The 55,874-nt window shown below is 70.2% G+C and carries 54 protein-coding genes, 2 pseudogenes and 2 riboswitches (1 of these 58 running past the window's edge); of the genes and pseudogenes, 24 read left to right on the forward strand and 32 right to left on the reverse strand.

Features of this window, described 5'->3' with window-relative positions:
* From A5730_RS25160 to A5730_RS11715, 3 genes and pseudogenes are all read right to left on the reverse strand, one after another.
* Positions 1–185, reverse strand: a pseudogene (locus A5730_RS25160) (superoxide dismutase); the annotation flags it as partial.
* Positions 186–209: 24 nt separating this feature from the next.
* Entirely contained in the window at positions 210–686 is a 477-nt protein-coding gene (locus A5730_RS11710; RefSeq protein WP_067900016.1) for a LytR C-terminal domain-containing protein, read from the reverse strand.
* Between the two features lie 18 nt (positions 687–704).
* A complete protein-coding gene (locus A5730_RS11715; RefSeq protein WP_007167558.1) occupies positions 705–1,013 on the reverse strand; it encodes a DUF3263 domain-containing protein in 309 nt (102 codons plus the stop codon).
* A 204-nt stretch (positions 1,014–1,217) separates the two neighbouring features.
* Here A5730_RS11715 and A5730_RS11720 point away from each other — a divergent pair, with 204 nt between their 5' ends.
* From A5730_RS11720 to A5730_RS11740, 5 genes are all read left to right on the forward strand, one after another.
* Positions 1,218–1,811, forward strand: coding sequence for a peptide deformylase (locus tag A5730_RS11720; protein WP_067900020.1), 594 nt, complete (start codon positions 1,218–1,220; stop codon positions 1,809–1,811).
* A complete protein-coding gene (locus tag A5730_RS11725) occupies positions 1,811–2,647 on the forward strand; it encodes a GCN5 family acetyltransferase (RefSeq protein ID WP_067900022.1) in 837 nt (278 codons plus the stop codon). Before A5730_RS11720 ends, A5730_RS11725 begins: the two co-directional genes overlap by 1 nt.
* A gap of 23 nt (positions 2,648–2,670) precedes the next feature.
* A complete protein-coding gene (locus A5730_RS11730) occupies positions 2,671–3,477 on the forward strand; it encodes an exodeoxyribonuclease III (protein WP_156745781.1) in 807 nt (268 codons plus the stop codon).
* Between the two features lie 214 nt (positions 3,478–3,691).
* Entirely contained in the window at positions 3,692–4,126 is a 435-nt protein-coding gene (locus A5730_RS11735; protein WP_067900027.1) for a hypothetical protein, read from the forward strand.
* 50 nt (positions 4,127–4,176) lie between these two features.
* Positions 4,177–8,559 (forward strand): cation-translocating P-type ATPase, encoded by a 4,383-nt coding sequence (locus A5730_RS11740; protein ID WP_156745775.1) that lies wholly within the window; start codon positions 4,177–4,179, stop codon positions 8,557–8,559.
* Here A5730_RS11740 and A5730_RS25425 read toward each other — a convergent pair.
* Positions 8,525–8,602 (reverse strand): annotated as a pseudogene (locus A5730_RS25425) (hypothetical protein); the annotation flags it as partial. The gene A5730_RS11740 and the pseudogene A5730_RS25425 sit on opposite strands and share 35 nt — an antisense overlap.
* Before the next feature lie 63 nt (positions 8,603–8,665).
* On the opposite strand from A5730_RS25425, the gene A5730_RS11745 reads away from it, so the two are divergent.
* The gene (locus A5730_RS11745; RefSeq protein ID WP_156349451.1) at positions 8,666–8,941 is read left to right on the forward strand and encodes a hypothetical protein; all 276 of its coding nucleotides are present in this window, start codon (positions 8,666–8,668) and stop codon (positions 8,939–8,941) included.
* Here A5730_RS11745 and A5730_RS11750 read toward each other — a convergent pair.
* From A5730_RS11750 to A5730_RS11760, 3 genes are all read right to left on the reverse strand, one after another.
* The gene (locus A5730_RS11750) at positions 8,938–12,792 is read right to left on the reverse strand and encodes a SpoIIE family protein phosphatase (RefSeq protein ID WP_067900033.1); all 3,855 of its coding nucleotides are present in this window, start codon (positions 12,790–12,792) and stop codon (positions 8,938–8,940) included. The genes A5730_RS11745 and A5730_RS11750 overlap by 4 nt on opposite strands.
* Positions 12,789–13,151: an STAS domain-containing protein gene (locus A5730_RS11755; protein ID WP_067900037.1), complete on the reverse strand. Its 363-nt coding sequence runs from the start codon at positions 13,149–13,151 to the stop codon at positions 12,789–12,791. The genes A5730_RS11750 and A5730_RS11755 overlap by 4 nt, the downstream gene beginning before the upstream one ends.
* A gap of 88 nt (positions 13,152–13,239) precedes the next feature.
* Positions 13,240–13,911 (reverse strand): PAS and ANTAR domain-containing protein, encoded by a 672-nt coding sequence (locus A5730_RS11760; RefSeq protein WP_067900040.1) that lies wholly within the window; start codon positions 13,909–13,911, stop codon positions 13,240–13,242.
* A gap of 72 nt (positions 13,912–13,983) precedes the next feature.
* Positions 13,984–14,094: riboswitch (TPP riboswitch) on the forward strand.
* On the opposite strand from A5730_RS11760, the gene thiC reads away from it, so the two are divergent.
* The 5 genes from thiC to A5730_RS11785 all read left to right on the forward strand — a co-directional run bounded on the left by thiC (position 14,086) and on the right by A5730_RS11785 (position 18,526).
* Complete coding sequence (gene thiC / locus A5730_RS11765; RefSeq protein WP_067900043.1) at positions 14,086–15,717, forward strand: phosphomethylpyrimidine synthase ThiC; 1,632 nt, start codon at positions 14,086–14,088, stop codon at positions 15,715–15,717. It overlaps the preceding riboswitch by 9 nt.
* Positions 15,714–16,541 carry a bifunctional hydroxymethylpyrimidine kinase/phosphomethylpyrimidine kinase gene (thiD, locus tag A5730_RS11770; protein ID WP_067900045.1) on the forward strand — a complete coding sequence of 276 codons (828 nt, stop codon included), beginning with the start codon at positions 15,714–15,716 and terminating at the stop codon, positions 16,539–16,541. Before thiC ends, thiD begins: the two co-directional genes overlap by 4 nt.
* Positions 16,538–17,170, forward strand: coding sequence for an alpha/beta family hydrolase (locus A5730_RS11775; RefSeq protein WP_067900049.1), 633 nt, complete (start codon positions 16,538–16,540; stop codon positions 17,168–17,170). Before thiD ends, A5730_RS11775 begins: the two co-directional genes overlap by 4 nt.
* Before the next feature lie 32 nt (positions 17,171–17,202).
* On the forward strand, positions 17,203–17,640 hold the full coding sequence (locus A5730_RS11780; RefSeq protein ID WP_067900050.1) for a MarR family winged helix-turn-helix transcriptional regulator: 438 nt from the start codon (positions 17,203–17,205) through the stop codon (positions 17,638–17,640).
* Between the two features lie 16 nt (positions 17,641–17,656).
* On the forward strand, positions 17,657–18,526 hold the full coding sequence (locus A5730_RS11785) for an LLM class F420-dependent oxidoreductase (protein ID WP_067900053.1): 870 nt from the start codon (positions 17,657–17,659) through the stop codon (positions 18,524–18,526).
* Positions 18,527–18,537: 11 nt separating this feature from the next.
* Here A5730_RS11785 and A5730_RS11790 read toward each other — a convergent pair whose 3' ends face one another.
* Positions 18,538–20,037, reverse strand: coding sequence for a peptidase (locus tag A5730_RS11790; RefSeq protein WP_156745776.1), 1,500 nt, complete (start codon positions 20,035–20,037; stop codon positions 18,538–18,540).
* Positions 20,038–20,258: 221 nt separating this feature from the next.
* The gene (locus A5730_RS11795; RefSeq protein ID WP_067900056.1) at positions 20,259–20,594 is read right to left on the reverse strand and encodes a hypothetical protein; all 336 of its coding nucleotides are present in this window, start codon (positions 20,592–20,594) and stop codon (positions 20,259–20,261) included.
* Positions 20,595–20,708: 114 nt separating this feature from the next.
* Between A5730_RS11795 and A5730_RS11800 the strand changes: the two genes are divergently transcribed.
* Entirely contained in the window at positions 20,709–21,278 is a 570-nt protein-coding gene (locus tag A5730_RS11800; protein ID WP_067900058.1) for a hypothetical protein, read from the forward strand.
* Here the strand turns inward: A5730_RS11800 and A5730_RS11805 are convergent.
* The 5 genes from A5730_RS11805 to A5730_RS11825 are packed head-to-tail and all read right to left on the reverse strand — an operon-like array spanning position 21,275 to position 26,521.
* Complete coding sequence (locus tag A5730_RS11805; protein ID WP_082946806.1) at positions 21,275–22,711, reverse strand: HNH endonuclease signature motif containing protein; 1,437 nt, start codon at positions 22,709–22,711, stop codon at positions 21,275–21,277. The two genes, A5730_RS11800 and A5730_RS11805, sit on opposite strands and share 4 nt — an antisense overlap.
* Positions 22,712–22,742: 31 nt before the next feature.
* Positions 22,743–24,215: a M28 family peptidase gene (locus A5730_RS11810; protein ID WP_067900065.1), complete on the reverse strand. Its 1,473-nt coding sequence runs from the start codon at positions 24,213–24,215 to the stop codon at positions 22,743–22,745.
* A complete protein-coding gene (locus A5730_RS11815) occupies positions 24,212–25,696 on the reverse strand; it encodes a M28 family metallopeptidase (protein ID WP_067900067.1) in 1,485 nt (494 codons plus the stop codon). Before A5730_RS11815 ends, A5730_RS11810 begins: the two co-directional genes overlap by 4 nt.
* Before the next feature lie 53 nt (positions 25,697–25,749).
* Positions 25,750–26,175 (reverse strand): DUF2752 domain-containing protein, encoded by a 426-nt coding sequence (locus tag A5730_RS11820; RefSeq protein ID WP_055403840.1) that lies wholly within the window; start codon positions 26,173–26,175, stop codon positions 25,750–25,752.
* Positions 26,176–26,185: 10 nt separating this feature from the next.
* Positions 26,186–26,521, reverse strand: a complete 336-nt coding sequence (locus A5730_RS11825; RefSeq protein ID WP_067900071.1) for a CD225/dispanin family protein — start codon at positions 26,519–26,521, stop codon at positions 26,186–26,188.
* A gap of 326 nt (positions 26,522–26,847) precedes the next feature.
* Between A5730_RS11825 and A5730_RS11830 the strand changes: the two genes are divergently transcribed.
* The gene (locus A5730_RS11830; RefSeq protein WP_067900074.1) at positions 26,848–27,375 is read left to right on the forward strand and encodes a serine/threonine protein kinase; all 528 of its coding nucleotides are present in this window, start codon (positions 26,848–26,850) and stop codon (positions 27,373–27,375) included.
* Positions 27,376–27,438: 63 nt separating this feature from the next.
* Positions 27,439–27,960 carry a serine/threonine protein kinase gene (locus A5730_RS11835; RefSeq protein ID WP_067816545.1) on the forward strand — a complete coding sequence of 174 codons (522 nt, stop codon included), beginning with the start codon at positions 27,439–27,441 and terminating at the stop codon, positions 27,958–27,960.
* A 4-nt stretch (positions 27,961–27,964) separates the two neighbouring features.
* Here A5730_RS11835 and A5730_RS11840 read toward each other — a convergent pair whose 3' ends face one another.
* From A5730_RS11840 to thiO, 4 genes are all read right to left on the reverse strand, one after another.
* A complete protein-coding gene (locus tag A5730_RS11840; RefSeq protein ID WP_067900075.1) occupies positions 27,965–28,723 on the reverse strand; it encodes an SGNH/GDSL hydrolase family protein in 759 nt (252 codons plus the stop codon).
* A complete protein-coding gene (locus tag A5730_RS11845) occupies positions 28,720–29,481 on the reverse strand; it encodes a thiazole synthase (RefSeq protein WP_067900079.1) in 762 nt (253 codons plus the stop codon). The genes A5730_RS11840 and A5730_RS11845 overlap by 4 nt, the downstream gene beginning before the upstream one ends.
* Positions 29,474–29,671 carry a sulfur carrier protein ThiS gene (thiS, locus tag A5730_RS11850; protein ID WP_055403834.1) on the reverse strand — a complete coding sequence of 66 codons (198 nt, stop codon included), beginning with the start codon at positions 29,669–29,671 and terminating at the stop codon, positions 29,474–29,476. The genes A5730_RS11845 and thiS overlap by 8 nt, the downstream gene beginning before the upstream one ends.
* The gene (thiO, locus tag A5730_RS11855; protein WP_067900248.1) at positions 29,668–30,684 is read right to left on the reverse strand and encodes a glycine oxidase ThiO; all 1,017 of its coding nucleotides are present in this window, start codon (positions 30,682–30,684) and stop codon (positions 29,668–29,670) included. The genes thiS and thiO overlap by 4 nt, the downstream gene beginning before the upstream one ends.
* A riboswitch (TPP riboswitch) is annotated at positions 30,675–30,784 on the reverse strand. (Overlaps the previous gene by 10 nt.)
* A 37-nt stretch (positions 30,785–30,821) precedes the next feature.
* On the opposite strand from thiO, the gene thiE reads away from it, so the two are divergent.
* Complete coding sequence (gene thiE / locus A5730_RS11860) at positions 30,822–31,493, forward strand: thiamine phosphate synthase (protein WP_067900082.1); 672 nt, start codon at positions 30,822–30,824, stop codon at positions 31,491–31,493.
* Here thiE and A5730_RS11865 read toward each other — a convergent pair.
* Positions 31,465–32,091 (reverse strand): NUDIX hydrolase, encoded by a 627-nt coding sequence (locus A5730_RS11865; RefSeq protein WP_067900086.1) that lies wholly within the window; start codon positions 32,089–32,091, stop codon positions 31,465–31,467. The genes thiE and A5730_RS11865 overlap by 29 nt on opposite strands.
* Positions 32,092–32,223: 132 nt before the next feature.
* Here A5730_RS11865 and glnX point away from each other — a divergent pair, with 132 nt between their 5' ends.
* Genes glnX through A5730_RS11880 form a run of 3 tightly spaced genes read left to right on the forward strand, consistent with a single transcriptional unit; the run spans position 32,224 to position 36,781 of the window.
* Positions 32,224–33,543 (forward strand): protein kinase G-activating protein GlnX, encoded by a 1,320-nt coding sequence (gene glnX, locus A5730_RS11870; protein ID WP_067900088.1) that lies wholly within the window; start codon positions 32,224–32,226, stop codon positions 33,541–33,543.
* The gene (locus tag A5730_RS11875) at positions 33,540–34,511 is read left to right on the forward strand and encodes a glutamate ABC transporter substrate-binding protein (RefSeq protein WP_156745779.1); all 972 of its coding nucleotides are present in this window, start codon (positions 33,540–33,542) and stop codon (positions 34,509–34,511) included. Before glnX ends, A5730_RS11875 begins: the two co-directional genes overlap by 4 nt.
* Positions 34,511–36,781: a serine/threonine-protein kinase PknG gene (locus tag A5730_RS11880; RefSeq protein WP_067900095.1), complete on the forward strand. Its 2,271-nt coding sequence runs from the start codon at positions 34,511–34,513 to the stop codon at positions 36,779–36,781. The genes A5730_RS11875 and A5730_RS11880 overlap by 1 nt, the downstream gene beginning before the upstream one ends.
* A gap of 118 nt (positions 36,782–36,899) precedes the next feature.
* On the opposite strand, the gene A5730_RS11885 is transcribed toward A5730_RS11880, so the two are convergent.
* Positions 36,900–37,751 carry a hypothetical protein gene (locus A5730_RS11885; protein ID WP_067900251.1) on the reverse strand — a complete coding sequence of 284 codons (852 nt, stop codon included), beginning with the start codon at positions 37,749–37,751 and terminating at the stop codon, positions 36,900–36,902.
* A gap of 84 nt (positions 37,752–37,835) precedes the next feature.
* Here A5730_RS11885 and A5730_RS11890 point away from each other — a divergent pair, with 84 nt between their 5' ends.
* Together A5730_RS11890 and A5730_RS11895 are read left to right on the forward strand one after the other, a co-directional pair.
* Positions 37,836–39,149, forward strand: a complete 1,314-nt coding sequence (locus A5730_RS11890) for a DUF1800 domain-containing protein (RefSeq protein ID WP_067900098.1) — start codon at positions 37,836–37,838, stop codon at positions 39,147–39,149.
* An 11-nt stretch (positions 39,150–39,160) separates the two neighbouring features.
* Entirely contained in the window at positions 39,161–40,342 is a 1,182-nt protein-coding gene (locus A5730_RS11895; protein ID WP_067900099.1) for a DUF1501 domain-containing protein, read from the forward strand.
* On the opposite strand, the gene A5730_RS11900 is transcribed toward A5730_RS11895, so the two are convergent.
* Genes A5730_RS11900 through fgd form a run of 3 tightly spaced genes read right to left on the reverse strand, consistent with a single transcriptional unit; the run spans position 40,331 to position 44,562 of the window.
* Positions 40,331–41,467: an acetate kinase gene (locus tag A5730_RS11900; RefSeq protein ID WP_067900102.1), complete on the reverse strand. Its 1,137-nt coding sequence runs from the start codon at positions 41,465–41,467 to the stop codon at positions 40,331–40,333. The genes A5730_RS11895 and A5730_RS11900 overlap by 12 nt on opposite strands.
* Before the next feature lie 13 nt (positions 41,468–41,480).
* Positions 41,481–43,559 carry a phosphate acetyltransferase gene (gene pta, locus A5730_RS11905; protein WP_067900105.1) on the reverse strand — a complete coding sequence of 693 codons (2,079 nt, stop codon included), beginning with the start codon at positions 43,557–43,559 and terminating at the stop codon, positions 41,481–41,483.
* Positions 43,552–44,562: a glucose-6-phosphate dehydrogenase (coenzyme-F420) gene (fgd, locus tag A5730_RS11910; protein ID WP_067900108.1), complete on the reverse strand. Its 1,011-nt coding sequence runs from the start codon at positions 44,560–44,562 to the stop codon at positions 43,552–43,554. Before fgd ends, pta begins: the two co-directional genes overlap by 8 nt.
* A gap of 142 nt (positions 44,563–44,704) precedes the next feature.
* On the opposite strand from fgd, the gene A5730_RS11915 reads away from it, so the two are divergent.
* Entirely contained in the window at positions 44,705–45,445 is a 741-nt protein-coding gene (locus A5730_RS11915; protein WP_067900112.1) for an MBL fold metallo-hydrolase, read from the forward strand.
* A gap of 31 nt (positions 45,446–45,476) precedes the next feature.
* On the opposite strand, the gene A5730_RS11920 is transcribed toward A5730_RS11915, so the two are convergent.
* Genes A5730_RS11920 through A5730_RS11930 form a run of 3 tightly spaced genes read right to left on the reverse strand, consistent with a single transcriptional unit; the run spans position 45,477 to position 47,212 of the window.
* The gene (locus A5730_RS11920) at positions 45,477–45,977 is read right to left on the reverse strand and encodes a GNAT family N-acetyltransferase (protein ID WP_067900115.1); all 501 of its coding nucleotides are present in this window, start codon (positions 45,975–45,977) and stop codon (positions 45,477–45,479) included.
* Between the two features lie 6 nt (positions 45,978–45,983).
* Positions 45,984–46,847 (reverse strand): SAM-dependent methyltransferase, encoded by an 864-nt coding sequence (locus tag A5730_RS11925; RefSeq protein WP_067900118.1) that lies wholly within the window; start codon positions 46,845–46,847, stop codon positions 45,984–45,986.
* A gap of 2 nt (positions 46,848–46,849) precedes the next feature.
* Positions 46,850–47,212, reverse strand: coding sequence for a DUF3054 domain-containing protein (locus A5730_RS11930; RefSeq protein WP_067816502.1), 363 nt, complete (start codon positions 47,210–47,212; stop codon positions 46,850–46,852).
* Between the two features lie 56 nt (positions 47,213–47,268).
* Here A5730_RS11930 and A5730_RS11935 point away from each other — a divergent pair, with 56 nt between their 5' ends.
* Genes A5730_RS11935 through A5730_RS11945 form a run of 3 tightly spaced genes read left to right on the forward strand, consistent with a single transcriptional unit; the run spans position 47,269 to position 50,514 of the window.
* Positions 47,269–48,453: an acyl-CoA dehydrogenase gene (locus tag A5730_RS11935; RefSeq protein ID WP_067900121.1), complete on the forward strand. Its 1,185-nt coding sequence runs from the start codon at positions 47,269–47,271 to the stop codon at positions 48,451–48,453.
* A 32-nt stretch (positions 48,454–48,485) separates the two neighbouring features.
* Positions 48,486–49,097, forward strand: coding sequence for a hypothetical protein (locus A5730_RS11940; protein WP_067900124.1), 612 nt, complete (start codon positions 48,486–48,488; stop codon positions 49,095–49,097).
* A gap of 37 nt (positions 49,098–49,134) precedes the next feature.
* Positions 49,135–50,514, forward strand: a complete 1,380-nt coding sequence (locus A5730_RS11945; protein ID WP_067900254.1) for an NAD(P)/FAD-dependent oxidoreductase — start codon at positions 49,135–49,137, stop codon at positions 50,512–50,514.
* On the opposite strand, the gene A5730_RS11950 is transcribed toward A5730_RS11945, so the two are convergent.
* The 6 genes from A5730_RS11950 to A5730_RS11975 all read right to left on the reverse strand — a co-directional run.
* Positions 50,511–51,737 carry an O-succinylhomoserine sulfhydrylase gene (locus A5730_RS11950; protein WP_067900129.1) on the reverse strand — a complete coding sequence of 409 codons (1,227 nt, stop codon included), beginning with the start codon at positions 51,735–51,737 and terminating at the stop codon, positions 50,511–50,513. The genes A5730_RS11945 and A5730_RS11950 overlap by 4 nt on opposite strands.
* Positions 51,734–52,162, reverse strand: a complete 429-nt coding sequence (locus tag A5730_RS11955) for a rhodanese-like domain-containing protein (RefSeq protein WP_067900134.1) — start codon at positions 52,160–52,162, stop codon at positions 51,734–51,736. The genes A5730_RS11950 and A5730_RS11955 overlap by 4 nt, the downstream gene beginning before the upstream one ends.
* A gap of 20 nt (positions 52,163–52,182) precedes the next feature.
* Positions 52,183–53,409 (reverse strand): formate-dependent phosphoribosylglycinamide formyltransferase, encoded by a 1,227-nt coding sequence (gene purT, locus A5730_RS11960; RefSeq protein ID WP_231994676.1) that lies wholly within the window; start codon positions 53,407–53,409, stop codon positions 52,183–52,185.
* Between the two features lie 26 nt (positions 53,410–53,435).
* A complete protein-coding gene (locus tag A5730_RS11965; protein ID WP_067900137.1) occupies positions 53,436–54,086 on the reverse strand; it encodes a PaaI family thioesterase in 651 nt (216 codons plus the stop codon).
* Positions 54,083–55,381: an adenylosuccinate synthase gene (locus A5730_RS11970; RefSeq protein ID WP_067900140.1), complete on the reverse strand. Its 1,299-nt coding sequence runs from the start codon at positions 55,379–55,381 to the stop codon at positions 54,083–54,085. The genes A5730_RS11965 and A5730_RS11970 overlap by 4 nt, the downstream gene beginning before the upstream one ends.
* A 181-nt stretch (positions 55,382–55,562) precedes the next feature.
* On the reverse strand, positions 55,563–55,874 hold the end of the coding sequence (locus A5730_RS11975) for a histidine phosphatase family protein (RefSeq protein WP_067900259.1). The gene runs 576 nt beyond the window's last position; only the last 312 of its 888 coding nucleotides appear in the window; its start codon lies beyond the right edge, outside the window — the gene reads right to left on this strand; it ends in the stop codon at positions 55,563–55,565.

Raw genomic sequence — 55,874 nt, forward strand, 5'->3', positions numbered from 1 at the left:
GGCCGGCCCTCCGGGGTCCCGCCGCCCGCCGGCGCCGGCGCCCCGGTCCAGACCGCCGGCGTGGTGCCCGGCGACGACGAGGCGTGTTGGGGCGACGAGCACGCGTTCAAAAGCGCCATGGAAGTGGCTGCGCAGAGCGCGGAAACGGTGACGGCGGCTTTGCGGTGACCGGCGAGGGGAGGCATAGCGGAAGCCTAACCGCTGACGCGTCAACCCGTAACGAGGACGATGACCCCGGGCGGCTGACCGGACAGCGCGGGGATGCGCGGCTCGACGGGCGCGCCCAGGCTTTTGCCGACCGCGTCGGCCGTCGCGTGCTCGTCGTCCGCGTCGGTGAAGTAGACGGTGGTGGCCGTGACGTCGGGCACGGTCAGGTTGTCGACCTTGGTGACGTTGAAGCCGGCGGCCGTGAGCTGATCCTTGGTGCGGGCGCCGACGCCCTCTTTCGTCGAGATGTTGTACACCTGCACGTCGGACCGGTTCCCCGCGGGCTTATTGCTGGTCGGCGTGGCCGACGAGCTGGTGGAGGAGGACGTGGAGACCGCCGACGCCGAATCGTCCTCGGAGCTGCCGGACGACCCCAGCGCCTGCCATCCGAGCAGCAGGAAGATGACGCCCAAGAACAACAGCACCATCACCATGGCCCGCAGGGGCAGCCCCGTGGAGTCGGGGACTCGCTCTTTCATCGAGCCCACTGTAGCGAGTCAGGTCACCTCGAAGCCGAGGCGCCGCGCCGCCCGGGCCTTCTGACGGCTGGCGCGCAGCCGCCGCAACCGCTTCACCAGCATGGGGTCGGCGGCCAGCGCCTCCGGCCGGTCGACGAGCGCATTGAGCACCTGGTAGTACCGCGTCGCCGACATCGAGAACAATTCCTTGATCGCTTCTTCTTTTACGCCCGCGAATTTCCACCACTGACGTTCAAAGGCGAGGATGTCGTGTTCGCGGCGGGTGAGCCCATCTGCGATCTCGGCATCGTCCCCCGATCGATTTGCCCGCGCCATGGCGCTGTCCATATAGCTTCCCCTGGACCCTTCCGGCGAATGCTCGGCTGCTGTGGATGACTTGACTTACCTGAGGGCGTGTTTCGGCGAATATTGAACCACGGCCCAAACCCTCAAGCCGTCATCCAGACCCGCGAGTCGGCCGATTGGCTCAGATTGCCCGACTGGAAGATCGCCGGATTCGACGCGCGGGCGCGTGCGGTAGCTTAGCCGACCATGGCAGTCGTACCGATCCGGATCGTCGGCGATCCGGTCTTGCACACCCCGACGCAGCCGGTGCCCGTCGGCGCCGACGGTTCGCTGCCGGCGGATCTGCCGCAGTTGATCGCCGACATGTACGAGACCATGGACGCCGCGCACGGAGTAGGCCTGGCGGCCAACCAGATCGGCGTCGGGTTGCGCGTCTTCGTCTACGACTGCGCCGACGACCGCGGCCGTACCGAGCGCCGCCGCGGCGTGGTGGTCAACCCGGTGCTGGAAACCTCCGACGTGCCGGAGACCATGCCCGATCCCGACAACGACGACGAGGGTTGCCTCTCGGTGCCCGGCGAGTCGTTCCCCACCGGCCGCGCCACCTGGGCGCGGGTCACCGGTCTCGACGCCGACGGCAAGCCGGTCGAAATCGAGGGCACCGGGCTGTTCGCGCGGATGCTGCAACACGAAACCGGGCACCTGGACGGCTTTTTGTACCTGGACCGTCTCATCGGTCGCCACGCCCGCAGCGCCAAACGCGCCGTCAAGGCGCACGGCTGGGGCGTGCCCGGCCTGTCGTGGCTGCCGGGTGAAGGGCCGGACCCCTTCGGTCACTGATGATCTCGTGGCCGGACCCGGGCACGCGGGTGACGCTTCGTTACCGGCGCCCCGCCGGCTCGGTCCCGCCGCTCACCGACGCGGTGGGGCACCTGTTGACGGTCGAGCCGGAGGTGCGGGTTCGGACCAAGACGGGCGCGATCGTATGCGTGGCGGCCGACGACGTGGTCGCGCTGCGGGTGCTCACCGACGCGCCGGTACGCACCTGGCAGATCCGGGGGCTCGAGCAGGCGGCCGCCGCGGCGGCGCCCGGCACGGAACGGGCCTGGCTCGACGGCTGGCTGCTGCGCGCCGGGGATGGCGTCAATTACGCTGTGCCCCTGGATGTTTCGGCCCACGCCGGCACCGTTGCGGCGATCGCCGAGTGGTACGAACGGCGCGGCCTGACACCGCGGCTGGCGATTCCGGATCGGTTGTTGCCGGTCCCGCCGCGGCTGAGCGCCGAACGCACCGAGCGCGTGCTGGTGCGCAACGTGTCGGCCTCTGCCGTGGCCGAACCCGATCCGGCAATCACGGTGTCGGCCCATCCCGGCGAGGCCGGCGGCGAGCTGGCGGTCGGCATCCGGTCCGGGGCGGCGCTGGCGCGCGCGGCGGTGACCGACGCGCCCGACGGCACGCGCTGGGTCGGGTTGTCGGCCATCGGGGCCGGTGACGACCCGGCGACGGCCGCCACCGGCGCGGCGCTGCTGGCGTGGGCCGCGGGGCGCGGCGCGACTCGCGCCTACCTCGTAGTCCCCGACGCCGGCGGCTCGGGGCTGGCCGACGCGCTCGGTTTCCGGGCGCACCACCGCCGCCGCTACTTCCCTGCCCGCTCCCCCGCCTGGGATACCGTCTAGCGATGATTGATGGCGGCGACCCGCTGCGGCTGGCCACCTGGAACGTGAATTCGATTCGCAGCCGCCTGCCCCGCGTCCTGGACTGGCTGGCCCGCGCGGACGTCGACGTGCTGGCGATGCAGGAGACCAAGTGTTCCGACAGCCAATTTCCCGCCCTGCCGTTCTTCGAACTCGGTTACGAGGTGGCGCACGTCGGTTTCAATCAGTGGAACGGCGTGGCGATCGCCTCGCGGGTGGGCCTGGACGACGTGCAGATCGGCTTCGACGGCCAGCCCACCTGGAGCAGCAAGCCGGAGGTGGCCGCGACGGCCGAAGCTCGCGCGCTGGCGGCCACCTGCGGCGGCATCCGGGTGTGGAGCCTCTACGTGCCCAACGGCCGCGCGCTCGGTGACCCGCACTACACCTACAAGCTGGAATGGCTTGCCGCGCTGCGTGATACGGCGGCCGCATGGTTGCACGACGACCCCGCCGCGCAGATCGCGCTGGCCGGCGACTGGAACATCGCTCCCACCGACGACGACGTGTGGAGCACCGAGTTCTACACCGGAGCCACCCACGTCTCCGAGCCGGAGCGCCGCGCGTTCAACGCCATCGTCGACGCGCAATTCACCGACGTGGTAAGGCCTTTCGCGCCCGGCCCCGGCGTCTACACCTATTGGGACTACACCCAGCTGCGGTTCCCGAAACGGCAGGGCATGCGCATCGATTTCATCCTCGCCTCACCGGAGTTGGCCGCCCGTGTGACGGCCGCCGAGATCGTCCGCGAGGAGCGGAAGGGAAAGGCCGCCAGCGATCACGCGCCCGTGCAGATCGATGTGAGGCGAGCCTAAATCGCTTTCAGCGCGGTCGCGTCGCAACCATGACCAGGTTAAGCTCAGGCAAATAAAATGCGGCTGCTCGTTGTCTGCGCCTTTCCAAGGTGGCAGGCTTTGATTTGTTAGAAGCAACAAACAGTGTTGTTTTGCTGTTAACGATGCGTTCAGCGGGTACGCCTCGCTGGTGACGCGGGTTTCGCGGCAAGGGCATACAAGCCAGGGAGTCAGCATGAGTGTCATCGGCGGAGCGGTCCGGGGCGTAGGTCAGGCGGTGAGTCGCGCGGCGACCACGACGACCGCGGCCGCCGGCGCTGTGGGTGGCGCGGCGGTCAACGGAGTCATCGGCGGGGTCACCGGAGCCGCCGAGGGCGTCAAAAAGGGAATGAGCACCGGCAGCCACTCGGCGCCGGCCGCCGCGGTGGCCTTCGGCGCGCTCGGCGTCGCCGGACTCGTCGAGTGGCCGGTGCTGCTGGCGGTCGGCGGCGGCGCCCTGCTGCTGCAACGGCTGGGCCGCAAGCGCGAACCGGCGAAGGCCAGCCTGAAGGCCGTGCCCGCCGAACCGGCGCCGCAGAAGGCCGCGCCGCGAAAGGCGGCCGCCAAGTCGACGGCCAAGAAGACCGGCGGTCGGCGCGCCGGCGGCAGCCAGTTGCGCAGCACCAACTAACTGGACTGTCCGAACCCACTTTGAGCATTGCGGCCGCGATACGACGATCAATGCCGTTGCGCGCCGTCGCGACCGGCGTCCAGGCGACCACCTCGCTCGTTGAGACCGGCGTCGCCATCGCCGCGATTCCGCTGCGCGAGGGCGCCCGGGCGATCGCGGGCGAGCTGCCCCAAAACCTCCCGGCAACGCTGAGCCGGCGGTGTTGGCGCGGCCAGGAGCGCGCCTGGATCGAGGTGCGCGGCCTGGACGGCGCCCCCGACGACCGGCTCGGGCGCTCGGTGCTCGACGCCGTGCTGGCCCACCGCGGCGTCGCGTCGGCCGCCCTGAACTACCCGCTGTCGCGCGTGGTGGTCACCCTCGGCGACGCGGGCACGTCGCTGCGCGACCTGTGCCGCGTCGTCGACGCGGCCGAGAAGCATTGCGGCCCAGCGCAATTCGTGGCACCCCCGACAAGCCTGCCCGGCGACGGCGTGGTGCTGGCGACCCCGCCGGCCGCCGCGGCCGCCAGCGCGGCCGGGCTGGGCATAGCGCTGACCGGGCGGGCGCTGCGCTGGCCCCGCATGCCCATCGGGGTCTTGGCGGGCGTGGTGGCCGTCGACTACCAGCCGTGGCTGCGCCGCCTGCTCGAGGACCGCATCGGCCGGCCCGCGACCGACACCGTGCTGGCGCTGGCCGTGACGGCGGCCGAAACCGTCACGCTGTCCCCCGCGTCCCTGTCGGTCGGCCTGCTGATGCAGTCGCTGAAGGCCGCCGAATGCCGCGCCGAGGCGCGCGCCTGGGTGCGGCACGAGCCGCAGCTGGCCGGCCACGCCGACCACCCGCTGACCGACGCGTCGGCGGGGTCCAAGCCGCCGCGCGGCCGGCCCGCCGACCACCACGCCAACCGATTCGCGCTCGTCCAGGCGGTCAGTGCCGCGGTCGTCGGCGCCACCACCCGTAACCTCAACCAGGCGGCGCTGGCGGTCCTGGTGACCACCCCCGCGGCCAACCGCACCACGCCGGAGGCCTTCGCCGCCGCGCTCGGCCAGGGCCTGGCCGACCGCCACGCGGTCCTGGCGTTGCGGCCCGAGGCGTTGCGGCGCCTGGACCGGGTGGACGCGATCGTCATCGACCCGCGGGTGTTGTGCACCACCAGCCTGCGGGTGTCGCTCATCCGGGGCGCCCAGGAGGCCGAACTGCCCGCCGCGTGGTCGCGCGCCCAGCTGATGCCGGAGAAGAATCGGCTGCGCCCGGGCTGGCATCCGGTGCCGGGCATTACCGCCAGCGAGCCGAACGCGAAAGTGCAGGCGCTGTTCTGCTTCACGCACGACCCGCTGGCGTCGGCCGTCGTCGCCGAGGCGCACCGGACCGGATCGGAATTGGTTTCGGTCGAGCACGATTCGCTCGGCGAGCTGCGCCCGGCCTTCGACGAGATCAGGCCGCTCAAGGGCGGATCCATCGACGACGCCATGGCCCTTGCCGTGGCGGACCTGCAGGACGAGGGTCGCACGGTCGCCGTGCTGTCATCGCCCGGGGCGCAAGCGATCTGGTCCGCCGACGTGGCGCTGGGCATGCTGCCCGAGCCCGGCGCCGGCCCGCCGCCCTGGTACGCCGACCTGTTGCTGCCCGACCTGGCCGCCGCCTGGCGGGTGCTGCACGCGCTCCCGGCGGCCCGCGCCGCCGCGCAACGCGGCGTGGGGATCTCGGCCGGCGCGACGGCGATGGGCTCGCTGCTGATGATCCCCGGCGTCCGCGGGATCGGGCGCGGGCCGGTGACCAGCGGTGCGGCGGCCGGTCTGCTGTCGGGAATGCTGTTGGCGCGCGGCATCATCAAGGCCGACCCACCACGCGCGGCTCCCGTCGAGGAATGGCACGCGATGGCGGTCGAGCACGTCCGCCGCGCGTTGCCGCGGCCCGACTCGGAGCCGGCCGGCGACCCGCGGCGCCTCGCGCTGGCGACCGTCGGCGCCCCGCCGCCCCAAACGCGCGCGCACGCCTTCCTGCAATTCCTGGCCGCCGTGCGCGCCGAGTTGACCGACCCGTTGACCCCCGTGCTGGCGCTCGGCTCGGCGGCCAGCGCGGTGCTGGGCTCGCCGGTGGACGCCGTCCTGGTCTTCTCGGTACTGGCCGGGAACTCCATGCTCGCGGCCAGCCAGCGATTGCGGGCCGAGAACCGGTTGAATCACCTTCTCGCGCAACAGATCCCACCGGCCCGCAAGGTGGTGTCGGACGGGCCCGATCGGGCGTACACCGACGTCATCGCGGCGCAGCTGCAGCCCGGCGACGTCATCGAGGTGCGCACCCACGAGGTGGTACCCGCCGACGCGCGGATCATCGAGGAGGTCGACGTCGAGGTCGACGAGTCGACGCTGACCGGTGAGTCCCTGTCGGTGGAGAAGCAGGTCGAGCCGACGCCCGGTGCGGCCCTCGCCGAGCGCCGCTGCATGCTCTACGCCGGGACCACCGTGGTGGCGGGCACCGCGGTGGCGGTGGTGACCGCCGTCGGGGCCGACACCCAGGAGCGCCGCGCGGCCGAGCTGGTGTCCGGCGACCTTTCCTCGGACGTCGGTCTGCAGCACCAGCTCAGCCAGCTGACCAACCGGGCCTTCCCGGTCAGCATGACCGGCGGCGCGCTGGTCAGCGTGCTGGGGCTGGTGCGCGGGTCGGTCCTGCGTCAGGCCGTCGCCAGCGGGATTGCGATCGCCGTCGCGGCGGTTCCCGAAGGGATGCCGTTGGTGGCGACGCTGGCGCAGGCGGCGTCGGCGCGGCGGCTGACGAAGTTCGGCGCGCTGGTCCGCGTCCCGCGCTCGGTGGAGGCGCTCGGCCGCATCGATGTGGTCTGCTTCGACAAGACGGGCACGCTCAGCCAGAACCGGCTGCGGGTGTCCGAGGTCGTCGCGGCGCCGGGAACGTCGCGCGAGGAGGTGCTGCGCTGCGCCGCGCACGCCGCGCCGCCGTCCAACGGCGGCCCGCACGCGCACGCCACCGATGTCGCGATCGTCGAGGCCGCCGCGTCGGTCAACGGACACGGCTCGGGCGCACCCGTCGCGCACCTGCCGTTCCGCTCCGGCCGGTCCTTCTCGGCCTCCGTGACGGACACCGAGCTGGCCGTCAAGGGCGCCCCCGAGGTGGTGCTGGCCGCGTGCGGCGACGTGGGCCACGCGATGGAGGAGACGGTCGCGCGGATGGCCGGCAACGGCCTGCGGGTGATCGCGGTGGCACGGCGCCAGCTGAGCGCCGCCCAGGCCGAGGCGATCCGGCGGGAGCCCGACGACATCGCCGACTTCGCCCGGGACGGGCTGACCCTGACCGGCTTCCTGGGTCTGTCCGACACCCCCCGCGCCGAAGCAGCGGCCCTGCTGGCCGATCTGCGCCGGCTTTCGGTGGGCGTCAAGCTGATCACCGGCGACCACCCGATCACTGCCAAGGCCATCGCCGAGGAGCTCGGCCTGAGCGTGACCGCGGAACAGGTGATCAGCGGCGCCGAATGGGATGCGTTGTCGCGCAAGGAACAAGAACGCGTCGTGACCGAGCGGGTGATCTTCGCCCGGATGACACCGGAGAACAAGGTCCAGGTGGTTCAGACGCTCGAAACCGCGGGCGTGCGCACCGCGATGGTCGGCGACGGGGCGAACGACGCCGCCGCCATCCGGGCGGCCACCGTCGGCATCGGCGTCGTCGCCGGCGGCAGCGACCCGGCGCACATGGCGGCCGATGTGGTGCTGGTGGACGCCCGCATCGAGGGCCTGCTGCACGCCATCGGAGAAGGCCGCCAGCTCTGGCAGCGGGTGCAGGCGGCCGTGTCGGTGCTGCTCGGGGGCAACGCCGGCGAGGTGTTGTTCGCCATCATCGGCAGCGCGATCACCGGGACCTCACCGCTGAACACGCGGCAGCTGCTCCTGGTCAACATGATGACCGACGCGCTGCCGGCGGCGGCGCTCGCGGTGAGCGAGCCGAGCGGCCCGGTGGATCCGGGCATCCGGGGGCCGGACCAGCCCGCGTTGTGGCGCGCCGTCGCCATCCGCGGCGTCACCACGGCCGCCGCGACGACGGCGGCGTGGGCGATGGGCAGCGTGACCGGCCGCCCGCAGCGGGCGTCCACGGTCGCGCTGGTCGCCCTGGTGGGTGCCGAGCTGGGTCAGACGCTGCTGGATTCCCACGCCCCGCTGGTGGTGTTCACCGCGGTGGGCTCGCTCGCGGCGATGGGAACGCTGATCAGCATCCCCGTGGTCAGCCAGTTGCTCGGCTGCACACCGCTGGGTCCAGTCGGCTGGGCGCAGGGGCTGGGATCCGCTGCCGCGGCGACCGTCGCGATCGGTGTGCTGAATCGTGTGCTGACGGATCCGGACAAATCGGCCGATGCCCCCGCTGAGGTGGGCGAATCTCCACCACCCCGGCACGCCATAACAGCGCATAGAGTTCCTGTAACGGCACCTTCAGGACGTGAGCAATAGAGGAAACTAGCGGATCGCCCCCGGCGTCGGTCATCGTCGACATATGTCCGACGGTGGCCGCACCACCCGGCGAGTCGGCAAACCCTTCGTTACTGAAAGGCAAATGATGGCGGAAAAGAAGACGCGTAAGGGGACCTCGCAGCGCGAGGCGGTGCAGAAGATCCGCGAGGGCGAAACGTTCGTCGTGAACCTTCCGGTGGTCGGGCAGATGGAGATCCCCCGGCCGGAGCAGCTGGCCTATTTCGGGGGCCTGGCCGCGCTGGCGGCGTTCGAGCTGATCGACTGGCCGGTGGCCGTGGTGATCGCCGCCGGCCACTTCCTGGCGAGCAACCACCACAACAAGCTGCTGGAAGAGCTCGGCGAGGCGATGGAAGAGGCCTAAGGGGTCCCGACGGCCCGGTCGAACCGCAGCGTGACCCGGGTGCCCCCGGCAGTGCGCAGGGTGTCGACGTGGTCGGCCAGCCCGCCGATCAGGGTCAGGCCGCGGCCGCGTCGGCGGCTGCGCAAGCTGGCCGAGGAATCGCCCACCCACCGCCCGGTGTCGCTGACCGTGACGGCGACGGTCTGCTCCCGCAGGAAGGCCTCCACCGAGACCGTTCGACGCGGCTCCCCGTCGCTGCCGTGCTCGATCGCGTTGGTCACGGCTTCGCCGGTGGCCAGCAGGATGTCCATCTCGCGCTTCGGGGCGACGTCGATGCCTGCCAGCCACTCGCGCATCCGGTCGCGCGCGACGGGGATCTGCCCCGGCGCGGCCGTCACCACGGTGGCGAAGCTGCGCGGGGATACGTGGCTCGGGCGCAGCGCGAGCAACACGACGTCGTCGCGGTAGCCGGTGGGCGGGGCCAGCCGGGCCAGCACCTCGGTGCAGACGGACTCGACGGGAAGGTCGGCGCATTCCGCGGCCGCGCGCTGGAGGCGAGCGAGGCCGTCGTCGAGCGTTTCGCCGGCGCGCTCGATGAGCCCGTCGGTGTAGAGCAGGATCAGGCTCCCCGGCGGCAGGTTCGCCGTCGCGGTGGCGCCGGATGGATAGTCCTGCGCGTCGTGCTCCTTGATGGCGACCGGCAGTCGCCGGCCGGACGTCAGGAACACCGCGCGATTGCCGGGAAAGACCAGCAGCGGGTAGGGGTGCCCGGCACAGCTGTAACTGACCGTGGCGCAACCGGTTTCGGGTTCGGGTTCGGCCTGGACCAGGGCGTAGGCCACCGTCGCGCAGCGGGCGCCCGCCACGCTGGCCCCGTAGCGGTCCAGCGCGCCCAGCACCGCGGCCGGTTCACCCGCCGTCAGGGCCGAGGCGGCCACCGCCGCGCGCAGCCGGCTCATCACGATCGCGGCGGGCAGCCCGTGCCCGACGACGTCGCCCACCGATATCCCGAGCCGGCCCGCGCGATCGAGCGGGGTGACCGAGTACCAGTCGCCGCCCACGCGCATCGCCTCACCCGCGGGCTGGTACACGGCCGCCACGACCGCGGCCGTCGAGCCGCGGTCGAGGTCCAGCAGGTGCTCCTGGAAGTCCACGGCGATGCGATGCTCGCGGGCCATCACGCGGACCCGGTCCAGCGCCGAGGACGTCAGCTCGGCCATGCGGCTGAACGCGTCGAGCTCGGCGCGCTCGAACTGCCGCGGCGCGGGCCATAGCAGCGCCAGCACCCCCACCACGCGGCTGGAATGATCCCGCAGCGGATGGGCGACGCAGGCGCGCACGCTGCCGGCGGTGTCCTGGACCGCGTGCTCGTAGCGCGGCGGCAGGTCGAAGGTGTCGGGGATGACCATCGACTCGCCGGTGCGCACGACGTCGGCCCCCACCACCGGGGAGTCGAGCCCGGTCACGTGGTAGCGATCGCGCAGTTCGCCGGGCAGGTGGCCGGCGTACTCGAACCGGATGTGGCGTTCGCCGTCCAGGATGCCGATCGCGACGGTGGCGGCGTCGGCCGAGCCGAATGACGATTGCAGCAAGGCATCCATGATCCCGGCGACCGAGTCGGTGGCCTGCAGCGCGGCGTCGAGTTGCACCAGGTCCGAGGCCGCCGCGCGCCGCTGACGGTCCCGCTCGCGGGCGACCGCGGACAACCTCGACTTGACCCGGTCGATCAGTTCCTGGGAGCGGAACGGCTTCGGCAGATAGTCGTCGGCGCCACCGGCGTAGCCCTCGTCGACCGCCTCCGTGCCGGCCCGGGCGGACAGCATGAGGACCGGCGTGGCCGCCAGTTCCGGGTCCGCGCGGATGGCCGCCACCAGCGCGAAGCCGTCGATGCCCGGCATCATCACGTCGGTGACGACCGCGTCCGGCCGCAGGTTCCGGGTCGCCGTCAGCGCCGACTCGCCGTCGGCGGCCAGGACGGTCTCCCAGTGCGCCGAGAGCACCCGGTCGAGATGGTGTCGCATGTCGGCGTTGTCGTCGGCGATCAGCACCAGCTGGCGCGACCTCTGGGCGGTCGCCGTCGTCCCCTCGGGCTCCACGACCGGCGTCAGCCACTGCCGGGCCTCGGCCACGTACGGGTTGGTCTCGTCGAGTAGCCCGGCCGGCGACAACTCGGCGGTGGTGCCCGCGGCGGAAAGCGGCAGCCGGATGGAAACCGTTGTCCCGCGGTCCAATTCGCTCTCGATCGCCACCACGCCGTTGTGCAGCTCGACGAGGCCGCGCACCAGCGACAGCCCGATGCCGGTGCCCTCCACGCTGCGGCCCCGCAGGTTGTCGGCGCGGTAGAAGCGGTCGAACAGGCGGTCCAGGTCGGCGGCGGCGATCCCCACCCCGGTGTCGCTCATGGTGACGACGCAGTGCGCGGGTTCGGCGCACGCCCGCACCGAAATCGAGCCCCGCAGTGTGTATTTCACCGCGTTCGAGAGCAGGTTGAGGATGATCGTCTCCCACATGCCCGGGTCGACGTCGGCCAGCACCGGGGAACAGTCCACGACCAAATCCAGCCCGGCGCGGTGGCAGAGCTCGGTAAAGGACGACGCGATGTGTGCGGTGAGCGCGCCGACATCGGTGCACGCCAGCTTCGCGTTCGCGCGGCCGGCCTCGATGCGGGAGAAGTCGAGCAGCGAGTCGACCAGGCGTTGCAGGCGCCGCGCGTTGCGGCCCGCCGTGCTCAGGCGTTCCGCCAGAACGCTTTCCGACGGCGCCTCGGACAGCGCGTCGTCGAGCGGCCCGAGCAGCAGCGTCAACGGGGTGCGGAACTCGTGGCTGACGTTGGTCAAAAACGCCGTCTTCGCCCGGTCCAGTTCGGCCAGCGCGTCGGCCCGTTGCCGTTGCTGCTCGTAGGAGACGATCTGCGCGAAGGTCGAGGTGAGCTGGTCGGCGAGCAGCTGGCAGAAGCCGCGGTACTGCTCGTCGAGCGGGCGGCGCGGACTGATGCCGACCAGCAGCGCGCCGGCGATTGTGGTCTCCGCCAGCGGCAGCACCAGCGCCTGCTCCGGGCAGTCGGCGGCCAACACGTCGTCGATGCCTGGGATGCGTGCCGCCACCGCGTCGATGACCCGCACTTGGGAGCGCGACTTTGACGCCGCGTCCCAGTCGGTCAGCTCCCCGAGCGCGCGAGGCAGCAGCGGCAACACCGACGGCGTCGCGCCGCGCAGCGCAACCCGGTGCGCGGCGGGGTCGTCGGCATAGACGGCGATGAACGGCAGGTCGGCGGGCTGGCCCCCACACACGGCGACGGCGACGGTCACCGCGTCGTCGATACTGGAGGTCTCCATCATCGCCGACGCCAGCGCGTTGAGCAGGTGCAGGCGACGCTCGCTGAGCACCCGTTCGGTGGTCTCGGAGACCGCGCAGAAGATTCCGGAGACGCCGCCGGCTGCGTCGATCATGGGGCCGTAGCTGAAAGTGAAGTACCGGTCTTGCCACCGGCCTTCCGTCAGCATTGACAATTGCAAGTTGTCGGACCAGGTGGCCTCGCCGGTGCCGATGACGCTTGCCAGCATCGGGCCGATCGGTTCCCAGATGTCCCACCACACCTCCCGGCCGGGCCGGCCCACCGCGGCGGGGTGCTTGTCGGCAAGAAGCGGAATGTAGGCGTCGTTGTAAATCAGGAACAGGTCTTTAGTCCCCAGCCACAGGACGATGGGGAACCGTGACGTCAACGCCGTCACCACCGCCGCGCGGTACTCGGCCGGCCACTGACCCGGTGGCCCTAAAGGGTGTGCTGCCCAATCGAATTCGGCGAACCGGCGACCCATCTCCCCGCCCAGACCGACCGCAGCCGCCAGGTCGGCCGGCAGTTCGGGGGTCATTGCTGTCGCTTGTGTTGCAGCGCCTCGGACAGCGTGGGGTAGATATCGAGAATACGATCCAGCTCGGTCACCTCGATCGGGCGGAGCACTTGGTCGTGGTCGGCGACCAGGCGGACCGACGTGCCGGCTTCCTTGCCCGCGTCGTGACACTCGAGCACGGCGTTCAGCGCCGCGCTGCCGAAGAAGTCGACCGCCCGCAGGTCGACGACGACCAACCGGGCCGGGTGCGTCTCGGCCAGCTTCAGCGCGGCGGTCAGGTGAGCGGTTACCTCATCGACGGTACTGGAGTCGACGCCGCCCTTAACGCGCACGACCACGGCGTCCTCGACTGCCTCATGTTCCACCGCCAACAAGTTCAGCGCCTTTCGTCCGGATACGCGGCACGCGCCGCTCCGAGTGTAGGAACACTAACTGTTTGCGGGCTGCCGCGTTCGCGTATTCCCCTGGTTACCCAGCGGGCTCGGCGGATATCCGTTCGTGCACCGTCAGCAGCAGATGATCGAACTGACTCTGCAGCGCGGGCGTCGAGGCGTCCAGGGTTGCCACCTCGGCCAAAAGTTGCCGGGCCAACGCCCGCAGCTTGACGTTGGTCTCCTGCGACCGCCACTGCAACACCCGGAAGGCCTGCTCGGCGCTGACCCGGTACACGACCATCAGCACGCCCTTGGCCTGCTCGATCGCCGCGCGGCTTTCGAACAGGTCGGGCAGCGCCTCGTCGAGCACCTCCTGCCGGTTCTCGTCGAAGGTGTCGGTGACGTCGACGTAGTAGCCGGCGGTGCCCACCACCGCGCCCGATTCGTCGAGCATGCGGTCGGCGACGACGATCGCGTCGTGCACCTTGCCGGCGGTGTCGATGAACCGGTGCCGGCTGGAGAACGACCCCGCCGACTGCAGGGCGTAGTCCAGTTGCTCCTGGACGTGCGCCCGGTCGTCGGGATGCTTGTGCGACAACAGCAGCTTGGTCGTCGGTTCGACGGTCCCGGGTTCGTAGCCGTGCATCCTGGCCACTTCGTCCGACCACTCCCAGCGCTCGCCGATGAACCAGAAGCGGAAGGAACCGACGTTCGGATACCGCGCGCCGGACTCCACCGGGCTCAGCTGCTGGCCTTGCCGTTGCACGGTTGCATTTTTCCATCCGGGGGACTCCTCCTGCTACCACCCCGGCAAAAGGGGTAACGTCGCGGGCGGAACATCCAAAGACGCGGGAGCGCACGTCGAATGCGCTGAGAGGACGGCTTGCGGCCGTCGACCGTACGAACCTGACCGGGTAATGCCGGCGTAGGGAGATGAAAAATGACCGATGTCCTTTCCCAAGCCGTCGAGGCCGCCGTCACCACCGGGCCCATCGCGGGCAGCAGCAAGGTGTACCGCGACGTCGAGGGCATGCGCGTCCCGTTCCGGCGGGTGCACCTGTCCACCGGGGACCACTTCGACCTCTACGACACCTCGGGCCCCTACACCGATTCCGATGCGGTGATCGACCTGACGGCCGGGCTGCCGGCGCGGCCCGGCGTGGTCCGCGACCGCGGCACCCAGCTGCAGCGGGCCCGGGCCGGCGAGATCACCGCTGAGATGGCCTACATCGCGGCACGGGAGGGCATGCCCGCCGAACTCGTGCGCGACGAGGTGGCGCGCGGCCGCGCGGTGATCCCCGCCAACCACAACCACCCCGAGAGCGAGCCGATGATCATCGGCAAGGCCTTCGCGGTGAAGGTCAACGCCAACATCGGCAACTCGGCGGTGACGTCGTCGATCGCCGAAGAGGTGGACAAGATGGTGTGGGCCACCCGGTGGGGCGCGGACACCATCATGGATTTGTCCACCGGCAAGAACATCCACGAGACCCGCGAGTGGATTTTGCGCAACTCCCCCGTCCCGGTCGGCACCGTGCCCATCTACCAGGCGCTGGAGAAGGTCAAGGGTGACCCGACGGAACTGACGTGGGAGATCTACCGCGACACCGTGATCGAGCAGTGCGAGCAGGGTGTGGATTACATGACCGTGCACGCCGGCGTGCTGCTGCGGTATGTGCCGCTGACCGCCAAGCGGGTTACCGGCATCGTGTCCCGCGGCGGGTCGATCATGGCGGCCTGGTGCCTGGCCCATCACCGGGAATCGTTCCTGTACACCAACTTCGAGGAGCTCTGCGACATCTTCGCCCGGTACGACGTCACCTTCTCTCTTGGTGACGGGCTGCGGCCGGGCTCGATCGCGGACGCCAACGACGCCGCGCAGTTCGCCGAGCTGCGCACCCTCGGTGAGCTGACCAAGATCGCGAAAGCCCATGGCGCGCAGGTGATGATCGAGGGCCCGGGACACGTCCCGATGCACAAGATCGTCGAGAACGTGCGGCTGGAAGAGGAATGGTGCGAAGAGGCCCCCTTCTACACGCTGGGCCCGCTGGCGACCGACATCGCGCCGGCCTACGACCACATCACGTCGGCGATCGGCGCGGCGATCATCGCCCAGGCCGGCACCGCGATGCTGTGCTACGTGACGCCCAAGGAGCACCTGGGGCTGCCGGACCGCAAGGACGTCAAGGACGGGGTGATCGCCTACAAGATCGCCGCGCACGCCGGCGATCTCGCCAAGGGCCACCCGCGCGCGCAGGAGCGCGACGACGCCTTGAGCACCGCGCGCTTCGAGTTCCGCTGGAACGACCAGTTCGCGTTGTCGTTGGACCCCGACACCGCACGGGAATTCCACGACGAGACGCTGCCGGCCGAACCCGCCAAGACGGCGCACTTCTGCTCGATGTGCGGGCCGAAGTTCTGCTCCATGCGCATTACCCAGGACGTCCGCGACTACGCGGCCGCGCACGGGCTGGACAGCGAGGAGGCGATCGAGGCCGCGATGGCCGAGAAGTCGCAGGAGTTCGCCGAGCACGGCAATCGGGTGTACCTGCCTCTGACGCCCACTCAGTGAGTTTTCTGCCGCTGCCACCGTCGGGCACCACGCCGCTGCGCGTGCTGTCCATCGCCGGGTCGGACTCGGGCGGTGGCGCGGGCATTCAGGCCGACCTGCGCACCATGGCGCTGCTGGGCGTGCACGCCTGCGTCGCGGTGTCCGCGGTGACCGTGCAGAACACGGTGGGGGTCAAGGGTTTTCACGAGGTGCCCGCCGACGTCGTCGCCGCCCAGATCGAGGCCGTGGTGACCGATATCGGCGTCCAGGCCGCCAAGACCGGGATGCTCGCGTCGTCGGCCATCATCGCCGCGGTGGCCGACACCTGGCGCCGGCTGGGGTTGACCGTCCCGCTCGTCGTCGATCCGGTGTGCGCGTCGATGCACGGCGACGCCCTGCTGGCCACGTCGGCCCTGGATTGCCTTCGGGACCAACTATTTCCGTTGGCCACCCTGGTCACGCCGAACCTCGACGAGGTGCGACTGCTGGTGGGCGTCGACGTCGTGGACGTCGAGTCGCAGCGGGCGGCGGCCAAGGCCTTGCACGCGCTGGGGCCGCGCTGGGCGCTGGTCAAGGGCGGACACCTGCGGTCGTCCGAGCGCAGCTGCGACCTGCTCTACGACGGTGAATCCTTCTACGAATTCGAAGCCGAGAGGTTGCCCGGCGGCAACGACCACGGCGGTGGCGACACGCTGGCCACGGCCATCGCCTGCGCCCTGGCGCACGGCCACACCGTCCCCGACGCCGTCGGGTTCGGGAAGCGCTGGGTCACCGAGTGCCTGCGCGCGTCCTATCCGCTGGGCCACGGCCACGGCCCCGTCTCCCCCCTCTTTCGGTTGTCATGAACCTCGAGGAGATCGCCGGCATCGCGCACGAACCCGACGGCTCACCGGCGGGCGTCGTGGTGCTCACCCACGGCGCCGGCGGCAACCGGGATTCGCCGCTGCTGCAACAGGTTTGCGGCGAGTGGGCGCGGCGCGGCTGGCTCGCGGTGCGGTACAACCTGCCCTACCGGCGGCGCCGTCCCACGGGCCCGCCGTCGGGTTCGGCGGCCGCCGACCGCGCCCGGATCGTCGAGGCGATCACGCTGTGCCGCGGCCTGACCGACGGCCCGCTCGTCGCCGGGGGGCATTCCTACGGCGGCCGGCAGACGTCCATGGTGGTGGCCGCCCGTGAGGCTTTTCCTGTTGAAGTGGACGTGCTCACGCTGTTCTCCTACCCGGTGCATCCGCCGGGGAAGCCGGAGCGCGCCCGCACCGAGCACCTGCCCGACATCCGGGTGCCGACCGTGTTCACCCACGGGACGTCGGACCCCTTCGGCACACCCGACGAGTTGCGCGCGGCCGCCGCGCTGGTCGCCGGCACCACCGCCGTCGTCGAGATCGCCGGCGCGCGACACGATCTGCGATCCAAGACGCTGAACGTCCCGGCGCTGGCGGTCGACGCGGCCCTGCAGCTGCTCGGGCGCAATTAGACAGTTTGAACTTATCAGTTTAGACTGTCTGTGTGGACGCCGTCACCGAATCAGCCGCCGCGGCGGCCCGCGACCTGCGGGTCGTGTTCAGCCGCCTGCGGCGTCAGTTGAGGGAAGTCGCCACCGACGACGACCTGACTCCCTCGCAGACCGCGGTGCTCAACCGGCTCTGGAAGGACGGGGCCTCATCGGCGAGCGTCCTGGCTTCGGCCGAACGGGTACGTCCACAATCCATGGCCACGATCGTGGCCGCGCTCGAGCAGCGGGGGCTCATCGAGCGCACGCCCGACCCGGAGGACGGCCGGCGGCAACTGATTTCGCTGACAGCGGCGGGGCGGCGACGCGCCGAGAGCAACCGGCAGGTCCGCGAGGAGTGGCTGGCCCGCGCCATCCACGACCGATACTCCGAACGCGAGCGTCGCGTCATCCTCGACGCCCTGACTCTGCTCGAACGCTTGACCGAACAATGAAAGGGCAAGCGCTGCAATGGAACTAGGAGTGCACTTCATCGATTTCCTGCCGGGTGATCCGGCGGCATTGGGTCCGACGCTGGCCGAGGCGGCCAAGTCCGCCGAGCGGGACGGGGCGACGCTGTTCACGCTGGCCGACCACTTCTTTCAGATGGAAGCAATGGGGCGCGCGCAGGACCCGTTCCTGGAAGGCTATACGTCGCTGGGCTTCCTGGCCGGGCAGACGACCACCATCGAGTTGAGCCTGCTGGTCACCGGTGTCACCTATCGCTATCCGGGGATGCTGGCCAAGGCGGTCACCACACTGGACGTCTTGTCGCAGGGCCGCTCCATGCTGGGGCTCGGTGCGGCCTGGTACGACCGCGAGCACGCCGCCCTCGGCTTCCCCTATCCGCCGGTGAGCCGGCGTTTCGAGATGCTCGAGGAGACGCTGCAGATCTGCAGGCAGATGTGGAGCGCGGACGACGGGCCCTACCAGGGCAAGCACTACCGGTTGGCCGAGACAATCTGTGAGCCGCAACCGATTCGGCGCCCGCCGATCCTGATCGGCGGGGACGGCGAGAAGAAGACACTGCGCCTGGTGGCGCAGTACGCCGATGTGTGGAACAGCACCGTGACCGATCCCGACCAGCTCGAGCACAAGATCGAGGTGCTACACCGGCACTGCGATGCGGTCGGCCGCGACCCGGGTGAAATCCGCAAGACGGTGGGCTTTTTCGTGGACCCCTTCGAGGATCTCGACGGGTACTTCGCGACGGTCGAGCGCTACGCCGGGCTGGGCGTGCAGCTGGTGAACGCCGGTCCGTTCCCCGGCAACCCGGACCCCGTCGGATTCATCCGCCGCCTCGGCGACGAAGTCATACCCAAGCTCGCCGAAATCGGTTGATAGGGCGGGGTTTAGCCCGGGTAGCGGGAATAGCACGCGTCCATGTTGCCCGCGACACCACCGCGGAACGCCGCTATCCGGGTGAACCCGGCCGGCACGCTGGTGCCGTCGGCGTCGCTGGCCACGAGGTGGTTGGTGAGCAACCCGGCCACCGCCTCGTCGAGATCGCCGGCCGTCAGCAGCAACTGTTTCTGCGACGACAGCTCGATGGGTTCGGCCATCTTGCGGTGCACCACCCCGGTCAGGCAGGCGGTGCGCAGCGCGGTCCACGGGCTCTGCATGGCCAACCCGCGTTCGTGTTGCACGGCCAGCGCGTAGCGCGACATCACGACCGACAGGGCGGTGTCGTCGCCCTGCGGCAGGGTCTGCTCGTTCTCGTCGGCGACCTTGCCCATGGCCGCCAGCTTCGGCAGGTCGATCACGATCGTGTTGGTGGCCGGGCAGTATGACGCCGGCGGGCTGGCCTTGGCGTCGGCGCAATCGGCCGCCTGGAAGGACAACGTCGGCGGGCTCTTCGGCGAGAACACCTTGCCCAACAGTTCCATCAGCGTCGACAGCGTGTCCTGGTCGATCGGGACCTCACCGGTCTCCGGGTTTCCGGTGCTGGTGTCGACGCGCAGGGCGTTGGGCAGGTCGCCGCGGCGCTGCGCGATTTCCCTCTTGTCGATCCCCGCGCAGGCCGAGGCGCCGTCGATGAAACCCATTTGGAAGGCCTCGATCCGGTCCAGGGCCGACCCGTGTTCGTCGTCGTTCTCGGTCTCGCTGTCCATTACGGGATCCCGGGTGGTGATGATGCCCGCCAGCACGTGGTCGAGCCCGTCGGCGGTGCTCAGCGTGAACCGCGGCGACTTGCCGTCGGCGACCCAGAACAGGTAGACGCCGGCGAAGCAGTCGGCCTGCTGCTCGCGCACGATCGTGGGGTCGCGTTTGGTCACCAGCTTCGCCATGGTCTGCAACGCGTGGCCGAATTCGTGTGCCAGCACGCCGTTGACGGACATGTCGCCGAAGTACTTCTGCGCGACGGGCATGAACACGCCACGGTCCCAAGCGATCAGGTTGCAGCGCGACGTGAAGAAGGCGTTGACGAGCTTGTAGGTCTCGTTGTGGCAAACGATCGGGCTGGCCGGGTCGTTGGAGTTGTACGACACCATCTTGCCGACCGGGACGAAATCCCCCTTCAACGATTGGCCGTAGACCGACTTCCAATATTCCTCGATGTCGTTGACCGACAGCAACGACAACTTGTCGATCGCGCCGTTGTCGGTGTTGACCACGGTGCCGGTGGGGGCGGGTGCGTTCTGGCGAATCCCGCTGGGGCCGTTCGTCGCCGGCAGGCCGCCCACCCGGAACGGATCGTTCAGCATGGACAACGCGCGCCCGTCGACGAAGGATGTGCAGCCGGCCACCACGATTGCCGCTGCCGCGCAGCTCAACACCCCCCGCAGCAAGGCGGCCGCCCTGCGCGGACGGCCACCGGCCTGCAGACGTCGATTCCGCGCATGGCTCTTCATACCAACCTCATCCCGACCGGGTGCAGGGCAGCACCAAAGGGTCTCATTCTAGAGCGGTTGGCTAACTATGACAGCACGAATGAGAACACCGTCGCGCGCGAGTACCGGCGGCCGGCCGGCGGGGTTGCGCGCGGCTTACCCGTTGCCGAACAGGGAACGCCGGGTGGGTGTGCGGATCGGAAATAGCGAACTCGGCGGCGCGGCGTGGGGGCCGGCGCGGTTTAGGGGCGCGGCGCGATCGGTGTCGTCGTTTGCGGCGGAGCCACCGGACCACCCGGGCCCATTCCGCCGGGCCCCATCATGCCGCCGGGGCCCATCATCCCCGGCCCCATCATTCCGCCGTCCATCATGGGGCAGGTGCCGGCGCGCCCGCCCCCGTAGCCGTGGCGCCAGCCGTAGTGGTTACCCGAGCCCCAGCCCAGCATGAGGCCCGAGAAGAAGATCACCGCGACCACGAACACGACACCGGCCACGATGACCACCCACGCGGCCACTTGACCCAGCCGGCTGTGCGCGCCGAATCGATGATCGACGCTGGTTTCAGGAGTTTCCGTCATGCCCGAAACGATGCCACACGCATACCCACCGGGGGTAGGGACCATTGGCCCTAGATAAGGCGTCGACACCTCTGGTCGACTTGCCTGAACTGCGCAGGACCGGAGGGATCCGTGATGGCTGGATTGACGCGGCGGGCGGCGCTTGCCGCGCTGGGTGTGCTCGGCGCGGGCGCCATCGTGTGCCGGGGACATGTGCGCCGCAACGTCGTCGAACTGCCCGCCACGGCCATCCGCCGCACCGACTGCGGCGGCTTCATGGGCGCTGGTCATGCGGACATGAGCCGCTACATGGATATGTTCATGCGGCACAGCCAAATCCAGCGCGTGGTCGAGGACATTCCCGGCGGCGTTCGCACCACCACCGAATCGGCATCGCCCGACCTCGCCGCTCAACTACAAGCGCACGTCTCGAGCATGTACGCCCACCTCGATCAGGGAACCGAAGTCAGCTGCATGAGCCAGACCCTGCCGACCCTGTTCCGCCGCGCCGGCGGCTACCGCCGCCAACTCACGTTGACCCCCAACGGCGTGATCGCCGAGGAGACCGCCGACGATCCGGCCCTGACCGACGTCATCCGGTCGCACGCGCGGGAGGTCACCGGCTTCGTGCGGGACGGCATGCCCGCCATGATGCAGCAGATGATGGGGCCCGGCGGGATGGGCTGCGGCCGAATGATGCCCTAGAAGGGCGGCGGATCATGGCCACCGTCGGCCGCGGCCGACGGGACCTGACGCGCCTGGCGGTTGCGCCGGCGTTCGGCGGCGATGCGCTGGGACCGGTTCTGGGCGCGGGTTCTGTTGCGTCGCGGCATCATTGCGGTGCGCTCGCCGCAGCGCTCAACGGCCGTGTGGACCGGGGCGTCGCCGGTGGGCGCGCACAGGCTGGGGAACAACAGCGCGCTGCCCGGGGTGGTGACGTAGGTGTGCCCGCCGGGCAGCCGCCAGATCAGGGTGCCGTCGGGCAGCTGTTGATCGCGCCAGCCCCAGAAGGTTTTCAGCAAATGATGTTGGCGGCAAAGGCATTTCAGGTTCGACGGATGCGTCGCCCCACCCTCGGCGTACGGCACCGTATGGTCGATGTCGCAGTCGACGGCCGGGCGATCACATCCGGGCGCCCGGCAGGTCAGGTCCCGGCACCGCACGAAGTCGGCCAGCTTGGCCGAGGGGATGTAGCGCGGCTCGGCCTGCGCCGGGGCGCTCAGCGGCGCCAGCTTCGCCGTGCCGGCCAGTTCGGCCACCAGCTCGGCGGTTATCAGCCCGTCCGCGGCCACCTCCGAAGCCGGAGCCGAGCCGCGGCCCCGGATGCCGGCCTCCTCGGCGATCACGTGAATGACGACAGGCGTTGCGGCGGGCCGCTTTCCGGCCGCGCAATCGGGCCGGCCGCAGCGGCAGCCCAGCCGATCCGCGGAGGCCGCCAACGCGCCCAGCGCGTCGGCGCGCCGCTGGTCGCGAGTGCGCGGGTCGTGCTCACACACCGTGTCCGCCAGGGCATCCAACCGCTTGTCCAGGGCGTGGGCATCCGGGCTGAACAGGCTGCCCCGAATCTCGGACATGCCGCCCTCGAGATCCTCGACCCGGACCTCACGCTCGTCCTGACACTCGCGGCGGCGGCGCACCGCATCGGCATCGGCCCTGGCCACGATTTTGTCGACCTCGCCGGCCAGCCGACCCCTGGTCATCGACGGCCACCGCGCCGCGCGCGCGGCGAGCTCGACGTCCACGGCGGCTAAGACCGCCGCGTCGGTGATCAGATCGGTGCGGTACACGATCGTCTGGAACAGCCCGTAGCTGATGTCGCCGGCGCGAAACACCGCCGCCACGTGCGGCACCCGCTCCCGCATGGCCAACGCGTACCGCATGAAACTGCCCGCCATCGCCAGGCTGATCCGAAGGGCCGCGGCCACTTCGGCCCCCACCGCCGCCCAGGTGTCCACCGCCCAATCCGACTCCTCGCCGCGCTGGGCGCGGCGCAGTTCGAACAACTCCGCGACCGCATCCAACCGGCCGGCGACCGCTTGCGCCTCCATCCGCCAGGACGCCGACATCTGGTCCACCAGCGCGCGGGACCGCTCGCACCGCGGGGGCTCCCAATAGTCGTGCAGCCGGCCATCGAACATGTGTTCGAGGATAGCTACGGCCACCGACAAGTTACGGCATCCGGGTCCGATGCCGTTTGTCATGCGGCGGCACGCCGTTGACGCCGCCGATGGATTCCGCGTAACTGCCCACCGCGTAGGCGGCGCCGGAACCCATGATGGCCAACGCTTCCCGGTTGATGTTGTCGACGGTTTCGCGCGGGCCCTGATAGTTCGGGTCGAACGGGGCGCCGGCCTGGCCGCCCCACAGGCGGGCCTGAACGGTCGTCTTCTGCTGTGACGCCCCGCCCGTCAGGCCCCCGATCGGCACGCCCGCGACCATGAAGGGGTGGTAGTCGGCGAGGGTGCTCAGCGGCATGTCCGCGGGCCGCTTCCCGGCCAGGTTGAGATAGCCGCCCAGGGTGCGCTCGATGCCGGCCGAGCCGTCGGGGACGTCCGCGTAGGTCACCCCGGGGGCGGGCGGACCGGACTGGTCGCCGTCGTCGGTGAAGAACCCGGCGTTGGGCGAACCCAGCGTGGTGAAGTTCAGGTACATCGCGATGTCGTTGAGCTGATCGCCGTCCATGCCGAACACGTAGTCCATGACGCCGTTCAGCCCGTCCTCGTCGGCGCCCCAGAACGCGAAGCGGACCGCGTTGTTCACCGGGGCCAGCGGGCCCAGTTGCAGCGCCGTTTCCAGCACCGCGGCCACCCCGGTGCCGTCGTCGTTGATGCCCGGGCCGCCGCGCGGGCTGTCGAGATGCGCGCCAACCACGATCACTTCGTGCGGCGAACCGGTCTTCGTCTGCGCCAACACGTTTCGCGAGGTGATCTTGATGTTCTGGGCGTCCAGCACCAGGCGGATGGGCGCGCTGGTGCCGCCGAGTGCGGACGCGGCCGCGGGATTGGCCACCGCGACAGGCACGGTCAGTTGCTTGAAGTAGCCGGGGTTGAACAACGTGGCCGGGGCGCCCTGGCCGGCGGGCGCGCTGAGCACGATCAGCGCGGCCGCGCCCTTGGCCACCGCGCTGTTCTGCTTTTCCACCACCGAACAACGCGCGTCGTCGACGACGGCGATCGAACCCTTGGGCAGCGCGGCGGGGTAATCGCCGGCCGCGCAGCCCGACGGTTGGCTGGGCCGCACCACGGGCCCGGTCAGGCCGCCGGGCGGTGTCTGGACCAACAGCGAGGCCTGGTCGACGGCGTAGCTGCGGCCGCCGACCGTCATCGCCGGCCGGCCCGGGGACACGTTGTACAGCCGGTCGAACTGCGGCGTCAAAACCTCGAAACCCCTGTCCCGCAGGGCCTTAACCACGTAGTCGACGCTGGCGTCGTAACCCGCCGTGCCGTCCGCCCGGTTCCCCTTGTTGGCGTTGGCGATGTTCTGCAGCGCCCGCAGGTGGGTGAACATCGCGTCGGAGGTGACCTTCGCGGCCAGCCCTCGACCCAGATCCGGTGGGGCACCGGGTGATCCGGGCCGCGTCGACGAGCAGCCCGCCAGCAGCCCGGCGACCAGCAGCAGCGTCGCGCCCAGCCGGGCGATCATGATTTGGTTAGCACGTGACGTGTGCGGTCCTCCACCGTCGGCACTCCGTTGTGGCCGCCGAGATCCTGGGCGTACAGGCCCACCGCATAGGCGACGCCGCCGCCGTCGATGCCCAGCGCGGTCCGGTCGATGTGATCAAGGGTGTCGGTCCGCTGGTGATAGTTGGGGTCGAACGGCTGGTCGGCCGTCCCGCCCCACAACTTGGCTTGCTCCGCAGACATTTTCACCTCGGCACCGGAGAACAGGCCGCCGGCGGGGATGCCCGCGAGGGTGAACCCGTCGTAGTCGGAGCGGCCGTCGAACGAGGTGTCCTGCGCGGTCTTCCCGGCGGATTTCAGGTAGGCGACCAGGGTGCGTTCGATGCCGGCCGAACCCTCCGGCACCACCGGCTGGCCGCGAGCGTCCGCCGGCAGCGACTGGTCACCGTCGTAGGTGAAGTAGCCCGGGTTCGGCGACGCGAGCATGTCGAAGTTCAGATACAGGGCAATGTTTTTGAGCGCGGCCAAGTCCAGCGATTCGACGTAGTTGCGCGATCCGATCAGGCCGAGCTCCTCGGCACCCCAGAAGCCGAACCGCACCGCGTTGCGCACCGGTGGCGAACTCCCCAGCCGCAGCGCGGTTTCCAGCACCGCGGCAACGCCCGAGCCGTTGTCGTTGATGCCAGGACCGTCGGGCACGCTGTCCAAATGCGCGCCCGCCATCACGACGTTGCTCGTCGAGCCGGTCTTCGTCTGGGCGATCACGTTGCGGGCCTTGAAGCTTTGGACGCTGGCGTTCAGCTTGATGGTGGCCGGGCCCGGCTGCGCGCGCAGTTGCACGCCGACGGATTTGGTCACGCTCACCACCGGGATCTTGACGTTGGTGTCCGGCCCCAGGGTGCCGCCCATCTGTTGCTCGTCGACGTTGTCGGCGACGATCATCGCGACCGCCCCGCGCTGGGCCGCGGCCTCCTCCTTCTGCGCGAAGGGGCAGTTGCCGCGGTCCACCAAAACCACGGCCCCCCGCACCGGGAGGTCGCCGTAATCGGAGGCCGCACAGGCGGGGCCGGTGCCGACGGGTAGCAGCGGTCCACTCACCCCTTCCGGCGGCGTGCCAAGGCTGAAGTCGAGCGCGTGGGCCTCCACCGGCTTGTTGCCGACGGTCACCTCGGGCTTGTCCCCGTGAAACACCCGCGCCGAGAATTCCGGCGTTTGCACGTCGAAACCGCTGCCTCGCAACGCGTTTACGACGTAATCGACGCTGGCCTCGTAACCGGGGGTGCCCACGGCACGGGTGCCGTTGTTGGCGTTGGCGATATCCTGGAGCTTCGTCAGGTGCCCCATCATCGCGTCGGTCGTGACTTTGTCGTGCAACGCGCCGGCGAACTCCGCCGCGGCGGGGTTGCCGCCCGGCGGTGGCGAGGACCGATGGAAGCAGCCGGCCGAGAACGCGGCCAGCGCGACGACGAGGAGCGCCGCCGGGATCACCGAGAATTTCTTCATCGCGCCCCAGGTTAATCCGCGGTCCGAGCGGCTGGGATCAGGACACGGCGGTATCAGACGTAGAGCGCGTTGAAGGGGGCAAAGGGGATGTTGCGCACCACAAACCACGCCACGACCAGCGTCATGGTCACCGCCGCGGCCCAGCGGCCGTGCTGCCAGCTCCGCACCCTTCTGCCCGCCAGCCGTCCATAGGTCCAGGCGAGGTATGCCCACACCAGGAGCACGACAGCCGCCAGGCCCAACGCGTTGAACCTGGCGGCCGCCATTACGTTGCCGTGCATCAGGGAATACAGCATGCGCAGGCTGCCGCACCCCGGACAATCGATCCCCAACAGCGCCTTGGTGGGACACACCGGCAGCGGACCGTGGGGGGTTGTCGGGTCACCCGCCCAGATGGCGGCGCACATCAGGGTCGCGGACGCGGCCACCACCAGCGGCGCACCCAAACCCGATGGCACCGACCCTTGGCGGGTCACCATGGTCGCTGCCTTAGAACATCGCGGCGAGCGCCGCGTTGGTGTTCGTGTTCAGCGCGCCGACCGCCATCAAGATGCCGTAGATGATGCCGACGATCACACCGACGACCGCCGACCAGATCACCCATTTCTTGGCGCTGTCGGCGGACGCCTGCGCCTCGGCGTAGCGGCCCTGCGCCCAGAGCCCGTTGACCTGGCTGGACTTGACAATTGCCACGATTCCGAAGGGGAGGCAGCAGAACAGGGTCACCAGGATGGACCACACCAAATAGTTATTCGGCGCTTGCCCGGCGGGCTGCTGCGGCGGGTAACCAGGCGGCGGAGGGGGCGGTGCCGGCGGCTGTGTCATGGATTCTCCAGTCCCGAGATGTTAGCTGGCGTAAAGCGGTGCTAACCATACCCGAGCACAGTCGCGGCGGCACTAGCAATTTGAAAATCCCTTCCGGCCCGGCCGGGGTGCGGCGCGAGGGCCTCGAGGTCGCCTCACCGGCGAAAGGCGACCGGGAAAGCGAAAAGAACTGACCGCCAGCATCTTTCAAAACAGCTGGCTAACGGCCCGTTGCGAGGCGGCGTCGGGAACGATGACCAGACAGACAATTGCCAGCGGAATGTGTTGCTTTGTCAGGACATAGCCCTACGATCCCTAGTTAGTGACAATCGCTAAGGAGTCGGAGGATGTCCCATCTCAGCAACGCGCTGCGGTCCGCCACAGCCGCCGCGCTCGTGGGCGTTTCCGGCTTAGCGGGAAGCGCCACCGCGACCGCGGATCCCGCGAATACCGGTAGCTCGTCGGACATCAACACACTCGCGGCGTCGCTGTCAAAGGGCTACGGGCTGAACAACTGCACCGCCCAGAGCATCACCACCGGCGAACTGGCGTCGCTGACTTGCGGACAGAGCCCCGACCCGAGCGGACCGGTCCAGGCCAAGTACATCCTGTTCAACAACGGCGAAAATCTGGTCGGCTCGTTCAAGGCCAGCATCAAGGACGACGTGCTGGGCGCCTGCGGGGACAGCGGCCAGTCGCCCACCAGCTGGCACCAGGGCAGCAACAGCGGCAATGCCGGCCAGGTGGCGTGCGGGACGTATCAGAACGCCGCCGAGATCATCTGGACCACGGACTCCAAGAACATCTTGAGCTACATCCGCGGACCCAACACCGACGCCGCGGCGCTGTATCAGTGGTGGCGGGCCAACGGCTGACGTTCACCTTGGGGGGTAAGGGATTTCGCACCATCCAACCAACAACCGCAGGGAGTCAACGAAATGTCACATCTCATCACCACGCTGCGAGTCGTGTCGGCCGCGGCTCTCACCGGCAGTCTGGCTTTGGCGGGCAGCGGCACAGCGCTGGCGGAACCCAACACCGGCAGCGCCGCCGACATGAACACGCTGGCCGCCAACCTGTCGAAGGGCTACGGCCTCAACAACTGCAAGCCGCAGGAGTTGACCGAATCCGGCGAACTGGCCGAGCTGCTGTGCGGGCAAAGCCCCGACCCGAGCGGACCGGGCTCCGGCGTGTACGCCCTCTTCTCCAACGGTACGAATCTGGGCGCGGCGTTCAGTTCCACCATCAAGGACGTGTCGCTGGCCGCCTGCGGCGACGCCGGGCAGTCACCGGGCACCTGGAAGCAGAACGGCCAGACGGGCGGCCAGATCGCGTGCGGCACCTACAAGAACTACGCGACGCTAACCTGGACCACCGACGCCAAGAACGTGTTGGGCCATCTGACGGCGGCCAACTCCGACGTCAACGCCCTCTACCAGTGGTGGCGCACCAACGGCTGACCCGTCAGCACAGCGCGGCCACCAGGTCGGCGACGGCGCGCATCCCGGCGGCGTTCGGGTGCAGCGGCGCCGCCCGGCCCGGTAGCGGCACACCGGGTCTGGTGGTCCAGGGGTCGCCCGACCACGCATGGTGGTCCCGGCTGGCCGCGCCGGCCCGGACCACTTCGCAGCCGGTTTCCGTCGCCGCGTCGGCCGTGAGCCGTTCCAGTGTCGCGGCCACGTGGCGACCGAGGTCGGCGTCCGCCTGCGAGAGCGGGGCGGCCGGCGCACCCGCGGGCGGCAGGACGGTCAGGTAGTCGACGAAGACGACGCGGGCCCGCGGGGCGCGCTCGCGCACCGCATGACCGACCGCGCAGAGGGATTCGAACACGGCGTCGAGGGCCCGGTTCCGCGCGTCGGAGTCCAGCAGTTCGGTGATGCGCGCACCGAGCAGCGGCAGCCATTTGACCGGGCGCGGCAACGAGGCGGCCACCAGCAGCGGGATGTAGCCGACGTCGTTGCCCCCGATCGTGATGGTCACCAAGCCTTCCGAGCCGTCCAGGGCGGCGATCTGGGGCGATGCGCCGCGCTGCCGCTCGGCGAGCACGTGTGCGGTGGTGGCGCCGGAGAAGGTGACGTCCACCAGTTCGAGGCCGCAGCGCTGCGCGACCAGGTGCGGATAGTTGCGCGCCGACCGGCCCGAGCCGAACGGCGCGCCAGCGGCACGGGGCCGGATGCCGGGCCCGGCGGCCATCGAACTGCCCAGCGCCACATACCGTTTCATCGTTGCGGGCTGGACGCCTGCGCCCAGAAGCGCTTGGGAATCCGCCCGGCCCGGCGGGCCAGATAGCCGGCGGTGACGGCGGCGGCCATCGCGGCCGCCATCGTCGCGGGATCGGCGGCCCGGGTCACCGCGGTGGCCAAAAGCACGGCGTCGCAACCCAATTCCATCGCCAGCGCGGCGTCGCTGGCGGTTCCGATGCCGGCGTCGAGCACCACCGGGACGCCGGCCCGGGCGACGATCATCTCGATGTTGTGCGGGTTGGTGATGCCCAGGCCCGTGCCGATCGGCGAACCGAGCGGCATGACGGCCGCGCATCCGGCGTCTTCGAGCCGGCGCGCCAATACCGGGTCGTCGTTGGTATAGGGCAGCACGACGAAGCCGTCGTCGACCAATTGCTCGGCCGCCCGGACCAATTCGACCGCGTCGGGCAACAGCGTGCGTTCGTCGGCTATCACCTCGAGCTTGACCCAGTTGGTGTTCAGCGCCTCGCGGGCCAGCTGCGCGGTGAGCACCGCCTCGGCCGCGCCGCGGCACCCCGCGGTGTTGGGCAGCGGCGTGATGCCGAGCCGGTTGAGCAGGTCCAGCAGCCCGGTCCCGCCCTCGGCGTCGACCCGCCGCATCGCGACGGTGGTCAGTTCCGTGCCCGACGCGACCAGCGCCTCCTCCAACGCGGCCAGGCTGGTCGCTCCCCCGGTGCCCATGATCAGGCGCGAGGCGAAGCTGCGGTCACCGATGGTGAGTTTCAAGGAGTCAGCCACCCTGCACCGCCGTCACCACCTCGAGCCGAGCGCCGTCGAAAAGCGTTGTCGTCCAACTGGAGCGGGGCAGCAGCGCGTCGTCCATGGCCACCGCGACGCCGCGGTCCGGGTACCCCAGCGACTCGAGCAGCGCGGCCACCGTGGTCCGCTCGTCGACGTCGAGCTTGCGTTCGTTGACCACGACGATCATGACTGGGCTCCCACCGGGGCGAGTTCGGACACGATCTGCTCGGCGGTCCACGGCGCGAGCAGGAACCCGGATCGGCCGTGGCCGCAGGCCACCAGGGTTCGCTCGTCCAGGCGTTGGACCAGGGGCAGGTTGTCGGGCGTCATCGGGCGCAGCCCGGCGGCGCACTCGGCCAGCTCGTATTCGCCGAGCCCCGGCAACACCGCGCAGGCGTCGTCGAGCAGGTCGCGCACCCCCGAGACCACCGGGGCCGTGTCGCGCCCGTGCTCGTACTGGGTGGCGCCGACGACCACGCCGTCCGTGCGGGGCACCAGGTACACCTGCCGCCCGTGCACGCGGGCACGAATGACGCGCTGCGGCACCGGCATACAGCCGCGCCGCCAGCGCAGCCGCAGTACCTCGCCCTTGACCGGGCGCACCGGCAGCCCGGGCCACAGCGCGGGGGCGTCGATACCGTTGGCGATCACGACCGCATCGCCGTCGACCGCCGACAGGTCGCGCGCCGGCGGCGCCCATTGCACCCCGAGGCGTTCGCATTCCGTCGACAACGCGTCGAGCACCGCGCGGTTGTCCACCGCCAGCTCGGTCGGCGCCCGAAAGCCGTGCCGGATCCCTTGCGCCAGCAGCGGTTCCAAATCCCGCGCCGCGGACTCCCAGACCACCGGGTGCCCCTGCGCGGACAACCAGTCGGCGACGGTGCGCAGGTCCGCGACGTCGGCCCGGTCGACGGCCACCACCAACGACTCCCGGGCGGTCACCACGTGCGGCGGCAGCCCGTCGGTGAACCCGCCCTCGCGCCAGAGCCGCAGCGACTCCAGGCCCAGCCGCAACAACCGTTCCTCGCCCGGCCAGCCCTCGCTGTGCGGGGCCAGCATGCCGCCGGCGACCCAGGACGCGCCCAAGGCGTCGGTGCGGTGCACCCGCACCGACCAGCCGGCCTGCGCCGCGCGGCGCGCCACCGACAGCCCGATCACGCCGCCGCCGATGACCGCCAACGACCCGCGGTCTGCTGGCATGTTGGCCTCCCTTCGCCGGCATGACCCGGATCAGGTGTGACGGTAAGGGCAGGCGCGCCCACTCTCAGACCCCGTTCCCGGGACTCCCGTGTCTGTATGGTTCTTCGGCCTCCACGCTAGCGCGCTAGCGTCGCGGTGTGCATCAACGAGTTGATCGGCTGGCGGCCGCGCGGCTGTATCTGTGCACCGACGCGCGCCGGGAACGGGGCGATCTGGCCGAGTTCGCCGACGCCGCGCTGGCCGGCGGGGTCGACATCATTCAGCTGCGCGACAAGGGGTCGCCCGGGGAGCAGCGGTTCGGGGCCCTCGAGGCGCGCGACGAGCTGGCGGCCTGCGAGATCCTGGCCGACGCGGCCCACCGGCACGGCGCGCTGTTCGCGGTCAACGACCGGGCGGACATCGCCCGCGCGGCAGGCGCCGACGTGCTGCACCTGGGGCAGGGCGACCTGCCGCTGGACATCGCGCGCGACTTCGTCGGGCCGGACACGCTGCTGGGCCTGTCCAGCCACGACCCCGACCAGGCGACCGCGGCGGCGGCGGGCCCCGCCGACTACTTCTGCGTCGGCCCGTGCTGGCCCACCCCCACCAAACCGGGCCGCGCGGCGCCGGGCCTGGCGCTGGTGCGGGCGGCCGCCGCGATCGGCGGACACAAGCCGTGGTTCGCGATCGGGGGCGTCGACGCCCAGCGGTTGCCCGAGGTGCTCGCCGCGGGCGCCCGCCGCGTCGTGGTGGTGCGCGCGATCACCGCGGCCGAAGACCCGCGGGACGCGGCGCAACGGCTCAGCTCAGCGCTTGCAGCAGCGAATTGATCCGGGGATGCGCCGGCGCCTCGTCGGCATTCCCTGGCACGCACCAGACGAAGACGCCGTCCTCGATCTCGATCGTGCGCGGCAGGTGCCGGCGGCGCTCGTCGGCGTCGCCCAGCGGCAGCAGCGCGGTGGCGCTGCGCAGCCGGTGCCAGCTCGCCGCGAAACCCGGATGCAGCGGCAGCTCGGCCACCTCGTCCTCGGCGACCCAGCGCATCTCGGCGCTCTCCCCGTTGGGCACCGTGGGCAGCAACTCGGCCGCGTCGGCGACCACCGTGGTGTAGGTCCAGCGCGCGCCGCCGAGCCCGGTGACCTCGGCGGTGACGACCGTCGAACGCACGGTCAGCAGCTCGCCGGGCAGGCCGGCCTCCTCGTGCGCCTCGCGAACCGCGGTCTCCTCGGGCGACTCGTGGCTGTCGCGGGCGCCGCCGGGCAGGCCCCACGTCCCGCCCTGATGACTCCACACCGCGCGGTGCTGCAGCAGCACCGCGGGGCTGCCGTCCGGCCGCGGGGCCCGCAGCAGCAGGCCCGCCGCCCCGAACCGGCCCCAATAGTGGGCGCCGCTGCGGGATACCACCCAACCGTCACCGTCGCCCTGCACGAGTTCAGGATAGGCACGAGATCGCTGGTCAATTGCTCTGCCTCCACCCATCCGCCGCAACATCCTCTTAGAATTCGCTTATTGAGTTCGTGAAGCGTTCCAGTGGTCGCGAAAGATGAGGGCTGATTCGACGTGACGGTTGAGCTGGCGCACCCGTCGACGGAGCCGCAGGGGTCGCGGTCGCCGGTCGAACCAGCCCATCCGCGCTGGTGGTTCATCTCCACCACGCCCGGCCGCATCCTGACCATCGGCATCGTGCTGGCCGTGCTCGGCGGTATCTGCGCCTTCGCCACCTCGACCACCATCAACCACCGCCAGCAGGTGCTGACCACGGTGCTCAACCACACCGAGCCGCTGTCGTTCGCCGCCGGGCGGCTGTACACCACGCTGTCGGTCGCCGACGCGGCGGCGGCCACCGCGTTCATCGCCGAGGCCGAGCCGCCACCGGTGCGGCAGCGCTACGAGCAGGCGATCACCGACGCGTCGGTCGCGGTGACCCGGGCCTCCAGCGGGCTCACCGACGAACCGCTGGTGCAGCTGCTGGGCCGGATCAACGCCGAACTCGCCGTCTACACCGGCCTGATCGAAATCGCGCGCACCAACAACCGGGAGGGCAATCCCGTCGGGTCGTCGTACCTGTCGGAGGCCTCGGGTCTGATGCAGTCGACGATCCTGCCCGACGCCGCGCAGCTGTATCAGGCCACCTCGGAGCGGGTGGACGCGGAAACGACCGCGTCCACGCAGATCCCGGCGCCGGTCATCCTGGTGGTCAGCGCCACCGCGGTCTTCGGGGCCTTCGCCCATCGGTGGCTGGCCCGCCGCACCCGGCGCCGAATAAACCCGGGCCTGGTGGTCGGCGGCCTCGCTATTCTCGTCATGGTGGTATGGGTCGGAACTGCGTTGACCATCTCCACGGCCGCCAGCCGGAGCGCCAAGAACACCGCCGCGGACTCGCTGCGGATCGTGACCAACGTCGCGATCACCGCGCAGCAGGCGCGCGCCGACGAGACGCTGTCGCTGATTCGCCGCGGGGACGAGGAGAAGCGCAAGCAGTCGTTCTATCAACGCATCGACTCCATGCACTCCCAGCTCGACCAGTACATGGTCCGCAGCGACGCCGTCGACAAGCCCGACCTCGAGGGCGCCGATCAGCTGCTGCTGCGCTGGCGGCAGGCCAACGACCGGATCAACTCCTACATCTCGGTGGGCAACTACCGGGCCGCCACCCAGGTCGCGCTGGGCAGCAGCGAGAACGACTCCACGCCGGCGTTCGACAAGCTCGAGGACCAGCTGGTCAAGGCCATGGACCAGAGCCGCACGCACCTGCGCAACGACGTCCTCAACGCGCGGAGCGGGCTGTCCGGCGCCCAGGTCGGCGGGGTGGTGCTCAGCCTCGGCGCCGCCATCGCGGTGGCGCTGGGCCTGTGGCCGCGGCTGAAAGAGTATCGATGATGACGCGCGCGCTCGCCGCGCTCGCCGCGCTGGCAACCGTGGGGGTGCTCGCGGGGTGCGCGCACACCGAACAGCTGACGGTGGCCACCGTGCCGACGCTGCCGCCGCCCACCCCGGTCGGCATGCAGCAGCTGCCGCCGGACGCGCCGCTCCCGGCGGACGACGGCAGCCAGAACTGCGACCTGACGGCGAGCCTGCGGCCCTTCCCGAACAAGGCCGAGGCGGACGCCGCGGTCGCCGACATCCGCGCCCGCGGCCGGCTGATCGTCGGGCTCGACATCGGCAGCAACCTGTTCAGCTTCCGCGACCCGATCACCGGCGAAATCACCGGTTTCGACGTCGACATCGCCGGCGAGATCGCCCGCGACATCTTCGGCGCCCCCTCGCACGTCGAGTACCGCATCCTGTCGTCCGACGAGCGCGTCACCGCCCTGCAGCGCTCCGAGGTCGACGTCGTGGTGAAGACCATGACCATCACCTGCGAGCGGCGCAAGCAGGTCAACTTCTCGACGGTCTACCTGGACGCCAACCAGCGCATCCTGGCGCCGCGGGATTCGTCGATCGCGAAGGTGGGCGACCTGTCCGGAAAGCGCGTGTGCGTGGCCAAGGGCACCACCTCGCTGCACCGGATCCGCCAGATCGACCCGCCGCCGGTGGTCGTGTCGGTGGTCAACTGGGCCGACTGCCTGGTGGCGATGCAGCAGCGCGAGATCGACGCCGTCAGCACCGACGACTCGATCCTGGCCGGGCTGGTCGAAGAGGACCCCTACCTGCACATCGTCGGGCCCAACATGGCCACCCAGCCCTACGGCATCGGGGTCAACCTCACCAACACCGGGCTGGTCCGGTTCGTCAACGGCACCCTGGAGCGGATCCGCCGGGACGGCACGTGGAACACGTTGTACCGCAAGTGGTTGACGGTGCTGGGGCCCGCGCCCGCCCCACCCACGCCGAGGTATCTGGACTGATGGCCGAGCCGGAGAAGACGGAACAGCCGGAATCCGCCGAAGACGTGAACCCCGGCACCCAACCGCCGGATACGCAGGGCGGCCCGGTGACGGGTCGCATCCAGGCCACCCAGGCGCTGTTCCGGCCCGACTTCGACGACGATGACGACGACGACTTCCCGCACATCTCGCTGGGCACCATGGACAGTGATCCGCAGCTGACGGTGGGGACGCGGGTGCTGCCGCCGGTCAGGCACCTCGGCGGCGGCCTGGTCGAGATTCCGCGGGTGCGGGACATCGACCCGGTCGAGGCCCTGATGACCAATCCCGTTGTGCCGGAGGGCAAGCGGTTCTGCTGGAACTGCGGCAAACCGGTCGGCCGGTCCGGCAAGGAGGGCAAGGGCAAGTCGGAGGGCTGGTGCCCCGCCTGCGGCAGCGCGTATTCGTTTCTGCCCCAGCTGAATCCGGGCGACATCGTCGCGGGCCAGTACGAGGTGAAGGGCTGCATCGCGCACGGCGGCCTGGGCTGGGTGTACCTGGCGGTCGACCACAACGTCAACGACCGCCCGGTGGTCCTCAAGGGCCTGGTCCACTCCGGTGACGCCGAGGCGCAGGCGATCGCGATGGCCGAACGGCAGTTCCTGGCCGAGGTGGTGCACCCGCAGATCGTGCAGATCTTCAACTTCGTGGAACACAAGGACCGGCAAGGCAATCCGGTCGGCTACATCGTCATGGAGTACATCGGCGGGCAGCCGCTCAAGCACGGCAAGGACAAGAAGCTGCCGGTCGCCGAGGCCATCGCCTACCTGCTGGAGATCCTGCCGGCGCTGACGTACCTGCACTCCATCGGCCTGGTCTACAACGACCTCAAGCCGGAGAACATCATGCTCACCGAGGAGCAGCTGAAGCTGATCGACCTGGGCGCGGTGTCGCGGGTCAACTCGTTCGGCTACCTCTACGGCACGCCCGGCTTCCAGGCGCCCGAGATCGTGCGGACCGGCCCGACCGTCGCCACCGACATCTACACCGTCGGGCGCACGCTCGCGGCGCTGACGGTGAACCTGCCCACCCGCAACGGCCGCTACGTCGACGGCCTGCCCGAAGACGACCCGGTGCTCACCGAATACGACTCGTACCGCCGGTTGCTGCGCCGCGCCACCGACCCGGACCCGCGGCGCCGGTTCGCCAGCACCGAGGAGCTGTCCGCCCAGCTGATGGGCGTGCTGCGGGAGGTGGTCGCCCAGGACACCGGGGTGCCGCGGCCCGGGCTGTCGACCATCTTCAGCCCCAGCCGCTCCACGTTCGGGGTGGACCTGCTGGTCGCGCACACCGACGTCTACCTCGACGGCCAGGTGCACTCCGAGCGGCTGACGGCGCGGGAGATCGTGACCGCGCTGCAGGTGCCGCTCGTCGATCCGGCCGACGTCGCGGCGCCGGTCCTGCAGGCGACCGTGCTGTCCCAGCCCGTGCAGACGTTGGACTCCTTGCGCGCGGCCCGCCACGGCACGCTGGACGCCGACGGCGTCGAGGTGTCCGAGTCGATCGAACTGCCGCTGATGGAGGTCCGCGCGCTGCTGGACCTGGGCGACGTTGCCAAGGCCACCCGGAAGCTGGACGACCTGGCCGAGCGGGTGGGCTGGCAGTGGCGATTGGTCTGGTACCGGGCCGTCGCCGAGCTTCTCACCGGCGACTACGACTCCGCCACAACGCATTTCACCGAGGTGCTGGACACCTTCCCGGGCGAGCTGGCGCCCAAGCTGGCGTTGGCCGCCACGGCCGAGCTGGCCGGGGACGTGGACGAGCAGAAGTATTACCAGACGGTGTGGAAGACCAACGACGGCGTGATCTCGGCGGCTTTCGGGCTGGCGCGATGGCTGTCCACCGCGGGCGATCGAGCCGCCGCGGTGCGAACGCTGGACGAGGTACCGCCCACCTCAAGGCATTTCACCACCGCGCGCCTCACCAGCGCGGTGACCCTGCTGTCCGGCCGGTCGAAGAGCGAGATCAGCGAGGAGGACATCCGCGACGCCGCCCGGCGGGTCGAGGCGCTGCCGCCCACCGAACCCCGGGTGCTGCAGATCCGCGCGCTGGTGCTGGGTTGCGCGATGGACTGGCTGGAGGACAACGAGGCCAGCACCAACCACATCCTCGGATTCCCGTTCACCGAGCACGGGCTGCGGCTTGGCGTCGAGGCCGCGCTGCGCAACCTGGCCCGGGTCGCGCCCACCCAACGGCATCGCTACGCGTTGGTGGACATGGCCAACAAGGTGCGGCCGACCAGCACGTTTTAGGCTGTCTCTTCCGACGTTGAGTGTGCTGCCACGGCGTTGAGTGTGCAGGCATGGCGGCGACACGCCGAGAAGCCCCGCCCTCGATGCACAGCGAAAGCCATCAGAGCACACCCAACGCTCAGAGCACCATCGAACGCCGCGCGGCCAGCGCGGCTCGCACCCGGCGCACGATCGCGGCGGGCCGGTCCTCGGCGACGACCCGGACGACGATCCACCCCATCTCCTCGAGCATCTCGAGACGTTGAATGTCCTTGACGTATTGCCTTCTGTCCGTGCGGTGTTGGTCGCCGTCGTATTCGACGGCCACCAACTGTTCAGGCCAACCCAGGTCGAGGTAGGCGAACGGGATGCCGTCATCGCCGATTACGGGTATCTGCGTCTGCGGGCGGGGAACGCCCGCGTCGATGAGAAGCAGACGTAGGTAGCTTTCCCTCGGCGAAGCCGACCCCGGGTCGACGAGTTCCAGCGCGGTCTCGAGGCGCCGCAGCCCCGGTGAGCCCGGATGAGCTTGTGCAACCTTCAGCACATCGTCAACCTTGAATCCCGTTGCGCGAGCGAGGGCGTCGAGGCGCACCACCGCCGAGCGGATCGCACCGCGCCGGCCGATGTCGAAGGCGGTGCGCTCAGGGGTGGTCACGAGCATCCCGCGCACGACCTGGGTCTCGCCATCGATCAACGCGTAACGCCTCGTCAGCACGCCACGCGGTGCGCGAGACCGGTTGAAGGCCAACTCGATGGGAACGTCGTCCGGAATCCAGCGGGAACCGTGCAACGACGCGGCGGCGGCTCCGGTGATGACGGCCCGCCGACCCGACCACAGCCATGCGGCGGCGATGCGCCCGTCGAGCGTCGGCATCACGTCATTCGGCAAGTACACGTTGGGAAACACGGCGCGGAAGCGCGTGCGCAATTGATGACGGGTGACGACGCCCATCGCCAGTGCCTCGCTGCCGATGAACGGTTTTTCCATACCGGGCAGATTCGCACCGCGGCGGCGGCCGGGGTGTGCGGCCATCCACAGGGAAAACATAGGTACATGCCGCACAGTTGACGCATGCCGGGGCAGTCCACCGCATGGATCACCACGGCCCGCGCGCTGCGTCGGGCCGGGTTCGGGGTGACCGGACCCGAGGTGGACGCCGCGCTCACCGACGACTGGGCAAGTCACGTCGACGCCATGCTGGCCGCGAACCCCGACGCCGACCCCGGCGCGATCGCCACCCCGATGCCCACCCTGCCGCCGCCCCGAGCGCCGGGAAAGGGCGCCGCGCCCGCGGCGCGCAAGCAATACAACCAGCAGCTGTCCGAACAACAGGGCGCGCTCGCCGACTGGTGGCTGCGCCGCATGGTCAGCGTGCGGCAGCCGTTACGAGAGAAATTGACCCTGTTGTGGCACAACCACTTCGCCACCTCGGCGCAAAAGGTGCGGGTGGCGGCGTACATGGCCGCACAGAACCAGAAGCTGCGGAGCCTGTCGCTGGGCGACTTCCGCACCCTGGCCTACGCGATGCTGACCGACGCGGCGATGCTGCGCTGGCTGGACGGGCAGGCCAGCACGGCCAAGGCGCCCAATGAGAACCTCGCGCGGGAATTCATGGAGCTGTTCGCCCTTGGCCATGGCAACGGCTACACCGAGGACGACGTACGCAACGGCGCCCGCGCGCTGACGGGGTGGGTGATCGGAGAGGACGGCCACACCTCGATAGCCCCGCGGCGCCACGACGGGTCGGCCAAGAAGCTGTTCGGGCAGACCGGCGATTTCGACGCCGCGGGATTCTGCGATGCGGTGCTGGCGCAGCCCAAGTCCGCGGAGTACGTGGCCGGACGGTTGTGGCGGCAATTGGCCTCCGACGACCCGCCGTCGCGCCGCGCGATCGACCGACTGGTCTCCGCCTACGGGCCGGGCCGCGACCTGGGCGCGCTCACGCGGGCGATCCTCACCGACGACGAATTCACTGGGGGCCGCGCCACTGTCGTCAACCCCCCGGTCGAATGGCTCGTCGGTGTGATGCGCGCGTTGCGGGTGCCCGTCGACGCATCCACGCGGCAGGTCGCCGACGGCGCGCTGCGCGCGCTCGGACAGCGGCCCTTCTATCCCCCGAGCGTGGGCGGCTGGCCGCACGGCCAAGTATGGCTGTCCACCGCCAGCGCCGAGGCGCGGCTGCGGACCGCCGGCCGGTTGGCACACGCCGGCGACCTGTCCGGCATCGAGGGCGCCGCCCGCGGTGACCGCATCGACGCGGTCGGCTACCTGTTCGGCATCGGAGATTGGTCGGACCGGACCGCCGCCGCCCTGCGACCCCTGACCGGCACCCCACCGCTGCTGGTGGCGGCCGCCGTCAACACGCCCGAATACCTGACGTCCTAACGAGATCCGAAATGCCCGAGATGAACCGCCGCAAGTTCCTGGTCGCCAGCGCGGGCGTCGGCGCGGCCGGCCTGTTGTCGACGGCCGTGGCGGTCAGCTGGCCCGACCTGATGCGCGCGGCCCAGGACCGGCCGCTGCCCGACGGCGCGGGCGTGCTGGTGCTCGTGACGCTGTACGGCGGCAACGACGGCATCAACACCCTGATCCCCTACGGGGACAACGCCTATCACGATGCCCGGCCCGAGCTCGCCTACGGCCCCGGCGAGGTGCTGCGCCTCGACGAGATGCTGGGGCTCAACCCCGCGCTCAAGGGCCTGGCCCAGTTATGGGGCGGCCGGCAGCTGGCCATCGTGCGCGGCGTAGGCTATCCGCGGCCCGACCACAGCCACTTCCGGTCCATGGATATCTGGCAAACGGCTTCGCCGGCCGAGCCCGTGTCGACCGGCTGGATCGGCCGCTGGCTCGATGCAACCGGCGACGACCCGCTGCGCGCGGTCAACATCGGTCCCGTCCTCCCGCCGCTGGCGGTCGGGGAAAAGTTCACCGCCGCAGCGCTTTCCACCGCCTCGGCGCCGGCGGGGCGAGGCGCCGACGCGCTGATGGAGGCGCTCGGCACCGACGACCCCGACGACACCCCCGCGATGGCCGCGGTGTGCAAGGCCTACCGGGCGGCACGCACCACCGCCAAGGCGTTTGAATCGATCAAAGTCGCCGGGCAACAGCGTAATTCGCTGTCGGCGCAGCTGAGCCTGGTGGCCGACGCGGTGAAGGCTCGCGTGCCGACGCGGGTGTACACGGTGCAACTGGGCGGCTTCGACACCCACGCTTCAGAGCGCGACACACAGCAACGCCTGCTCGGCACGTTCGACGACGCGATAACCAAATTCCTGCGGGAGGTGGCCGGCCGCAACGTCGTCGTGATGGCGTATTCGGAGTTCGGCCGCCGGGTGCGGGCCAACGCCTCCCAAGGCACCGACCACGGCACGGCCGGGCCCGTCTTCGTTGCGGGCGCACCCGTTCGGGGCGGTTTCTACGGCGACGAGCCCAGCCTCACCGACCTCGACAACGGGGACCTGAAGTACACCACCGACTTTCGCGACGTGTACCACGAACTGCTGGTGCGGACCGTCGGGGCGGATCCCACGCCGTCGGTGGGCACCGGACGAAAGAGCCTGGGCTTCCTAACCGCTTAACACGCTCACACAGTCGCGGGCGATGGCCAGCTCCTCGTTGGTCGGGATGACCAGCACGGCGACCGGGGATTCCTCGGCGGAGATCTGCCGGGCGCCCTTGCCGCCGCCCAGGTTACGGCGCTGGTCGAGCACGATGCCCAACTCCTCCAGCCCGGCCAGCGCGTCGCGGCGCACGGCCGCGTCGTTCTCCCCGATGCCGCCGGTGAAGGTGATGACATCGGTGTGCCCCAGCACCGCCAGGTAGGCGCCCACGTATTTGCGTAGCCGGTGGGTGAACACGCTGTAGGCCAATTGCGCCGCGCCGTCCCCGGATTCGATCATCTCGCGCAACCGTCGGAAGTCCCGCTCGCCGGACAGGCCCAGCACCCCGGACCGCTGATTGAGCATGGACTCCACCTCGTCGACGCCCATCTTCGCGGTGTGGCACAGGTAGGCGACGATGCTTGGGTCGATGTCACCGCTGCGGGTGCCCATCACCAGGCCCTCCAGCGGGGTCAGGCCCATCGACGTGTCGAGGGGCCGGTTACCGGCGATAGCCGACGCGGAGCAGCCGTTACCCAGATGCAGCACAATCTGTTTCAGCCCGCCCAGTGGCCGGCCCAGGAACGCGGCGGCCTGTTGGCTCACGTACCGGTGTGACGTGCCGTGGAATCCGTAGCGACGGATCTGCCAGCGTTCGGCTACCTGACGGTCGATCGCATAGGTCGCCGCCGCCGGCGGCATGTCGTGGAAGAACGCCGTGTCGAAGACCGCGATGTGGACAATGTCGGGCAGCAACTTGCGCGCCACCTCGATGCCCTTCACCGCCGGCGGGTTGTGCAACGGCGCCAACTCCGAAAGCTCGTCGAGCTTGTCGATCACCGCGTCATCCACCGGGGTGGGCTTGTAGAACGTGTTGCCGCCGTGCACGACTCGATGCCCAACCGCCACCAGGCCGCAGGCACGCAGGTCGATCCCCTGCCCGGACAGCGCGTCGAACGCCTGGCGCAGCGCCGCGTCGTGGTCGGCGACCGGCGAGGACTCCTCGCCGATCCGTTCCACGTTGCCGGTCGCCCGGGCCTCACCCGAATCGGGATCGACCAGCTGGTATTTCAGCGAGGATGACCCCGAGTTGATCACCAGCACAACCCGATTCGAGCTAGCCACGGATGCCCTGCGCCTGGATCGCGGTGATGGCGATGGTGTTCACGATGTCCTCGACCAGCGCGCCCCGGGACAGGTCGTTCACCGGCTTGCGCAGGCCCTGCAGCACCGGCCCGATGGCGATCGCCCCGGCGCTGCGCTGCACCGCCTTGTACGTGTTGTTGCCGGTGTTCAGGTCGGGGAAGACCAGCACCGTGGCGCGGCCGGCCACCGGCGAGTCCCGCAACTTGGTGGCCGCGACGGACGGCTCGATCGCGGCGTCGTATTGGATGGGGCCCTCGACCGGTAGCTGCGGCGCGCGGCGCCGAACCAATTCGGTTGCGGTCCTGACCTTCTCGACGTCTTCGCCGCTGCCCGACTCACCGGTGGAGTACGACAGCAACGCCACCCGCGGTTCGATGCCGAACTGCGCCGCGGTGCGCGCCGAAGAGATCGCGATGTCGGCCAGCTGCTCGGGCGTCGGATTGGGGATGATCGCGCAGTCGCCGTACGCCAGCACCCGATCGGGCAGGCACATCAGGAAGATGCTCGACACGGTGGAAACGTCGGGCACGGTCTTGATCACCTCGAAGGCCGGCCGGACGGTGTGCGCCGTGGTGTGGGCGGCGCCGGACACCATGCCGTCGACCATGCAGTTGTGCACCATCATCGTGCCGAAATACGTTCCGTCGCGCATGATCTCGCGGGCATGCTCGAGGGTGACGCCCTTGTCCTTGCGCAGGTCTGCGTACTGGTCGGCAAACTGGAGGCGTAGGTCGCTGGTGCGCGGGTCGATCACCTGCGCACCGTCGAGGTCCACCCCGAGTTCACCCGAACGCTGCCGGATCTGGGCCGCGTCGCCGAGCACGGTGAGGTCGGCGACGCGGCGCTGCAGTACCCGGCCGGCCGACTTGAGGATGCGGTCGTCGTCGCCCTCGGGCAGGACGATGTGCTTGCGGTCCGACCGCGCCTGCAGCGTCAGCCGGTGGATGAACATCTGCGGCGTGGTCACGGTGGGTATCGGGATGGCAAGCCGCTCAAGCAGATCCGGGACGTCGACGTAGCGGTCCATCAGCTCCAGCGCGGTGTCGATCTTGCGCTGCGAGTTCACCGTGACCCGGCCGCGGGCGGCGGCGGCCGCGCTGGCGGTGTCGTAGGTGCCCAGCGTGGTGGCGACGATGGGCAGGCGCAGCCGCAGCCCGGCGACCAGCGCCGCGATGGATGGATGCAGCCGAAAGCCGCCGTTGAGGACGATGCACGACAGCGACGGAAAGCCCTCGGCGGCATGGGCGCTGGCCACGGCGAGCACCACGTCCGAGCGATCGCCCGGCGTGATGACCGCCATGCCGTCGCTCAGCCGTTCCAGCACGTGGTCGGCCGTCATCCCGGCGACCAGGACGCCGGTGACCTCGCGTTCCCGCAGCGATGCCTCGCCGCTGACCGGCGTTCCGCTGACCGCGGTTTCAAGTTCGGCCACCGTCGGGGCGGACAGCAGCGGCTCTTCGGGCAGCACGTAGCTGCGCTGGCTGAAGGCCTCCAGCGCCTCGGCGACGTCGGCCAGCCGTTCCGGTTCGCAGCGGTTGGCCACCACCGCCACGGTGTGGGCGCGCTGGACGGTCAGCTCGGCCAGGCACGCCTCGACGACGCCGGCCACCTGGTCCGGCGTGCGGCCCCGGCCGCTGACCGTGAGCACCACCGGCGCACCGAGATTGACGGCGATCCGGGCGTTGACCGAGAGCTCGGCGGGCCGGGCCACGTCGGTGTAGTCGCTGCCCACGATCACCACCGCGTCGCAGTCGTCGGCCATCGCGTGATAGGCGTCGACGATGGTCGCGATCGCGGCGTCGGTGTCGGCGTGCAGCTGCTGGTAGGTCACCCCGACGCACTGCTCGTAGGGCACGCCCGCGGTGGTGTGCCGCAGCAGCAGGTCCAGGATGTAGTCCCGGTCCTTGCCGTCGGTGACCCGCGTAATCGGCCGAAACACACCGACCTTCGCGACGGTCGCGGTCAGGCGGTGCAGCAGTCCGAGCGCGAGCGTCGACTTGCCGGTCTCCGGTTCCGGAGCGGCGATGTATATCGCTGAGGGTTCAGGCAAGTCGCCGCAGCCTGGGGGCCAGGTCCTTCTCGAAGAGCTCGAGGAAGCGACGCTGGTCGTGGCCGGGCGCGTGGAACACCAGGTGGTTCAGCCCCCAGTCGACGTAGTCCTTGACCTTCTCGACGGCCTCGTCGGGGTCGGACGCGACGATCCAGCGCTTGGTGATCTGCTCGATCGGCAGCGCGTCGGCGGCCTTCTCCATCTCGATCGGGTCGTCGATGCTGTGCTTCTGCTCGGCGGTCAGCGACAGCGGCGCCCAGAACCGGGTGTTCTCCCGCGCCAGTTCCGGGTCGGTGTCGTAGGAGATCTTGATCTCGATCATCCGGTCGATGTCGTCGGCGTTCTTGCCCGCCGCCTCGGCGCCCTCACGCATCGCGGGGATCAGCTTGTCCTTGTAGAGCTCTTCGCCCTTACCGGAGGTGCAGATGAATCCGTCGCCGGCGCGCCCGGCGTACTTGGCCACCTGCGGTCCGCCCGCGGCGATGTAGATCGGGATGCCGCCCTCGGGCACGTCGTAGATCGAGGCGCCCTTGGTCTTGTAGTACTCGCCCTCGAAGTCGACGCGGTCGCCGAGCCACAGTTCGCGCATCAGCCGGACCGACTCGCGCAGCCGCGCGTAGCGTTCCTTGAACTCGGGCCACTCGCCTTCGTATCCGGTGGCGATCTCGTTCAGCGCCTCGCCGGTGCCCACCCCGAGGAAGATGCGGTTCGGGTACAGGCAGCCCATGGTGGCGAAGGCCTGGGCGATGACGGCGGGGTTGTACCGAAAGGTCGGCGTGAGCACCGACGTGCCCAGCACGATCCGCTTGGTGCGTTCGCCGACGGCGGTCATCCAGGCCAGCGAGAAGGGGGCGTGCCCGCCCTTGTGCCGCCAGGGCTGGAAGTGGTCGCTGACGGTTGCGCTGTCCATGCCGTGACCTTCGGCGGCGACGGCGAGTTCGACGAGCTCGCGTGGTGCGAATTGTTCGGCGGATGCCTTGTATCCAAGTTTCAGTTCAGCCACGGGTCATTTCTACTCCTCCGCCGATGGTCGCGACCCGCCGCGCCCGGCTTCGCCGCGCTTGCGATCGCTCCTCCGCCGATGGTCGCGACCCGCCGCGCCCGGCTTCGCCGCGCTTGCGATCGCTCCTCCTACACTCGCGGGCATGGCGGAGCTAGTTCAGGTCACCGACACGGTGCACCTCGCCCAGGGCGACGCGGTCAACTGGACCCTGGTCACCGACGACACCGGCGTCATGTTGGTCGACGCCGGCTACCCCGGGGACCGCGACGACGTGCTGGGCTCGCTGTCGGCGCTGGGCTACGGCCCGGGCGATGTGCGGGCCATCGTGTTGACGCACGCCCACATCGACCACCTGGGCACCGCTATCTGGTTCGCGAGCGAGCACGGCATCCCCGTGTACTGCCACGCCGACGAGGTGGGCCACGCCAAACGCGAGTACCTGGAGCAGGTGTCGATTGTCGATGTGGCGCTTCGCATTTGGCGGCCGCGGTGGGCCAGGTGGACGGCCCACGTGGTCCGCAGCGGCGGCCTGATCCGCGACGGCATCCCCACCGCCCAGCCCTTGACGGCCGAGGTGGCCGCCGGCCTGCCGGGCCAGCCGATGCCCGTCTTCAGCCCCGGGCACACAAACGGACACTGCTCGTATCTGATCGACGGCGTGCTGGTCAGCGGGGACGCGCTGATCACCGGCCACCCGCTGCTGCGCCACCGCGGACCGCAGCTGCTGCCGGCGATCTTCAGCTACAGCCAGCAGGACTGCATCCGCACCCTGTCCGCGCTCGCCCTGCTCGACACCGAGGTGCTGCTGCCGGGGCACGGCGACGTGTGGCGGGGCCCGATCCGGGAGGCGACCGACGCGGCCCTGGCACGGGCCGAAGGCTGAAGCCCGGAAATCGTCACGGCGTCAACAACATTCACCGGCCGTCGGGAACCAGCCACTTCTCGAACGCGATCGGGACGAACGGTCCCCACGACGGCAGCGGGTCGGCGGGCACCCGGGTGTACCCGGTCGCGTCGTACAGCGCCTCGGCCTCGGGTTGCCGGTTGCCGGTGATCAGGTACAGCCGCCGGTACCCGCGCGCGGCGGTCTCGGCCTCCAGCGCCGTCAGCAGGATCCGGGCGTAACCGCGGCGCCGGTGCGCGCGGTCGGTCCAGATGCGTTTCAGCTCGGCGGTCTCGGCGTCGTAGCGCCGGAACGCGCCGCCCGTGACGGGCACGCCGTCGAGCACCCCGATCAGCAGCCCGCCGTCCGGCGCCGCGAGCTCCGCCTCCGGCACCGGCAGCCAGGACAGGTGCGTGCTCGGCGTGCCGCCGTAGCGCTGCGCGTACTCCTCGGCCAGCTCGGCCAGCAGGGGCTGCGCCAGCGGGTCGTCGTGCGTGGCCGACACGAACCGAAGTTGGTGGGAACCCGCCATGATCGTCTAAACCCGTGTGGCGGTGAGGTATTCCGGGACGAACTCCGTCCCACCGCGCGTCGGCGCCGGCAGCCCCGTCGCGCCCAACAGGTCGCCGACCCCGCGCTGCACCACCGCCCAGCCGTTGGCGCCCAGGTACTCGGGGACGTAGTGGTACCGGCCCGGATGCGTCAGGCTGGCCAGGTCGATGTCCAGGCCGTGGCGGCGCCAGCCATCGACGAAGGACCGCTCCGCCTCCAGCAGCAGCGGGGTCCAGGTGGGCATGTGATCGGCGGCGAGCCGGCTGCCGGCGGCGCTCATCGCGGTGACGCCCTGCAGCACCCGGTCCTGCAGCGCGGGCGTCAGGTAGCCGATCAGCAACTGCTCGGCGACCCACACCGACGGCGCGGTGGCGTCGAAGCCCACCCGCCGCAGCGCGGCCGGCCAATCCTGGTGCAGGTCGACCCCGACCCCGCGCCGGCTGGCGGCCAGTTCGGCGCCTTGCCCGCGCAGCACCTCGGCCTTGAAGTCCAGCACCTCGGGCCGGTCGATCTCGTAAACCGTCGTCCCGGGCGGCCACCACAACCGGTACGGCCTGGTGTCCAGGCCGGACACCAGCAGCACCACCTGCCGAAGGCCCGCCCTGACGGCATCGGCGACGAACTCGTCGACGAACCGGGTGTGCGCCGCGCAGAGGTCCAAAAACCGCGGGCCGCCCGCGTCGTCCGCGGCGAACCGGTCGTCGTCGATCACCCGGGCGAGCTGGGCCACCCCGGCCGCGCGCACCAACGGTTCGGCGAACGGATCGTTCAGCAACCCCTTGTTGGTGGCGACCGCCCGCGCGGCGGCACCGAATGCCGCGGTCACCGCCACGCCCGCCGCCGTCGCCATGGTCAGACGCCGGACCGGCGCCGCACGCTCAGCCCGACGACCGCGCGCCAGCCGAGCAACAACAACGCGGTGACCGACGCCGCCACCACAACGAAACTGGCCGCGACGCCCGCGGAGCTCAGCTTGCGCAACACCATGCCGACCACCACCGTGCACAGCCACACGACCACCCCGGTCGGCACCAGCGCGGTCGGGCGCCGCCAGGCGCGGGACGCCAGCCACCCGACGGCGGTCCCGGTGAGGAACGGCCACGCGGTGGTGGCCACGCCGGCGATGTCGAGTCCTTCGTCGTGGCTGCGACGCCCGGCCGCGCAGAAGACCAGCACACAGGCGACGTCCACGACGAGCCACAGTGGCCGTCGCATGCAGCGAGACTACCGGCCGGGTTTGCCCAGGGCCGGCTAGTGGCAGGCTGAAAGCCATGAGCACCAAAAAACCCCCCGCCTTCGACCGGTATGACCCCCTGGGCCTGGACGCCTCCCTGTCCAGTGACGAGCTCGCGGTGCGCGACACCGTCAGGGAGTTCTGCGCCGAACACGTGCTGCCCTATGTTGCGGAGTGGTTCGAGATCGGCGACCTGCCGGTGCGGGAACTGGCCAAGGGATTCGGCCAGCTCGGCCTCCTGGGCATGCACCTGGAGGGCTACGGGTGCGGCGGGGCCTCCTCGGTGCACTACGGCCTGGCCTGTACCGAGCTCGAGGCCGCCGACTCCGGCATTCGGTCGATGGTGTCGGTGCAGGGCTCGCTGGCGATGTTCGCGATCTGGAATTTCGGGTCGGAGGAGCAGAAGCAGGAGTGGTTGCCCGGCATGGCCACCGGCGAACTCCTGGGGTGCTTCGGTCTGACCGAACCCGACGTGGGGTCCGACCCGGCCGCGATGAAGACCCGCGCCCGCCGCGACGGTTCGGACTGGGTGCTCAACGGCCGCAAACTGTGGATCACCAACGGCTCGGTCGCCGACGTCGCAATCGTGTGGGCGGCCACCGACGACGGCGTCCGCGGCTTCATCGTCCCCACCAAGACGCCGGGCTTCTCGGCCAACACCATCCACCACAAGCTGTCGCTGCGCGCCTCGATCACCAGCGAGCTGGTGCTCGACGACGTGCGGGTACCCGAGTCCGCGATGCTGCCCGAGGCCAACGGGCTGCGGGGACCGCTGTCGTGCCTGTCCGAGGCGCGCTACGGGATCATCTGGGGTTCGATGGGCGCGGCGCGGTCGGCCTGGCAGGCCGCGCTCGACTACGCCACGCAGCGCACCCAATTCGGGCGCCCGATCGCCGGATTCCAGCTGACGCAGGCGAAACTCGTCGACATGGCGGTCGAGCTGCACAAGGGTCAGCTGCTGTCGCTGCACCTCGGCCGCCTCAAGGACGGCGTCGGTCTGCGGCCCGAGCAGGTCAGCTTCGGCAAGCTGAACAACACCCGGGAGGCCATCAAGATCTGCCGCACCGCGCGAACCATCCTGGGCGGCAACGGGATATCGCTCGAATACCCGGTGATCCGGCACATGGTCAACCTGGAGTCGGTGCTCACCTACGAGGGCACGCCCGAGATGCACCAGCTGGTGCTCGGCCAGGCCTTCACCGGCAGCGACGCCTTCCGCTGACATGACCCCCGCACACATGCTGGAATGAGGGCATGAGACTCACCGCGCTCCGCCGGGTGCTGGCCGCGCTTGCGCTGGGCGCCGTCGCCGGTGTCGCGCCGGCGGGCGCCGATCCCAGTTCCGCGCTGCCGGCGATGACGTCGAGCGGCAGCGGGCCGATCATCGGCGGTGGCAGCAATGCCGGGATCGCGCAGCAGCTGTTCAGCTTCGGCACCCCGAACGTGCAGGAGGTCGACGGCTCGGACGCGGCGCAGTTCATCACGGCCGCGGCCGCGAGCGCCAATTCCCAACTGGCCGCGCCCTTCTCGCTGATGCGCCGCGCGCTGGCGTGCCAGACCAACAACGCCGGATTCGGGGCGCGCGCCTATCGGCGCGCCGACGGGCAGTGGGGCGGCGCGATGGTGGTCGCGGCCAAGAGCGCGACGCCCAACGTCGACGCGCTGGCGGGCTGCGCGAAGACGAACTGGCGCCGCTCCACCGCGGGCGCGCAGAATTCGCTGTGCAACAGCGGATGGAGCACCCCCAACACCTTCGAAAGCCGCCGCGGCGAGACCTACTACGTCTTGCTCGCCGGCACGGCCGACGACTTTTGCACCGCGCTGAACGGCAAATTCAAGGACAACTCCAACGGGTGGCCGTTCTAGCGGCGGCGCGGCGGGGTCGTACGGTGAGGGGATGAGCATGTCGCGGCATCGCGTCGTCATCATCGGAAGCGGATTCGGGGGCCTGAACGCGGCCAGGGCGCTCAAACGGGCGGACGTGGACGTCACCCTGATCTCGAGAACGACGACCCACCTGTTCCAGCCGCTGCTCTACCAGGTGGCCACCGGCATCCTGTCCGAGGGCGACATCGCCCCGACCACCCGGCTGATCCTGCGCAAGCAGAAGAACGTCCGCGTGCTGTGGGGCGACGTCAGCGATATCGACCTGACGGCGAAGACCGTCACGTCGCACCTGATGGGCATGCAGACGGTGACCCCGTACGACAGCCTCATCGTGGCGGCCGGGGCGCAGCAGTCCTATTTCGGCAACGACGACTACGCCGCCTTCGCGCCCGGCATGAAGAGCGTCGACGACGCCCTCGAGCTGCGGGCGCGCATCCTCGGCGCGTTCGAGGCCGCCGAGGTCGCCACCGACCCGGCCGAGCGGCAGCGCCGCCTGACTTTCGTGGTGGTCGGCGCCGGGCCGACCGGGGTCGAGCTGGCCGGCGAGATCGTCCAGCTCGCCGAGCGCACGCTGGCGGGGGCGTTCCGGACCATCACGCCCAGCGAATGCCGGGTCATCCTGCTCGACGCGGCGCCCGCGGTTCTGCCACCGATGGGCGAAAAACTCGGCCTCAAGGCGCAACGGCGGCTGGAGAAGATGGACGTCGAGGTCCAGCTCAACGCGATGGTCACCGCGGTGGACTACATGGGCATCACGGTCAAGGACAAAGACGGCAGCGAGCGCCGCATCGAGTGCGCGTGCAAGGTGTGGGCGGCCGGCGTGCAGGCCAGCGGCCTGGGCAAGATGGTCGCCGAGCAGTCCGACGGGACCGAGACCGACCGCGCCGGACGCGTGATCGTCGAGCCCGATCTGAGCGTCAAGGGCCACCCCTACGTGTTCGTGGTCGGCGACCTGATGTCCGTGCCCGGCGTTCCGGGAATGGCCCAGGGTGCGATCCAAGGGGCGCACTATGTCACCAAGTTGATCAAGCAGGCGGTGAAGGGCACCGACGACCCGGCCAACCGCAAGCCGTTCAACTACTTCGACAAGGGCAGCATGGCCCTGATCTCGCGGTACAGCGCCGTCGCCAAGATCGGCAAACTGGAATTCGGCGGCTTCATCGCCTGGCTGGCGTGGCTGCTGCTGCACCTGTTGTACCTGGTCGGGTTCCGCAACCGCGTCGCCGCCATGTTCTCCTGGGGGATCTCCTTCCTGGGCCGCACCCGCGGCCAGATGGCCATCACCAGCCAGATGATGTACGCCCGGCCGGTGGTGGACTGGGTCGAGCGGCAGGCGCAGGAGGGGACGCTGGCGGCGGCCGAACGCATCGAGGCGGCCGAGAAGCAGGCCGGCTAGCTCAGGGCCTGGTCGATATCGGCGATCAGGTCGTCGGTGCCCTCCAGGCCCACGGAAATCCGGACCACACCGTCGCCGAGCCCGATCGCGGCGCGGCCCTCCGGCCCCATCGCCCGGTGCGTCGTCGTGGCCGGATGCGTGACAAGGGATTTCGCGTCGCCCAGGTTGTTGGAGATGTCGATCAGCCGCAGCTTGTCCAGCACCTCGAAGGCCCGCTGCTTAGCCTTGGCGCCGGGGCAGTCAAGCTCGAAGGTGATCACGGTTCCGCCCCCGGACATCTGGCGCTTGGCCAGGTCGTATTGCGGGTGCGACGGCAGATACGGGTAGCGGACCCAGCTCACCGCCGGATGGGTCTGAAGGAATTCCGCGATGCGCTGCGCCGATGAGTTGCTGTACTCGACCCGAACAGCAAGCGTCTCAAGGCCTTTCACCAGAACCCAGGCGTTGAACGCGCTCATCGCCGGGCCGGTGTGCCGCATCAGCTTCTGCACCGGGCCGTCGATGTACTCCTTGTCGCCGAGGATGGCGCCGCCCAGCACCCGGCCCTGGCCGTCGATGTGCTTGGTGCCCGAGTACACCACCACGTCCACGCCGAGCGGGATGCCCTGCTGCAGCAACGGTGTGGCAAACACGTTGTCCAACACCACTTTTGCGCCTGCGGCGTGCGCGAGCTCGACCACCGCGGCGATATCGACCAACGACTGCATCGGGTTGGACGGTGTCTCGAAGAACACCGCGGCGGTGGGCTTCGACAGCGCCTCCTCCCACTGCGCCAGGTCGTCGCCGTCGACGAAGACGGTCTCGATGCCCCAGCGCGGCAGGATCTCGTTGCACACCACGAAGCACGACCCGAACAGGCTGCGCGCCGCGACCAGCCGGTCGCCGGCGGCCAGCAGCGCCCCCAGCGACGTGAACACCGCCGCCATGCCGCTCGCGGTGGCGAACGCCGCGGGCGCACCCTCGATCAGGCGCAGCCGCTCCTCGAACATCGTCACGGTGGGGTTGCCGTAGCGGGAGTACACGAAGTGGTCCACCTCGCCGGTGAACGACTGCTCCGCGACGGCGGCCGACGGGTAGACGTAGCCGGACGTCAGGAACATCGCCTCGGCGGTCTCTTCGAAGCCGGAGCGCAGCAGGCCACCGCGCACGCCGATGGTGGCCTGGCTGACGCCGTCGGGCAGGGCCTTGGGCGCGCGCACAGACTCCCCCGACGGGTCGGTCATAGCGGCTTCCAGGGCAATCCGACGGCGCGCCAACCCGATTCACCACGAAGCCCCTGGCTGTTCGGGTGGCCTTCGAACCCGTCCAGCACGTTGTATGCCGGGGTGATGCCGGCGCGGGTGGCGGCCTCGGCGGCGCCGATGGAGCGGTTGCCCGAGCGACACAGGAAGACCACCGGCCGCTCGGCCTCGGCGCCCGGCGGGACGTGGTCGCGCAGTTCGTCGGCGAAGTTCGCGTTGTGCCTGCCGTCGGAGGTGTTCCACTCAATGAACACCGCCTCGCGGCCCAGGCTGGACAGGTCGGGCACGCCGACGAGCCGCCATTCGGTGTCGGTGCGCACGTCGACCAGCACGGCGTTCGGGTTGTCGCTGAGCAGTTCCCAGGCCTGCTCTGGCGTGATGTCTCCGGCGTAGCGCTCTGTGCTCATGACCTCGGATGGTAGCGAGGTTATAACCGCGCCTCTCGCGTGACCGAGCTGTGTGGGCCCTGATGCCGTACCGCCAGCCGGTCCGCGACCTCGCGCGCGCGGTCGCGCGCGGCCGTCACGTCCGGCGCCGTCGCCAGCGCCTGGAATCCCCGCCCGGCCAGGCGAAGGTCGCTTTCCGGCACGCCGGCCAGCGCCCCGGCCAGCGCGGCGGGCGGCGCGTCGGCCCGCTCCACCCGGTGCGCCGCGCCCGGCGAAATCATGATGGTGTCAACCGGCAGCCCCAGGACGGTGCGGGCCTGCAGTTCGAACGCCGACAGCCGCTGGCTGGGCACCGTCGCCCAGGCGCTGTCGGTGGGGCGGGGCGTGACGTCGACGAAGTACACCTCGTCCCCGTTGATCATCAGCTCGACGGCGAAGACGCCCCGCCCGCCGAGCGCCTTGACGATCCGCGCGGCGATCGACTTGGCCGCGTCCACGGCCGCCGGGCTCATCCGCTGCGGTTGCCAGGACTCGCGCGCGTCGGTGCCCTCGCCGTGGCCGATGGGCGAGCAGAAGTCGATCACCGGCCCGTGCGGCCCGTCGCTGCGCACGGCCAGCAGGGTGACGTAGAACTCGACCTCCACCACGGTCTCGGCCAGCACCCGGTGCTGCTCCCCGCGGCCCCCCGTCGCGCGCTGCCAGGCCGCCGCGATGTCGTCGGGTCCGGACGCCACCGACCGTCCGCGCCCGTCGGCCGTCAGCACCGGCTGCACCAGCAGCGGGTAGCCGGCGTGCGCGCCCACCGCCTCGAGCTCGGCGGCCGAGCCGACGAACCAGAACGGCGCGGTGGGCAGCCCCAACTCGTCGGCGGCCAGCCGGCGCAGGCCCTCGCGGTCGGCGGTGAGCCGCACGGCGCGGGCGCCGGGCACCAGCTGCGCGCCCTCGACGGCCTCGAGGGCCTGGGTCGCGATCGCGTCGGTGGTGGTGACCACGAAATCCGGCTGCAGCCCCCGGATCGCCTGCGTCAGCTGGTCGGCGTCGGTCAGGGGAACCACCAGCGACTGCTCTGCCACCGCGTGCGCCGGGGCGCCGACGCGCTCGTCGACGGCGATCACCCGCGCGCCGAGGCGGCCCAGGGCGATCGCCAGTTCGCGGGCGAGCTCACCGGAACCCAACAACGCCACGCGCGGCCGGACGTCGGCGTCGCCCGCCGGCGGTTGCGGCGGGACGGTGAGCGCGGTCGTCTTGTCGTCTGGTCCTTCGGTCACCCGCTCAAGGATAGGTGCGCCGGGCGTCAGGGCTGGCCGGGAAGCAGCCGCACCATCAGCCCGTTGCCCTCGGCCAGCACGGTCGCGTCGCCGTCGACGAGTTCGGCGGCCACGAACGCCTTGCGTCCCTCGGTGCTGGTGACGCGGCCGCGTATCGACAACGGCGTGTCGATCGGGGTGACCTTGCGGTAGTCGACGTGCAGGAAGGCCGTCCGGCTGATCGGGCGCCCCGCGGCGTGCGAGACCATGCCAAACACGTGGTCGAACAGCAGCGGCAGCACCCCGCCGTGGACGGCGTGATTCCCGCCGACGTGGAATCGGCTGAAGTAACCGGTCATCTCGACGCCGTCCGGCGCGTACCTGGTCAGCGTCCAGGGCGGCAGCAGCAGGCTGCCCATGCCGGGCAGGTCGGGCGTCCGCCCGGCCGGGGCCTTGCCCTCGTCGGCCTGAAACGGGCCCAGCAGCGCCACCAGCGCCGCCGCCCGGTCGGCGGCTTGGTCCCAAACCTCATCGCCGGGGTCGGCGGACACGGCGAGGTCCTGCAATTGGCGCATGGCCGCGACGAACCGGCCGAACCCCGGGCCCGGGCTGGCCGGGCCATATTCGGGGAAGCCGCCGTGGTGGTCGTATTCGGGGTCGAGTTCTTTCGGGTCGGGCTCGGCCGCCGGCTGGGTCACGGGCGGGCCGCCAGCACGTCGCGGCGCACGATCGTCTGTTCCCGTCCCGGCCCGACGCCGATGCACGAAATATGCGCTCCGGCAAGGTCTTCCAGCCGCAGCACGTAGTCACGCGCCTTGGCGGGGAGGTCGTCGAACTCCCGCGCGTCGGAGATGTCCTCCCACCAGCCGGGCAACTCCTCGTAGACCGGTTCGGCGCGCGCGAGGTCGCTCTGCGTCATCGGCATGTCGTTGGTGCGCTCGCCGTCGATGCGGTAGCCGACGCAGATCGGCACGGTTTCCAGGCTGGAGAGCACGTCGAGCTTGGTCAGGAAGAAGTCGGTGATGCCGTTGACCCGGGTGGCGTAGCGGGCGATGACGGCGTCGAACCAGCCACAGCGGCGGCGCCGACCGGTGGTGACACCGAACTCGCCGCCGGTCTTGGAGAGGTATTCGCCGTTGGCGTCGAACAGCTCGGTGGGGAACGGCCCCGAGCCCACCCGGGTGGTGTAGGCCTTCAGGATGCCCAGCACGGTGGTGATGCGGGTGGGGCCGATGCCGGACCCGACGGCCGCGCCGCCCGCGGTCGGATTCGACGACGTGACATAGGGATACGTGCCGTGGTCGACGTCGAGCAGGGTGCCCTGGGAGCCCTCCAGCAAGACGGTTTCGCCGGTCTCCAGCGCCGCGTTCAGCAGCCGCCGGGTGTCGCGGATGCGGTGGCGGAACCCCTCCGCCTGCGCGAGCAGCGAGTCGACGACCTGGTGCGGGTCCAGCGCCTTGCGGTTGTAGATCTTCACCAGGATCTGGTTTTTCAGCTCCAGCGCCGCCTCGATCTTGTGGGTCAGCTGCTCGGGGTCGAGCACGTCGGCGACGCGGATCCCCTGCCGGGCGATCTTGTCCTGGTAGCAGGGCCCGATGCCGCGCCCGGTGGTGCCGATCTTCTTGTTGCCCATGTAGCGCTCGGTGACCTTGTCGATGGCCACGTGGTAGGGCAACAGCAGGTGCGCGTCCGCGGAGATCAGCAGCTTGGTGGTGTCCACGCCCCGGTCTTCGAGGCCCTTGAGCTCGTCGAGCAGCACCCCGGGGTCGACCACGACGCCGTTGCCGATGACGTTGGTGACGCCGGGGGTCAACACCCCGGACGGGATGAGGTGCAGCGCGAAGTTCTCCCCGGTGGGCAGGACGACGGTGTGTCCGGCGTTGTTGCCGCCCTGGTAGCGCACCACCCACTGCACGCGCCCGCCTAGCAGGTCGGTGGCTTTACCTTTGCCCTCGTCGCCCCACTGGGCGCCGATGAGGACGATTGCCGGCATGACTTGCTCCCGCCTGCTTACTGTGGCTCTACTGGCAAGGCGCCGTTCACCACCCGAAACCGTGCGCGTGGCCGGACGCGTCTTTGCTTGGCGCGTTCACGTGGCGATCCTAAACGTCGGGCGGCAACGGACCTGTGCCAAGGCCCGGTTGGTCCCGGCTCGTGTCGCGAACGGCCCCGGCTCACGGCGTCGCGGCCGGTTTGGCCGCGCACACACCGCCCCGGGCCGGTGCGTCCAACATCAGGCACAGGGGATTCGCGTCACGAGCGGGCCTCTTGGCCGCCCAACCGGGCCACACGGGTTTCCCGTTCCAACTGACCAGCCTCCAGCCGTCGTGCGGATTGCCCTGGATCTCGACGATGCCGGTGTTCGGCAGCGGATCGAAGAGCAAGAGCAGCGGATCGGGATTCTTGACGGTCATCATCGTCCCGACGCCGATGGTGAACTCACTGGAGAACGCCACCTCGGTGATCTTGCCGCCCGTGGACCGAAC

Origin of the sequence: Mycobacterium sp. ACS4054 (assembly GCF_001667275.1) — a bacterium.
Lineage (GTDB): Bacteria > Actinomycetota > Actinomycetes > Mycobacteriales > Mycobacteriaceae > Mycobacterium.

Bases quoted from the DNA above. Each gene is read 5' to 3' on its own strand.
- A5730_RS11795 (WP_067900056.1), bottom strand. From the start codon at position 20,594: ATGACGGAAACTCCTGAAACCAGCGTCGATCATCGATTCGGCGCGCAC.
- A5730_RS11950 (WP_067900129.1), bottom strand. From the start codon at position 51,737: ATGACCGACCCGTCGGGGGAGTCTGTGCGCGCGCCCAAGGCCCTGCCC.
- A5730_RS11955 (WP_067900134.1), bottom strand. From the start codon at position 52,162: ATGAGCACAGAGCGCTACGCCGGAGACATCACGCCAGAGCAGGCCTGG.
- A5730_RS11785 (WP_067900053.1), top strand. From the start codon at position 17,657: ATGGAACTAGGAGTGCACTTCATCGATTTCCTGCCGGGTGATCCGGCG.
- A5730_RS11945 (WP_067900254.1), top strand. From the start codon at position 49,135: ATGTCGCGGCATCGCGTCGTCATCATCGGAAGCGGATTCGGGGGCCTG.
- A5730_RS11740 (WP_156745775.1), top strand. From the start codon at position 4,177: ATGCCGTTGCGCGCCGTCGCGACCGGCGTCCAGGCGACCACCTCGCTC.
- A5730_RS11820 (WP_055403840.1), bottom strand. From the start codon at position 26,175: ATGGTGACCCGCCAAGGGTCGGTGCCATCGGGTTTGGGTGCGCCGCTG.
- A5730_RS11750 (WP_067900033.1), bottom strand. From the start codon at position 12,792: ATGACCCCCGAACTGCCGGCCGACCTGGCGGCTGCGGTCGGTCTGGGC.
- A5730_RS11825 (WP_067900071.1), bottom strand. From the start codon at position 26,521: ATGACACAGCCGCCGGCACCGCCCCCTCCGCCGCCTGGTTACCCGCCG.
- A5730_RS11745 (WP_156349451.1), top strand. From the start codon at position 8,666: ATGGCGGAAAAGAAGACGCGTAAGGGGACCTCGCAGCGCGAGGCGGTG.
- A5730_RS11840 (WP_067900075.1), bottom strand. From the start codon at position 28,723: ATGAAACGGTATGTGGCGCTGGGCAGTTCGATGGCCGCCGGGCCCGGC.
- A5730_RS11875 (WP_156745779.1), top strand. From the start codon at position 33,540: ATGATGACGCGCGCGCTCGCCGCGCTCGCCGCGCTGGCAACCGTGGGG.
- A5730_RS11830 (WP_067900074.1), top strand. From the start codon at position 26,848: ATGTCCCATCTCAGCAACGCGCTGCGGTCCGCCACAGCCGCCGCGCTC.
- A5730_RS11775 (WP_067900049.1), top strand. From the start codon at position 16,538: ATGAACCTCGAGGAGATCGCCGGCATCGCGCACGAACCCGACGGCTCA.
- A5730_RS11835 (WP_067816545.1), top strand. From the start codon at position 27,439: ATGTCACATCTCATCACCACGCTGCGAGTCGTGTCGGCCGCGGCTCTC.
- A5730_RS11935 (WP_067900121.1), top strand. From the start codon at position 47,269: ATGAGCACCAAAAAACCCCCCGCCTTCGACCGGTATGACCCCCTGGGC.
- A5730_RS11970 (WP_067900140.1), bottom strand. From the start codon at position 55,381: ATGCCGGCAATCGTCCTCATCGGCGCCCAGTGGGGCGACGAGGGCAAA.
- A5730_RS11815 (WP_067900067.1), bottom strand. From the start codon at position 25,696: ATGAAGAAATTCTCGGTGATCCCGGCGGCGCTCCTCGTCGTCGCGCTG.
- A5730_RS11925 (WP_067900118.1), bottom strand. From the start codon at position 46,847: ATGGCGACGGCGGCGGGCGTGGCGGTGACCGCGGCATTCGGTGCCGCC.
- A5730_RS11930 (WP_067816502.1), bottom strand. From the start codon at position 47,212: ATGCGACGGCCACTGTGGCTCGTCGTGGACGTCGCCTGTGTGCTGGTC.
- A5730_RS11725 (WP_067900022.1), top strand. From the start codon at position 1,811: ATGATCTCGTGGCCGGACCCGGGCACGCGGGTGACGCTTCGTTACCGG.
- A5730_RS11920 (WP_067900115.1), bottom strand. From the start codon at position 45,977: ATGGCGGGTTCCCACCAACTTCGGTTCGTGTCGGCCACGCACGACGAC.
- A5730_RS11800 (WP_067900058.1), top strand. From the start codon at position 20,709: ATGGCTGGATTGACGCGGCGGGCGGCGCTTGCCGCGCTGGGTGTGCTC.
- thiO (WP_067900248.1), bottom strand. From the start codon at position 30,684: ATGCCAGCAGACCGCGGGTCGTTGGCGGTCATCGGCGGCGGCGTGATC.
- A5730_RS11885 (WP_067900251.1), bottom strand. From the start codon at position 37,751: ATGGAAAAACCGTTCATCGGCAGCGAGGCACTGGCGATGGGCGTCGTC.
- A5730_RS11790 (WP_156745776.1), bottom strand. From the start codon at position 20,037: ATGAAGAGCCATGCGCGGAATCGACGTCTGCAGGCCGGTGGCCGTCCG.
- thiS (WP_055403834.1), bottom strand. From the start codon at position 29,671: ATGATCGTCGTGGTCAACGAACGCAAGCTCGACGTCGACGAGCGGACC.
- A5730_RS11895 (WP_067900099.1), top strand. From the start codon at position 39,161: ATGCCCGAGATGAACCGCCGCAAGTTCCTGGTCGCCAGCGCGGGCGTC.
- A5730_RS11810 (WP_067900065.1), bottom strand. From the start codon at position 24,215: ATGATCGCCCGGCTGGGCGCGACGCTGCTGCTGGTCGCCGGGCTGCTG.
- A5730_RS11915 (WP_067900112.1), top strand. From the start codon at position 44,705: ATGGCGGAGCTAGTTCAGGTCACCGACACGGTGCACCTCGCCCAGGGC.
- A5730_RS11805 (WP_082946806.1), bottom strand. From the start codon at position 22,711: ATGTTCGATGGCCGGCTGCACGACTATTGGGAGCCCCCGCGGTGCGAG.
- thiC (WP_067900043.1), top strand. From the start codon at position 14,086: ATGACCGATGTCCTTTCCCAAGCCGTCGAGGCCGCCGTCACCACCGGG.
- A5730_RS11940 (WP_067900124.1), top strand. From the start codon at position 48,486: ATGAGACTCACCGCGCTCCGCCGGGTGCTGGCCGCGCTTGCGCTGGGC.
- A5730_RS11720 (WP_067900020.1), top strand. From the start codon at position 1,218: ATGGCAGTCGTACCGATCCGGATCGTCGGCGATCCGGTCTTGCACACC.
- A5730_RS11880 (WP_067900095.1), top strand. From the start codon at position 34,511: ATGGCCGAGCCGGAGAAGACGGAACAGCCGGAATCCGCCGAAGACGTG.
- A5730_RS11715 (WP_007167558.1), bottom strand. From the start codon at position 1,013: ATGGACAGCGCCATGGCGCGGGCAAATCGATCGGGGGACGATGCCGAG.
- A5730_RS11735 (WP_067900027.1), top strand. From the start codon at position 3,692: ATGAGTGTCATCGGCGGAGCGGTCCGGGGCGTAGGTCAGGCGGTGAGT.
- A5730_RS11710 (WP_067900016.1), bottom strand. From the start codon at position 686: ATGAAAGAGCGAGTCCCCGACTCCACGGGGCTGCCCCTGCGGGCCATG.
- A5730_RS11890 (WP_067900098.1), top strand. From the start codon at position 37,836: ATGCCGGGGCAGTCCACCGCATGGATCACCACGGCCCGCGCGCTGCGT.